39 protein-coding genes are annotated in these 40627 nt (G+C 44.2%); 19 read left to right on the top strand and 20 right to left on the bottom strand.

The window, feature by feature from the left end:
* Nucleotides 1–278: 278 nt before the first annotated feature.
* Complete coding sequence (locus QUA44_RS13715; RefSeq protein ID WP_333251803.1) at nt 279–1838, top strand: cytochrome P450; 1560 nt, start codon at nt 279–281, stop codon at nt 1836–1838.
* A 401-nt stretch (nt 1839–2239) separates the two neighbouring features.
* The gene (locus QUA44_RS13710) at nt 2240–2650 is read left to right on the top strand and encodes a transcriptional regulator (protein WP_333309725.1); all 411 of its coding nucleotides are present in this window, start codon (nt 2240–2242) and stop codon (nt 2648–2650) included.
* A gap of 193 nt (nt 2651–2843) precedes the next feature.
* On the opposite strand, the gene QUA44_RS13705 is transcribed toward QUA44_RS13710, so the two are convergent.
* Complete coding sequence (locus QUA44_RS13705) at nt 2844–4562, bottom strand: hypothetical protein (protein WP_333251801.1); 1719 nt, start codon at nt 4560–4562, stop codon at nt 2844–2846.
* A gap of 127 nt (nt 4563–4689) precedes the next feature.
* Nucleotides 4690–4977 carry a type II toxin-antitoxin system VapB family antitoxin gene (vapB, locus tag QUA44_RS13700; RefSeq protein WP_333251800.1) on the bottom strand — a complete coding sequence of 96 codons (288 nt, stop codon included), beginning with the start codon at nt 4975–4977 and terminating at the stop codon, nt 4690–4692.
* A gap of 108 nt (nt 4978–5085) precedes the next feature.
* On the opposite strand from vapB, the gene nadC reads away from it, so the two are divergent.
* Nucleotides 5086–5943: a carboxylating nicotinate-nucleotide diphosphorylase gene (gene nadC / locus QUA44_RS13695; RefSeq protein WP_333251799.1), complete on the top strand. Its 858-nt coding sequence runs from the start codon at nt 5086–5088 to the stop codon at nt 5941–5943.
* A gap of 242 nt (nt 5944–6185) precedes the next feature.
* Here nadC and QUA44_RS13690 read toward each other — a convergent pair whose 3' ends face one another.
* Together QUA44_RS13690 and QUA44_RS13685 are read right to left on the bottom strand one after the other, a co-directional pair.
* Nucleotides 6186–7214, bottom strand: coding sequence for a C39 family peptidase (locus QUA44_RS13690; RefSeq protein ID WP_333251798.1), 1029 nt, complete (start codon nt 7212–7214; stop codon nt 6186–6188).
* Between the two features lie 464 nt (nt 7215–7678).
* Nucleotides 7679–9007, bottom strand: a complete 1329-nt coding sequence (locus tag QUA44_RS13685; RefSeq protein WP_333251797.1) for a pitrilysin family protein — start codon at nt 9005–9007, stop codon at nt 7679–7681.
* 221 nt (nt 9008–9228) lie between these two features.
* On the opposite strand from QUA44_RS13685, the gene QUA44_RS13680 reads away from it, so the two are divergent.
* The 4 genes from QUA44_RS13680 to QUA44_RS13665 all read left to right on the top strand — a co-directional run bounded on the left by QUA44_RS13680 (nt 9229) and on the right by QUA44_RS13665 (nt 11716).
* Nucleotides 9229–10101: an ABC transporter permease gene (locus QUA44_RS13680; protein WP_333251796.1), complete on the top strand. Its 873-nt coding sequence runs from the start codon at nt 9229–9231 to the stop codon at nt 10099–10101.
* Between the two features lie 361 nt (nt 10102–10462).
* Nucleotides 10463–10672, top strand: coding sequence for a DUF2997 domain-containing protein (locus QUA44_RS13675; RefSeq protein WP_332966526.1), 210 nt, complete (start codon nt 10463–10465; stop codon nt 10670–10672).
* Between the two features lie 41 nt (nt 10673–10713).
* Nucleotides 10714–11100 carry a DUF1257 domain-containing protein gene (locus QUA44_RS13670; protein ID WP_193974477.1) on the top strand — a complete coding sequence of 129 codons (387 nt, stop codon included), beginning with the start codon at nt 10714–10716 and terminating at the stop codon, nt 11098–11100.
* 148 nt (nt 11101–11248) lie between these two features.
* Nucleotides 11249–11716, top strand: a complete 468-nt coding sequence (locus QUA44_RS13665; RefSeq protein WP_333088695.1) for a ferredoxin — start codon at nt 11249–11251, stop codon at nt 11714–11716.
* A gap of 77 nt (nt 11717–11793) precedes the next feature.
* On the opposite strand, the gene QUA44_RS13660 is transcribed toward QUA44_RS13665, so the two are convergent.
* From QUA44_RS13660 to QUA44_RS13625, 8 genes are all read right to left on the bottom strand, one after another.
* Complete coding sequence (locus QUA44_RS13660; protein WP_333088697.1) at nt 11794–12075, bottom strand: YiaA/YiaB family inner membrane protein; 282 nt, start codon at nt 12073–12075, stop codon at nt 11794–11796.
* A 221-nt stretch (nt 12076–12296) separates the two neighbouring features.
* Nucleotides 12297–12719 (bottom strand): PIN-like domain-containing protein, encoded by a 423-nt coding sequence (locus QUA44_RS13655; protein WP_333251795.1) that lies wholly within the window; start codon nt 12717–12719, stop codon nt 12297–12299.
* Entirely contained in the window at nt 12716–13438 is a 723-nt protein-coding gene (locus QUA44_RS13650; RefSeq protein ID WP_333251794.1) for a DUF433 domain-containing protein, read from the bottom strand. Before QUA44_RS13650 ends, QUA44_RS13655 begins: the two co-directional genes overlap by 4 nt.
* 145 nt (nt 13439–13583) lie before the next feature.
* The gene (locus tag QUA44_RS13645; protein WP_333251793.1) at nt 13584–14663 is read right to left on the bottom strand and encodes a hypothetical protein; all 1080 of its coding nucleotides are present in this window, start codon (nt 14661–14663) and stop codon (nt 13584–13586) included.
* 114 nt (nt 14664–14777) lie between these two features.
* Complete coding sequence (locus QUA44_RS13640; protein ID WP_333251792.1) at nt 14778–15755, bottom strand: hypothetical protein; 978 nt, start codon at nt 15753–15755, stop codon at nt 14778–14780.
* Nucleotides 15756–15812: 57 nt separating this feature from the next.
* Nucleotides 15813–16181 (bottom strand): hypothetical protein, encoded by a 369-nt coding sequence (locus tag QUA44_RS13635; RefSeq protein ID WP_333251791.1) that lies wholly within the window; start codon nt 16179–16181, stop codon nt 15813–15815.
* 61 nt (nt 16182–16242) lie between these two features.
* Nucleotides 16243–16944 (bottom strand): hypothetical protein, encoded by a 702-nt coding sequence (locus QUA44_RS13630; protein ID WP_333115845.1) that lies wholly within the window; start codon nt 16942–16944, stop codon nt 16243–16245.
* Nucleotides 16945–17104: 160 nt separating this feature from the next.
* Nucleotides 17105–17371, bottom strand: a complete 267-nt coding sequence (locus QUA44_RS13625; protein WP_194068932.1) for a hypothetical protein — start codon at nt 17369–17371, stop codon at nt 17105–17107.
* Between the two features lie 252 nt (nt 17372–17623).
* Between QUA44_RS13625 and QUA44_RS13620 the strand changes: the two genes are divergently transcribed.
* From QUA44_RS13620 to QUA44_RS13600, 5 genes are all read left to right on the top strand, one after another.
* Nucleotides 17624–17947 (top strand): helix-turn-helix domain-containing protein, encoded by a 324-nt coding sequence (locus QUA44_RS13620; protein ID WP_293262723.1) that lies wholly within the window; start codon nt 17624–17626, stop codon nt 17945–17947.
* A 15-nt stretch (nt 17948–17962) separates the two neighbouring features.
* Entirely contained in the window at nt 17963–18652 is a 690-nt protein-coding gene (locus QUA44_RS13615; RefSeq protein ID WP_333251790.1) for an ImmA/IrrE family metallo-endopeptidase, read from the top strand.
* A 62-nt stretch (nt 18653–18714) separates the two neighbouring features.
* Nucleotides 18715–18954, top strand: a complete 240-nt coding sequence (locus QUA44_RS13610) for a polymorphic toxin type 33 domain-containing protein (protein ID WP_333251840.1) — start codon at nt 18715–18717, stop codon at nt 18952–18954.
* 23 nt (nt 18955–18977) lie between these two features.
* Nucleotides 18978–19409 carry a DUF4279 domain-containing protein gene (locus QUA44_RS13605; protein ID WP_333251789.1) on the top strand — a complete coding sequence of 144 codons (432 nt, stop codon included), beginning with the start codon at nt 18978–18980 and terminating at the stop codon, nt 19407–19409.
* Between the two features lie 188 nt (nt 19410–19597).
* Nucleotides 19598–20449 (top strand): YheC/YheD family protein, encoded by an 852-nt coding sequence (locus QUA44_RS13600; protein WP_333251788.1) that lies wholly within the window; start codon nt 19598–19600, stop codon nt 20447–20449.
* A gap of 108 nt (nt 20450–20557) precedes the next feature.
* On the opposite strand, the gene QUA44_RS13595 is transcribed toward QUA44_RS13600, so the two are convergent.
* The gene (locus tag QUA44_RS13595; RefSeq protein WP_333251787.1) at nt 20558–21823 is read right to left on the bottom strand and encodes a hypothetical protein; all 1266 of its coding nucleotides are present in this window, start codon (nt 21821–21823) and stop codon (nt 20558–20560) included.
* Between the two features lie 91 nt (nt 21824–21914).
* On the opposite strand from QUA44_RS13595, the gene QUA44_RS13590 reads away from it, so the two are divergent.
* The 3 genes from QUA44_RS13590 (at nt 21915) to QUA44_RS13580 (ending at nt 23687) form a co-directional block, all read left to right on the top strand.
* A complete protein-coding gene (locus QUA44_RS13590; RefSeq protein WP_333251786.1) occupies nt 21915–22937 on the top strand; it encodes a hypothetical protein in 1023 nt (340 codons plus the stop codon).
* Between the two features lie 79 nt (nt 22938–23016).
* A complete protein-coding gene (locus QUA44_RS13585; RefSeq protein WP_333251785.1) occupies nt 23017–23430 on the top strand; it encodes a hypothetical protein in 414 nt (137 codons plus the stop codon).
* A complete protein-coding gene (locus tag QUA44_RS13580; protein ID WP_333251784.1) occupies nt 23427–23687 on the top strand; it encodes a ParE family toxin-like protein in 261 nt (86 codons plus the stop codon). The genes QUA44_RS13585 and QUA44_RS13580 overlap by 4 nt, the downstream gene beginning before the upstream one ends.
* A 75-nt stretch (nt 23688–23762) precedes the next feature.
* Here QUA44_RS13580 and argS read toward each other — a convergent pair whose 3' ends face one another.
* A complete protein-coding gene (argS, locus tag QUA44_RS13575) occupies nt 23763–25520 on the bottom strand; it encodes an arginine--tRNA ligase (protein WP_333251783.1) in 1758 nt (585 codons plus the stop codon).
* A 357-nt stretch (nt 25521–25877) separates the two neighbouring features.
* On the opposite strand from argS, the gene QUA44_RS13570 reads away from it, so the two are divergent.
* The 3 genes from QUA44_RS13570 (at nt 25878) to QUA44_RS13560 (ending at nt 32338) form a co-directional block, all read left to right on the top strand.
* Entirely contained in the window at nt 25878–26273 is a 396-nt protein-coding gene (locus tag QUA44_RS13570; protein ID WP_333251782.1) for a hypothetical protein, read from the top strand.
* 711 nt (nt 26274–26984) lie between these two features.
* Complete coding sequence (locus QUA44_RS13565) at nt 26985–28376, top strand: malic enzyme-like NAD(P)-binding protein (RefSeq protein ID WP_333251781.1); 1392 nt, start codon at nt 26985–26987, stop codon at nt 28374–28376.
* Nucleotides 28377–28492: 116 nt separating this feature from the next.
* On the top strand, nt 28493–32338 hold the full coding sequence (locus QUA44_RS13560; protein WP_333251780.1) for a PAS domain S-box protein: 3846 nt from the start codon (nt 28493–28495) through the stop codon (nt 32336–32338).
* 324 nt (nt 32339–32662) lie between these two features.
* On the opposite strand, the gene QUA44_RS13555 is transcribed toward QUA44_RS13560, so the two are convergent.
* The 3 genes from QUA44_RS13555 to QUA44_RS13545 all read right to left on the bottom strand — a co-directional run bounded on the left by QUA44_RS13555 (nt 32663) and on the right by QUA44_RS13545 (nt 36484).
* Complete coding sequence (locus QUA44_RS13555) at nt 32663–33145, bottom strand: GNAT family N-acetyltransferase (protein ID WP_333251779.1); 483 nt, start codon at nt 33143–33145, stop codon at nt 32663–32665.
* Nucleotides 33146–33236: 91 nt separating this feature from the next.
* Nucleotides 33237–33821, bottom strand: a complete 585-nt coding sequence (locus QUA44_RS13550) for a tRNA isopentenyl-2-thiomethyl-A-37 hydroxylase MiaE (protein ID WP_333251778.1) — start codon at nt 33819–33821, stop codon at nt 33237–33239.
* 482 nt (nt 33822–34303) lie between these two features.
* A complete protein-coding gene (locus tag QUA44_RS13545) occupies nt 34304–36484 on the bottom strand; it encodes a tetratricopeptide repeat protein (protein ID WP_333251777.1) in 2181 nt (726 codons plus the stop codon).
* Between the two features lie 99 nt (nt 36485–36583).
* On the opposite strand from QUA44_RS13545, the gene QUA44_RS13540 reads away from it, so the two are divergent.
* Nucleotides 36584–37252 (top strand): glycosyl hydrolase 108 family protein, encoded by a 669-nt coding sequence (locus tag QUA44_RS13540; RefSeq protein ID WP_333251839.1) that lies wholly within the window; start codon nt 36584–36586, stop codon nt 37250–37252.
* Nucleotides 37253–37332: 80 nt separating this feature from the next.
* Here the strand turns inward: QUA44_RS13540 and QUA44_RS13535 are convergent, their stop codons facing one another.
* From QUA44_RS13535 to QUA44_RS13525, 3 genes are all read right to left on the bottom strand, one after another.
* Nucleotides 37333–39030, bottom strand: a complete 1698-nt coding sequence (locus tag QUA44_RS13535) for a S8 family serine peptidase (RefSeq protein WP_333251776.1) — start codon at nt 39028–39030, stop codon at nt 37333–37335.
* A 181-nt stretch (nt 39031–39211) separates the two neighbouring features.
* A complete protein-coding gene (locus QUA44_RS13530) occupies nt 39212–39433 on the bottom strand; it encodes a hypothetical protein (protein WP_333251775.1) in 222 nt (73 codons plus the stop codon).
* Nucleotides 39434–39592: 159 nt separating this feature from the next.
* A partial coding sequence (locus QUA44_RS13525) for a calcium-binding protein (protein WP_333251774.1) occupies nt 39593–40627 on the bottom strand: 1035 nt, incomplete at its 5' end.

Raw genomic sequence — 40627 nt, 5'->3', positions numbered from 1 at the left:
CTGCCCGGTAAAATAGCTCAGTGCCAGGTTAATCATAAATTAAAGCTCTTTTCCCGCAACAACGGAAAAGGGCTTTAATTTTTTGGTGAGTTACAGATGTTTATAATATGACAAGTGCGTAAGTCCAGAGCTTGTTGCCTATTGGAAAAGGAATTAATGCTAGAGCCACATCAGGCAATTACCCAGTCGAACGTTTTATCTTTAATTAGGTTGACTTACTTAATCTCCATTTCAAGGTAGTATATGGGTAATAAAAAACTATCGACTTTGGCAGATTTATGTTTCAAAGCATTACTTATCAAATAAATGGTTCTTCTTCCTTCTTGTCATATTTAGTAATAGTATTAGGCTTTACTAGCATAGCGTCTATACTGAGTTGGCGATGGTGGAAAGGAAAGGAAACGTATAAATCGCTACAATCACTCCCGTCGCCTCCCCAATATTGGGTGTTAGGAAATCTGCCACAAATATTAGTAGCAGTAAAACAGAAGAAATTATTTCAGCTATTTTTTGATTGGAGCCAGCAGTTAGGCCCGATGTACGTCATCTGGAATGGCAGGACTCCATCTGTGATTTTAAGTAAACCAAAAGTAATTGAAGATACCATTATCAATGGAATGAGAGATGGTAGCTTAATTAGACCCAAGCAATTACGCGAAGCATGGAACGATATCAGTGGTTCTATTATGCTCGGAGAAACTGGAACGGAGTGGCAGTGGCGACGCAAGGCTTGGAATCCGGAATTTAGTTCGAGCAATCTTTCCAAATATCTGGAAATAATTAGCCAAGCTTGCGAACAAGTCATTGAGACGCTCAAACAAGTTGCACCCCCAAAAGAAGTGGAGGTAGATCCTCTGTTTGTGGAACTAACAATGCGGGTGATTTCCTCTTTGGTACTAGGTATTCCTGTAGATAAAAATAGTACCAGTCAGGAAGGCCCCGCCCTGGAAGTTAGCAACCTGTACGAAGCGATGTCTATTGTAGGCTATCGTTTTCTGCGACAAGCTACGGGGGAGAAAAGATGGATGAAATATTTGCCAACTCAGAATTCACGGGATTATTGGGCAGCAAGGCGATATTTAACGGAAGTCCTTACTCCCCGCGTTGACTTAGCTTTACAGATGAGAGAACAAAATCAAACTGATTTCCCACAAGTCAGTAGTTTGTTTAGGGAATCAATGTTAGTCAAAATTGCGGCTAAAGAACCAAAATATGATCGCGAAACCTTAATATCAGAATCGATTGAACTATTAATAGCTGGGACTGACACCACAGCCCATACTTTATCCTTTGCACTTGGAGAGTTGAGCTTAAATCCAAGAGTTTTTCAACAAGCACGAGATATCGTTGACCAAGCTTGGCAAAAAGAAAGTGGGATTAACCTAAAAAATCTCAAAGAATTGGCTTATATTCGTGCCATTATCAAAGAAACACTGCGCCTTTATTCAGTTGCCTCTGGCTCAAGTCCATTGGAGGCTCAACGGGATACTCTAATTGAGGGTACAGTGATTCCGCGTGGCACGAGAGTATCCTGGTCAATGCTTGCAGCCGGAAGAGATCCTGAAGTTTATGCTAACCCAGAGGAATTTCTGCCCGAACGTTGGCTAGACAAGAATAAGGAAACAAGTTCACTGCCAATGATAGACTTTGGCTCAGGCTCGCATCGTTGCTTAGGAGAGCATCTATCAATGCTGGAAGCAACAATGATGTTAGCATTATTGGTGCGCCACTTCGATTGGGAGTTAGTCAACGGTCGTTCTTCTCTAGAAGAATTACAGCAAAACCTGTTAATTTATCCGTCAGATCGAATGCCAGTACGCTTTCGAGGGAGAAACTGAGCCTAAACATTTCAAACACCGCAATTTTTAGGAATATACAAGATAGCCCGATTAGCGCTCTTCTGTCACTCTAAGCAGAGGAAAAGAGGTAATCAGGGGTAAAATTGGTTTGAGAAATAGGAATGAGAAAGAAATTCATCAAAGAAATCAGCCTAGGAAATCCCAAAGATTATTGCGGAATCGGAAACATCTTCAACCAGCTTTGGATGATATTGAAGTAGATACAGCATATTCCATTTATATGCGGTACACACAATTTTGTTGTAAGTAAGGTGCGTTGCCATTAACAATCTGCAAGTTCCATTGAACTATAAAAAAACAGCGGCGCACCCTACATTACACGTACCACACAATATAGCTGCTACTGTACTTAATAAACCTGGAATATGGTGTAAGTAAGGATGAGTGGAAAAATGCTCCGTACTTTTGATGCAAAATTTTATACAGATTTACTTGTTCGGTATCAACCACAACCGATCGCAAATGAAGCAGAAAACGAGGCCGCGATCGCTCTCGCTTGCGAACTGGAACACGGCCCTATGCGATCGCAGGAGGAAGAGCTATTTCTGGAGCTTTTGATAACGCTGATTGAAAAATTTGAAGCTGAAAATTATCCAATTCCCCCAGCAAATGCTGCTTCAATGTTGCAACATTTAATGGATGCGAGAGATTTGGACAAATCCGATCTGATTCCTGTTTTGGGAACGGAAACTGAGGTTGAGAAAGTTTTTGTTAGTGGAAGGGCGATCGAAATAGATGAAGCCCGGAAATTAGCTGATTTTTTCCAAGTTGATATTAGTTTGTTTCTTTAAGGGCGATCGGCTACTTGTTGAGTAGGAGTTGCTGATATTCGCTCTCCGGCTGGCTGATTAATCATTTGTTTTAAGCGATAGACCTTATTTTAGCATTCAAGAGTGGGCGATCATCTTGCCTTTTCCTTTGCACCTATATGAGCCGTCAGGATACTGGTAGAGGCAGACCTTTTCGATGCTTCCATAGTTCTTCCTACTTTAGATACGAATTTGCCCATTTATAGCGATTTGAATCTTTACTCAGAAGATACTCTGCAACTTCTCTACGTTTATCCTTGTCTTTTGTCATTCTGACAATTCTTTCAATTTCGTCATCGGTATCGTCAGCCCCACGTTCTGCGGCCAGTTCAAACCAATTATCACCATCCGCATATTCACCTCGGTCGTAACAAATTGCTCCCATAAGGGTATAGGGTTGGTGACTATCAGGGTGACATTCTCTTGCTTGCGTTGCACAATTTTCTGCTTCATCTAGTTGATTAAGATCCCGAAATGCTGCACCTCTAGTTACCCACAGAGCTGATTTCAGGTCAGATTCTTGTACTTTGTTCCAGTTCACATTTTCTGTTACTTTTAGAGCTTTTTCCGGCTCATCTGCCTTCCGCCAGTTACTACTTGCACTCGGTAGCTTCCATCTGTTTCCAGTTCGTTGATGTTCTTTTTCGCAAAATATTGCTTCTAATCTGTAGTAGGCGATCGCTATCTTTCCATGTCGAGCAAGACGACCTTCTTCAATTAATTGAATGACTTGTTTTGGGTCGAGTCGTTCCTCTCGCTCAAGTTTGAGCATAATTTCATAAAATGGGTCGAGCGCTAATTGACCCACAATCTGATACTTGGTTTTTAATGTCCTGAAGTGGATCTGTTTGGCAATATCTACTGTCTCAACAAGTCCTTCTTCTGACAACCACTGAATATCTTTTTCGTCAATCAATACTTTCGATTCCTCAGAAGGGTTGGAAGTTTTTGATTCACTAATCTCAAAAATTCTAAGGATTAAAAATAAACGGCTCGAAGGTTCTGAGCTTTGATATTGAGTGGCTTTGTATTTATTTTTAAGTTCCGCAAAGAATCTTCTGTCCTTACGCTCTCGATCGATTGAAATTAACTCGCTCAAGTTTTGCTGCTTCAACCATTCACATTCACTAGGCTCTAATTCTAATTCTGAGTTGAATTTGCTCAAAATAGAATATAGTGGACTAGAAATAGAAGTATCTGGGTGAGAATCAATCTGATATTTAGACTTTAGTTCTGAAAATTCAATTTCAGCTTTCCTTTCATCCTCTTGCTGCCAATGAATTTCTAGTGTTTCTCCAAAATCTAATTCTAAAAGCCATTCAGCTTCGGAGTTAGATAATTGCTCTCTCGCATCAAGCTTTTTCAGAATTGAATACAGAGGCTCTTCAGGAAATTGGTTTAGATTCTTAGTCGCTTTATAGTTAATTTTGAGTTTTGAAAAGTTACGAATATCTTGAATTAAAGTTATTGTGTCTACAAGACCATGATTATTTAGTAGTTCCAAATCTGAATCTGTAAGGCTATACCCAGGATCTAATTTCCAAAGTATTGAATAGACTGGGCTGGAGATTGGAATCTCTAACTGTTTTGGAATATGGTACTTAGTTCGCAGTTGTAGAAATTCAGCTTCTAGCCTCTTCTTGTCTTCTGCTTGGTATTGCTGTAAAGAAATGATTTCAACGGTTCCGACAAGGCGATTCTCTGTTAGCCATTGAAAGTCTAGGTTTGTGACCTGAATTCCCAGGTCGGCTTTTCTCAGTATCAGATATAGGAAACTATCAGATACACCACTATTATACTGACCTACTTGATATTTCTGTTTAAGAGCAGCAAAGTGCCTTTTCTGTAGCTCACTATTATCCATACCTGCATCCATACCTGATGTGATATTCACGGCAATTAGTTAACCCTATATGAGTCAGATGAACTGCCTTAAGAGGCTCAATCTTTTTTTGATACCAAAGTAAACCCATTTATCCCATCAAAGCACCAATACCCAACGTTGTCAACAGGAGACTCGTTTACATATAATCCTTTAAATCTTCGAGAGGTTCATCAAAATCATCAGACATCCAGATTTTATCTTTCCAAATTCCAAGTCCGCCTCGCTTTGTCGGCTTTTCTTGACTTAAGTTTTTAGCCTGCTTTTCAATCAAATACTCAATATAATGAAGCACTTCTGTCTGAAGAGACTCAGGGAGTTCTGCTAATTTTTCTAAAATGACTGGCTGTATCATGGTTTCTGCTCGCGATCGCCCATCTACTCCATTAAACCACCAAAACCCAATGTCAGCAACAGAATAGCCCATTATGTAGTGCGATCGCCCAAAATCGCACCAACACCATCACTATCTTGCAACTTGCCTAAAACCGCCCGATCGACTATCGTTCCTAGTAGCAGGAATCACAAAGAAAACATGACAGCAATATTGCCACCTTGGATAGTTTTAGACTCCCTACTGCACAACTGGCTGCTAGAAGATATCGGTAGGGGCGATCGCACAACATCGGCCTTATTTCCCGCAGCCAGCATCCAGGGTACTGCTAAATGGATAGTCAAAGAAGCAGGAGTCATAGCCGGATTGCCAATTGCCGATCGCACATTTAAACTTTTAGATAGCAGCCTCAGTTTCATCCCCCAAGTACCCGAAGGGAAGCTGTGCGAAAAAGGAGAAGTAATTGCCGATATTTCCGGCAACTTCGACGCGCTGCTAACCGGAGAAAGAGTAGCATTAAACTTGGCAATGCGTTTGAGCGGCATCGCTACTTTAACTCAAAAATATGTTGACAAAATTGCCGATTTACCCGTGCAATTGGTGGATACGCGCAAGACAACACCGGGGTTGAGATTGTTGGAAAAATACGCAACTCAAGTCGGCGGCGCTTGCAATCATCGGATGGGATTGGATGACGCAGTGATGATTAAAGACAATCATATCGCGGCGGCTGGCGGAATTACTGAGGCGATCGCCCTAATTCGCAATTCTATCCCCTATCCGCTGACAATCGAAGTCGAAACCGAAACCCTCGCCGAAGTGCAGACAGCATTGCAGCACAAGGCGGATATTATCATGTTAGATAATATGTCCTATGACTTAATGCGGCAGGCTGTGGCAATAATTCGCCAAAAGAGCGATCGAGTAAAAATCGAAGCTTCCGGCAATGTTACTTTAGACACAATTAGGAGTGTAGCCGAAACCGGAGTTGATTATATTTCAACCAGTGCTCCAATTACGCGATCGACTTGGCTGGATTTGAGCATGAAAATCAGTTGACAGTTGACAGTTGACAGTTGGAGCATCTCAGTTTTGCATTTATAGTGCTGTCCCCGATCGCGTATTGTACAACTCGCGAGTTATTAAGCTCGCACTATAATAAAACAAATGCTTTTTATAAGAATGAGATGCTCCCGTTTACATTTGTCAACTATCAACTATCAACTATCAACTATCAACTGTCAACTATCAACTGTCAACTGTCAACTATCAACTGTCAACTGTCAACTGACTCTTAACAATTACTTCGAGATAAAATGAACCCAAAAATTACCGTCAGGCATACAGAGGCTGCGGATTAAGCGGTAATTATAGTGCAAGTAAGCACCGCTGACACTTGTATCGTAGCCACTTCGGAACCACTCACCATAGGGATCGTGGACGAAGAATCCCTCGCTGTCGTAGCCTGATGCAACTATAATGTGACCGAAAGACGTGAAGTATCCATGGATGACAGCGGGATTTCCGCTGGCTAGCCAATCTTGAATGTCATCAATAGTTGCATTCTCGGTAAAGAAATCTTGAGCGCCGTAATCTCTAACAATCTTTGCTAAATCGTAGGGGTCCCAGCGACTATAACCTTTGGCGATCGCATATTCGTAGAGTTCGTCTTCATATTGCCCGGTTTGTTTGCGCCGTGGCACCCTCAAAAAGTCCATACACATCGCTAATGAAGTTACATTGCAAGAACCTGTAGGATTATTCAAGTTATCCATTTGCGATAGATAAGGAATGCCAAGCCTGACAGTTGGGGGATTCGGTTTGGGAAAAAACAGAACGCCGTCTTGAGTAATTTGAGCGTGTGCTCCGAAAACATACCAAATCCCTGAATCTTTGAAAGACTCGTTGCGGAGAGCAACTCTGATGTGACCGCGAGCCGGAGCAAAAGCCAAGATCTCAAACTCTTTTCCGGCTGGTATTACTTGTTTTTCCGAGTCCTGAATTTGAGAAGACGCCAGCGGTTTTGATTTAAAAATCGTGTCTCTGAGCGTTTTCAGGATCAGGGGATGTGTGGGAATCTCCTCTGGTTTGGTTTCAATCAGCTTTTTGGCTGTGACTGCTCCCAAAAAACCCGGTTCGCCGCACTTCATCAGAGTTTGAAATCGGTGGAGGGTGGCGGTAGAGAGAGGGCCAAAAATTCCGTCTACGGGAGGTTTCAGTAAGCCCAGGTCAATGAGGCGGCTTTGAATTTGGCCACTGAGTTCGTCGTCTGCAGCAATTGCTTTGGCATCGTACCTAATTTTTGAGTTGAGAAAGTTTTGTAATTTCATGCTTGAGTGCCCCTGTCAATCGATTTGAGATTTGAGATTTACGAGCGCCGAGCAATCTGGTTTCCCCTAGACTAAATTGCTGGCTCGTCAATAATTCCCAGTTTATCGTCTCATGAAATTACGGTAATTTTGTCGCTCAATCGATTTTAGATTTTAGATTTTAGATTTTAGAATTACGATCGCCGATCAATCTGGTTTCCCTAGACTAAATTGCTGGCTCGTCAATAATTCCCAGTTTATTGTTTCATAAAATTACGGTAATTTTGCCGATCGTCCGTACCTTAAAGGCTTCATATTAATGATTTGATACAAAACCTTCAAGGCGAGAACCGATCGAATTTCACGCACTATTGACTAAAAATCCCTGGTATCCGTTGACATTGTTTCGGCAGAATGCCGAAGGCCGTTGGATGCCTCAAAACCAGAGGGAGGGAAGAATTCCCCTGTTGAGGCGATCGTCGGATTTATGCTTCGTCCGGGCGAATTACCACAACACCCATTGCGTCGGGAGACAGATATTTGACGGCGGCTTCTCGGAGATCCTCGGCAGTCTGAGCTTGGATGCAGGCGGCATAGTTGAGGGCGGGAGCGATATCTCCTACCATCGACTGATAGTAACCGTACAAACTTGCTCGATCGCTCGGAGTTTCGTTACCAAAGATAAACCGATTTGCTACTTGAGTGCGGATGCGGGAAATTTCGGCATCTGTCACCAGTTCGGTTTGGAGAGTGCGGATGTGTTGGACGATCGCAGCTTCCACTGCTGCCAAGTTTTCTGTTGCTAGTTGAGCGGAAATCGAGAATACGCCGCCGAGTCGCTGAGTCATGTTGCTGACCGAAATTGACGAGACTAGCCCTTTTTCTTCGCGCAAATCATGAACCAAGCGAGTTGTGCGGCCGTGACCCAATATTGTCGCCAAAACGTCGAGGGCATAAGTTTCTGACATTTCCATGAAACCTGGCACTCGCCACATCACGATCAGTCGGGCTTGCTGAAGGGCAGAGTCTACAAATTCGCGGCGGACTGTTTCTGTAAAGGGCGATTCTTGGCCGTAGTTCAGGATTTGGGGTTCTGGGTGAAATTTGCCGACAGCAGGCACATTTATTTTGTTGTTTTGTGCTGTGCTTTTTGCTGCAAAACTCTCTGCGACAATTTCTATTAGTTGATCGACTGGCAAATTGCCTACAGCTACGGCTGTCATGGCTCCTGGGTGATATCTGCTGCTGTGGAAATCCCGCATTTGTTGCGCTGTCAACTGTTCGATGACGGAAGTCGGGCCGAGTACCGGTCGCTTGTAGGGCAAGACTTCAAAGGCTAATTGCATCGATCGCTGATAGGTGCGGCGACGGGGATTGTCTTCCGATCGTCTGATTTCTTCCAATACTACCAGCCGTTCGCGATCGAAGGCATCGTCTGGAATGCTGGCGTTGAGCAACACATCGACTTGCAGGGGGGCTAGTTCGGCAAAATCTTTAGGGGCTGTGGTGATGTAATAGTTAGTGTAATCTTGGCTGGTGGCAGCATTGGTGACAGCGCCGCGTTCTTCGATCGCCCGTTCAAATTCTCCACTCTGAATGCTGGGAGTTCCCTTAAAAATCATGTGTTCTAAAAAGTGAGCCATGCCGTTGATTTCGTCGGATTCGACGGCTGAGCCTAAATTCATCCACACGCTGAGGTTGACGGCATCAACTGGTAAGTGTTCGGCTATAACTGTGAGGCCGTTGGGGAAATGGCGCACTGTTGGAGCGTTCAGGGGCGATCGAGCTGAGGTTTTGAGTAGGGTTGATGTCATTGTGCTCTTAAATTTATCTTGTTCTCTATATCTTAAAGGGTCTTTAAGGAAGAGCTCAGGCATTGGTCATTTGGGGCGAAAAATGCAATGGGATATGGACGGTAATGCACCGAGTTTTTGGTCTCCCTGGAGCAAGTCCTGTTAACGTATTTCTGCGATCGCGCTCGTGAATTTATCCTAGTAGTTGCCCAAGTCCTCAGTTTTTTTGGTGACAGCAAAAGATGGAAAATCGAAGATGGAATAAAAACTTAGTATTTCCACAAGCAGCTTGGCAGCGATTTTGCCGATCGACCTCCGGGAAAATCGGCTTAATTTTGACCTTAGCGCTGATTCTTTTGGCACTGTTAGCCCCTGTAATTTCCCCCTACGATGCTGCGGTCGATCGCGATTATTTGTCCAGATTAGTGGCTCCTAGTGTCAAACATTGGTTCGGCACCGACAGTTTGGGGCGAGATTTGTTGGTGCGGGTGTGGCACGGATTGGGGATATCTTTGCTTGTCAGCCTGGTTTCTGTGGCTGCGGGGTTGTTTGTCGGATCGCTGTTGGGGCTCTTTGCTGGGTATTTTCGCGGATGGGCTGAAATGGCGATCGGGATTTTGGCGGATATTTTGCTAGCCTTTCCTTCGATCTTACTGGCGATCGGCGTTGTTACCGTCACCGGGCCGAGCCTGCAAAGCGTAATTATCGCCGTCAGCCTCGTGCAAATTCCGATTTACATCCGCCTCACTCGCAGCATGGTGCTATCGCTTCGGGAACAAGAATTTGTTTTGGCTGTCAAGGCCTTGGGCGCCAGCGACTTACGGATTATTTTTCGCCACATTTTGCCGGGAAGTCTCGCGCCGCTAGTTGTACAAGCAACTCTTTCGACTGGTACAGCGACGCTAGAAGCTGCTGGTTTAGGTTTTTTGGGTTTGGGCGCACAGCCGCCGGTTCCTGAGTTGGGGACGATGCTTTCTGATGCTTTTAAGGGCGGATACGCTCTTTCTTCTCCTTGGACTATTTTGTTTCCCGGTTTGCTGATTACCTTGACTGTTCTGGGTTTCAACCTTTTGGGCGATGGCCTGCGAGACGTTTTAGACCCCAGAGAGAATTAGATGGCGAGATGGGGAATTTATACTTTTGCCTCTTACCTTCTGCCTTCTTCCCTCTGCGCCCTCTGCGCCCTCTGCGGTTCATCCCCTCTTTTTTCTGCCTTCTTCCTCAATCTCAAATCTCAAATCTCAAATTGATCGACTTGACTGATGTGCCAATGTACGCGAAACTTTACATAACACTGACGTATTGCTCCTACATATTAATAAGTTCTGTTAAGTTGTGACTCAAAACCTATCAATTAGTCAAAATTGATATAGTGGCGAGTCAGCCAACTCTCAAGAAGCGACTTCAGGAGGCATCGTACCAAGCTTGCTGGCGTCGGTGTCTGATTTCATCGTTCCTATTCAGTCAGCCCGGATTATGGAAACACTAGAATTTGTGATTTATCCAGATGGCCGCGTACAGGAAACAGTCACCGGCATTGTCGGTGCTTCCTGCGCTGAGGTAACTGCTGCTATAGAAGCCCAGCTTGGCGTGGTGCTTCATCAAGAGTCAACATCTGAATATTTCGCGCTTGCGCTCAATCAGTCAGCCGAAGCGACGGCCCAAGTGGCTTTTAGCGATTGGTAATCTTTTTTGTTGAGTTCACTTAAATTTTTTTTGGAATCACCATGTCACACTTTAGCCAAATTAAGACCCAGATCCGCAATTTGAATTCTTTGGAAGCTGCTTTAACTGATTTGGGTATCGACTGGAAGTCGGGCCCGACTGAGGTGCGCGGCTATCGCGGCCTCACCAGCACTGCTGAGGTGGTAATCGAGCAAGAAAACGGCTATGACTTAGGTTTTAGCTGGAACGGGACTGAGTATGAATTGGTGGCCGATTTGCAATTTTGGCAGCAAGCTTGGTCTGTAGACCGTTTTCTGAATAAGGTGACTCAGCGCTACGCTTACCATACTGTGGTGAATGAAAGCGCTAAGCAGGGTTTCCAAGTTTCTGAGCAAAAGCAAAATCAAGACGGTTCGATCCGCTTGGTGGTTCAGCGCTGGTGTGCTTAATAATTTACAGATTGTTCGCAGCCAGGAATGCAAGTCGTTGCTGGCGATCGGGGAAAGAAAGGACTGAAGTCTTTACTACAAACCGATTTTTGCAATTCAAGTCTCGTTCGAGTCCGCCTGGACTTATTGATTATTCTGAGGGATCTAAATGTCTGAGCTTTCTGGACTCGGAATAGATACAGCAAGCGATCGCACTGGTTTGGAGCCGGAGTTGGGCGGATTTTTGCGGGATGCGCCCGATCGCTCTGGTTTGGAACCGGAATTGGGCGGTGTGTTTCGCCAAAAAGGTGTCTATGTTGATGAGATTACCTGCATTGGCTGCAAGCACTGCGCTCATGTTGCTCGCAATACTTTCTACATTGAGCCGGATTACGGGCGATCGCGCGTAGTTCGACAAGACGGGGATTCTGAAGAGTTGATTGCTGAGGCGATCGACACTTGTCCGGTAAATTGCATTCACTGGGTTGATTACACCGAACTCAAAAATCTGGAAGAAGAACGCAAGGATCAGGTGATTCCTGTCGTTGGTTTTCCCGTAGATATGGCTACGGTTCAGGCCGGAATTCGCCAGCGCCAAAAAAATAAGGGCGATCGTCAGTTCAAAGGTAGCCATTGAAATCCCCAGATTTTCCCATCAAGCTCAACAAAAACAGCCCGCGCGGGCTGTTTTTGTATACATTCTATCATTCAAATTCATTTGAGAGGATGATGTTCCGCGAGAATTTTCTCAACTCTCGCTTCGTCGATTCTCGCAGTCAATCTTGTTGACTCATTGTTATCGCGAATGGTTTTTGCTAAAGTAAAAGACGAGCCGACAGAAAAAGTTAAACCCATACCCATAAAAGCCTTTTGCCAAGGATCTACCTGTAAATAAATCACACCAACAGTAGTTGCAGAAATGGCAACAATAAAAGAAACCCAGCACTGAAGAATCCAAGCATTAGTATCTTTTTGACGTATGATTTGTTGTGACATAATCTTTAAGCCCCAAATATATTTTTTGGTTGATTAACTTATACAATAATGAGCGTGAATGAAGCAGTCAGGAGAACAAAGGACAGTTTCTAGAAGTGCACAGGGCGATCGGGCTTTTGATTAAAAACTACAACCCTGTAGATAGGTTTTCATACTCTTTGAGCCTGGAAGGGAGTAGACAGTTTATAAACTGGACTAATCGAGATTAACTTTGAGATGATTTACTCACTGGTTTTAGGGAGGATTCTCAAAAGTTCCTTTTGGTTTTTGCAGGGCTTTACCAAACCAGACTGGTACACCTTAGCAATAAAAGGTGCTTGATTCCCCCGAATAAATCGTTGCATATTTTCTAAGGCATTTACAAAAGCTTGTGCCACTACAACTCCAGAAACATCGCTACCCACAAATGCAAACAGCCGTACATTACCTTGAGCCACAGCCAATAACTCCAAAGGACGGCTAGCAATTTTCTTGTCCTTTGTAAGTACAACCCAATTGCTTTCTCCAACTATCCTCAGCCAATCCTCATCCTTGACATCTTGCTTAAAACGATCGTCATGAATTTCTACTGTCGCCCCCGCATTTCGTAACGAATCTGCCAGTTTTGTTCCTAAACATCGATCGATGAAAAATATCTCATTCATGCTACTAGCGGAAGTTCGCAGCGAATACCTTCCTCTATTTGGAGCCGATCGCAATTATAGTCCTCAGCAAGTTCATCTATGGAATCACCCGCTTTGTAACGTTCTGCCAGCATAGCTGTGGGAATGCCAGTTCCAGCCAAAACAGGGCGGCCAAAGGAGATTCTGGGGTCAATCATCACTGTTTTAGGTTCGTCGGAACCTGGTAGCTTCGTGAAAGGGAAGAGTTTGACAGGTAATCCAGCTTCATCTCGTACAATGCGATCGAAATAAATGTCTAGAATCTGCCTCGCTTCCTGTTCCCTGCCGGAGGCTGCAAGCTTCTGTCCGAATTTCTCAAACAAAACAGCAATTCCCTCGACTTGAAACTCAATTCGAGCATATAAGTGAGGAGTAGAAAAATTACGGTTGACACATTTGAGAGTGGTGCTAAGTTGTTTTCGGGAGAAGCCAGTAGCTTTAAAAATGGCCATCAAGACATGAGCCTCTACCAAATTTGTGAAAGAAAGTAGTGTAGTTTTGGACTGGGGAAGCCGTTCAAAATTGTTGTGTTGAGGTAACTCAATCAACGGCTCAAAGAAGTGCTTGTCCGTTTTTGTTTGCGAGTACCAGCCAACAACCCAATGTCGCAACATATCTCTTCGCAGCCTGAGATATTGTGCTGCTTGAGGGATAGAATATATCGGAATATCCCGCCGTTCAAAGTTGTTAGTATCAAGCATAGCAGTTGTCCTAATCCTAAATACTTATATTTTTGCACAAGAAGCGGGCGATCGCAAAAATCTCTCCATTCAATACCCAGATACCCGACTTCTTCAAGAAATCGGGTATCTAAAGCAACCTAATTAACTCCTAAAAGCGCTGTATCTACTTATTTTTCTGCTGAGTCTTAGCTTGTTCGATCGCAATTTCCCTCACAGCTTGGAAAGAACTCAAATTCGACGAACCCTCAATCGCCTTCACAGCCAAATCTTGAACCTGTTTCAAAGCAGAATCAAGTTGCTGTGACAAACTAGCAAGCCGCGCATCTTGATTTTGAATAGTCTGCAACATCCCTTGAATTTGCAGTTCATAATTTTGCTTTTGTCCTTCAATATCTTTAGCCAACAAATCCGCCTTAACCTTAGCTTGATAATTGCCAATATTGCGACCAGTATCCTTCCCATTCTTGATATTAGCTTCCAATTCCTTCGGAAAAGCTTCCACCTTAGCCTTAACATCCGCAGACAAACTTTCCCGTTCCGAAATAGATTTTTCGCGTTCCGCCCACTGTTTCTCCTGTTCCTGGCGAAACTCTTCAATTTCTTGATAAAGCCTTTGCTGGCGCTGTTCGTATTCTTCGATATCAAGATTTCGCTGAAGATTCAGATCGTAATCATACAACTCCTCATCCCGGCTGCGATCTTTTTGCTGATTATCATTACGTTCTGTAACCGTCAACTTTTGCAATTCCTGCTCTTTTTCCCAAGCCAGCCGCAGTTCTAACAACTCCTGTTCAACAGTTTCGCGCCGTTCGCTGAGTTCGTCAGTAAAAGTTTTCGCACTTTCTTCGTACTGCTGAATTAAATTATCCAGCGTATCTTCCGCAACATCTTCTAAACTGTGCAACTCTTGCAGTTGTTGAACTTCCTCCCCCACAACGCGCCGCAATTCTTCCAATTTAGTAGCTTCGGAAGTTAACTTTTCAGACAACTCGCTGACAGCGCCACCAAAGCCAAATTGCAGCAAAATCAGATTGTCGATTGTGGACTGCATTTTTTGTTGAGTTTGAGTTAAAACCATTGATTTTTGTGCCTCCACAATAAGTTTTTCAGGAACTGCTGCTTGCTTTGGGGAAGCATTTAGCTGTTTGATTTGCAATTCTAATGCAGCTTTTTCTTGCGCGGCTTCCTTGTACGCTTCTAAGATTTCAGCCTTGGTGCTTTTGTCGCTAACTTTTTTGTTCACAACTTTCCATCTCTTAATAGTTGGGCAAATTTGGTCTGGTTTCAATTCTAATTCTTAGTCTCGCGTTGCGCGGACTTCGTTTGTGTAGTCGCGGTTTCAACCGCCGAGTAATCTTTAAGCTTTGCTCGCAAAAGCTTTCATTGCCAAATCTTGCGCTTGCTTCATCGTAGCTTGCAGTTGCGCGGAAATCTCAGCAATTTGTTCAGTTTGCCGCGCAATTGTCTGCTGTAAAGATTGCACTTTCAACTCATATCCCTGCTTGCTTCCTTCCCATTCCTTGTCCGCTAAATCTGCCTTGACTTTAGCTTCGCGCGAAACTTCTTGAATAGCTTCTTCTTTGGCTTTCATATAAGCCTGTTTGAGTTCTTCTTCAAATCCAGCGGCTTTCCTTTGATTCTCTTCAAACTCCGCTTGATTGTCGCTGAGGGCTTTTTCTCTTTCCGCCCAGTTTTTGTCTTTTTCGCGGGTAGATTCTTGCAATTCCCGTTCTAGTTTGCGCTTCGTTTCTTCGTATTCGTCGGTTTCAATTTTGCGATCGCGCTGCAATTCGTATTGATAATCGGCTGTTTCCTGCTGGCGCTGTTTAGTTGTGAGTGCAGTTTGTTCTTGAAATGCTGCATCAAATTCTTGCTGTTCTTTTTCCCAAATCTTGCGCTTTTGGGTTGTATCTTTTTCCAGGACTTCGCGCTGGTTGGCGGCGTTTTGTTCGAGGAGCGTCAGTTTTTCCCGGTGCTCTTGAGTTAAAATGTGGAGAGCGTCTGCTACAACTCTAACTTGCTGCAACTCTTGCAATTGTTCGGCTTCAATTTCGATCGCCCGTTTTAATTCATCTAATTTCGCAGATTCCGCCTTCAGTTTTTCCGAAAGTCCGCTGGTGATGCTACCGAAATCTAATTGCAAGTCTGCCAAGCCTTTAACAATACTGTCTATTGTGTAGGTAGAAGCAACTTCTAGGAGTTGTTTGCTTTTGGCTTTTTCGGCTGACTGTTCCTTAGTTTCGACTTTAGATTCAATCTTTTTTTTGTCTGCTAAAATCTGCTGAAAATTTTGCAAAATCTTGGTTTTGCTATCTTTGGCTGTTGCTAGTGTCATAAGGTTTGTTGCTCCTGATTCAAATTTTTGCAGGGTTGGTTTGTAAGACGTTTTGAGCTATTCTAAGTTCCGCAGTTGGCTGAGAATAGCTCGGTATTCTTTGGCTGCATTCGGTGGAAATTCGGGATTATTGCTGTCTAGAGATTTGAGAATTTTTTGGCAGCGATCGCACCGATTGCTTTGCCAGCATTCGCACTCCTCAAGTATACTTAAAAGCGTGTTTTTTAGCAGTTGATTTTCCGAAAGCAAAGCTCGGTAATTCCGCCGGATAGATTCGGCAACTAAAGTCATGTGCTGGAAGTCTTCGGTAAGACTTTCGATGTCGTTGATTGTATCATCCCGAATGCGATCGAGCATCTCGAAATTCTCTTTCAAACGGCTTTCTTGCAGGTTTGGTTTGCTTTTAATTTTAGTGACTTTTTTCATTTTACTCTTCGTTGTCACAGTTACGGAAAAAGCGCGATTAAATCGCGCCTTTTCCACAAAATTAGAACAAGTCAGCAGTTGCTCTATCTTCCGCTGACGGTAGCGACATACCGCCGTTAGAATTCAAAGCAATAGCATCGCTTTCACCGCTAGTGTGAGCGGCCATCAAGGACGCAACTTGTGCTGCTGGTAGGTTATCTAAACAGATCATAGCCCTGGTTCCTTCTAAGTCAATCATCCGCGATTGATTGCTCGGATCGGACAAAACTGCTGCGGCTTGATCGATAACTGCCCAGTCTTTTCGCTCCATCCACGACCATTTTAAACTGTAGTAATTGATTGGTTTTACTACTCCGCTGTCGTCTGGTTTTTGACCGGAATGTTTAACGAATTCGGGAACAAATATTCCGGTTGCTGGCTCTACGCCGCGTGATTGAACTGATGCGACTAAACGGTTAAAATCGTTCAAACTGCGGTTTTTGATGTATGTCACCATGACAACTCCTTGGGGGAGTTCGCCTGTTTCTGCGACGAACCAAAGTTGACCCCAAAGTGTGTGGGAAGTTTGACCGAGGGAACCGAAAAATTTGGCAAATTTGAGGATGGTGATCGAACACTTGGAACCGTAATCGGTATCGCCGATCGCCCATTGGCCGCTTTGGCAATTGTTACGTACTGCGATCGGGATTTCTGGTACTAGCAAAGCATTGCTTGGTTTGGCTCCAAATACTGAAAATGTAGGTCTTTCTTTTGTGGTAGTCATTGTTGTTTTTCCTTAGTTCTTTATTGATTTACAGACAATTGGGAATTGGTAATTGGGAATTGGTAATTGGGAATTGGGAATTGGGAATTGGGAATTGGTAATTGGGAATTGGTAATTGGTAATTGGCTAATTCTCCCCATCTCCCCATCTCCCCTTCCGATTACCGAATGAGATGTGTTGTCGCTTTTGGTTCGGGATATTTGTACTCCAGCATCGCCTCTTGTTGAGCTTTGATAATCCGCAGGGCGGTGAGCAAATGCTCTAAGGTTTCTAGGTGGGCTGGGGTGAAGTGGATGCTAAAGCCTTCGCCATCCCGCGCGTAGCCCGGACAAACCAGTGAGGCTGAGCTTTGTTCTTCGTGGGTGGCGATGTATAGCCAGTCATCGTCTTCGAGCTTGTAATGCGTGTCTGTCCAGGTTCTCAGCATTTGCTATCTGTTCCTCCTTATTGGCTGCGTACAAGGGTTTAGATCCGGGTGGCGATCGCTCCTCTCAAGTTTGCAGCGCTATATATAGCGTGTTTTTTAGATTATTTCCACTTTTTACCACAGCAGTGCGGTCAAAAGAGTTGACTAAACCGTCAACTAAATTTATAGTAACGCATGTTGATTTTCCCGTCAAGTATTTTGTTGAACTTTTCATCAAAACAGGCTAGAATGCTTGTCAGGAGGCAAAAAACCGTGGAACAAACATTTGGAAGACTGATCCGTCAAGCTCGCAAGGACAAAGCTTACTCACAACGTGAGCTAGCAGGTATGCTAAGTGTAGATTTTACTTATTTGTCGAAGTTGGAGAACGATCGCGCCGATTATGCGCCAAAAGAGGACGTAATTCGAGCATTGGCGCGGAATCTCGATATCAACGAAGAGGAATTGATTTTTTTGGCGGGGAGACTGCCTCAGCAGTACGAAGCGCTGCTGAAGCAGAATCCGAAGGAAATGCAGGCTCTTTTCCGCCGGATGCAAGAAAATCCAGATTGGCTCAAACAATCTTTTGAAGCGTAAGAGAGGCCCCTGATAGTGAGTATTTTTAAACCGTATTGCTTCTATCCCAAAGAATCGATCGAGCGTTTGGCAAATGACATCCTGATGCAGATGCAGAAAACGCAAAAGTTTGCTCCGAAATGGCCTTTTGAAGCGACGACGGTTGCGGATTTTCTGGATTTGGGCGTAGTTTGGGACTACATTGAGCCGGATGAAGAAGGTGCGATCGCCGCCAGGATTTTACCCCAGCAGCGGTTAATCGAAATCAACGAATTGATTCTCGAAAAACCGCCGGGGTTCATCGAATCGACGATCGCCCACGAAATCGGCCACTGGGTACTGCACGTCAATCAAGACGAAGCAGACGGTACTGTGGAACAGTTGGAACTCAATTTGGGCGATCGAGAAAAAACAGCGTCTGATGTCGAAGAACCGTTTGTTTGTCGGGGTGCGATCGCCAATACCAAAATTGCGTCGATCGAATGGCAAGCCCAATATTTTGCAAGCTGTTTGTTAATGCCCCGAGTTGTTTTGGAAGATAAAAGACAGGGACGCGATTTAACAAAATGGTCGCACTTATATAAAATGAGAGATGAATTGGGAGTCAGTATTTCCAACTTGACAAACCGCTTGCAAGAATTCGATTGGATTTACATTCCCAAGGGAACGCGCGAGATTTATGCCGGGAAAGATGCGGCAAACGGGCAGCAGCGGTTGTTTGGATAAAATTTGATTCAATTTGAGGTTTGAGAGAAATGTTCAAACCTCAGCTTTTTTTGGTGTAAGGAATAGCGGAAATAATATCAGGGAATAGTGCAGAAGAGCGAAACTGGAGACAAGACAAGCTGCTTACCAAGCAGGAGATTGAGAGATTGAAAACAGGAGAAATTGACATACACGAAATCAAAAACGAAGAAAATGCCTCTAAAAAAGACCTTTACAAAGACAGAGATGGAAACATATATGTCAAACCTAAAGGCGGTATGAGTCCGTGCGAACCAACAGATATAAACATTAATGATTTCTAATCATATTAAACAGGAGTTTGAGGATGGAATCAGAGATTTACGCTTATTTTGCCTTAATTGGAACTGACTTATCTCCAGAAGAGGTAACAGAAAAAGTCGGCATAAAACCAAGTAAAACTTGGAAAATTGGCGATTTAATTCACTCAAAGGCTACTATCCGCAAAAAGTACAATGGCTGGAGAGTAGATTCTCAACTTAGCAAGTCGGACGACTTAGAATCTCACATTAAATCTGTGATGGAACAACTTCAACCGGGATGGCTATCTTTGGTAGAGTTGTGTAAGCATTGTAAAGTCGAGATTTCTTGCGTCATTTATTACAGAAGTGGCAGCATCCCAGCGATTCATTTTGATAAATATATTGTTGAAAAAGTACATCAATTGAATGCGGCAATTGATGTAGATTTGTATGTTTTGCCAGAGGAGACTGCCTCGGATGAAGCAGTAGCAGCATGAGGGGTATAGGGTTGTTCTGCAAAGAGCGATCGCCCTTTTAGTCTCATTGCTTCCTCCTGTGGTACAGTATGAATGAAAAAAATCAAGGCTTACCCATGGTGGCTAGAAACCGGGTTTCTACGAGTTTTAAGAAACCGGGTTTCTGAGGTCAGGGCGCGTAAGTCCTAAAAATTTATCCTGTTCAAATTATGCTAACGAATATTGAAATCCTGCTGGCAGCTTGTGAGGAATTAAATATCCCTTGCGAAATCCTGCATCCTACCCAAAACTTGATTAGAATCAAACACGGCGGCGAAGAATATTATTTTGTCAATTACATGACGCCATTTAACAGCGCGTCAGCAGCAGAGATTTTTAAAGACAAAGAATATACCTATCAAATCTTAAACGGCAAGATAAATACTCCCAGAACTCTCGGTTTTGTCTCGCCTCACTGCGAGGAGAAGTATAAAAAATATTTAACTTTCCCAGATATTGAATCAATTGTTTTAGAAGTAAACAAAAAATTTGCTTTCCCGGTGATTCTCAAAAGAAATCGCGGTGCTGGTGGCAACAATGTTTTTTTGTGTGAAACTATAGAGCAAATTAAAGCAGCCCTAGAAATTATATTTAACGTCAACAGCAAAGATTATGACTATGTGGCGCTAGCTCAAGAATACATCGAAGTTGCTCACGAATATCGGGCTGTATTCTGCAAAGAAAAGCTAGTTTTGCTGTACGAAAAAGACAAATATCAGGCTGAATTTGCGGGGAATTTAAGCCCGCTGCACTGGGAAGGTGCAAAAGCCAAACATATAATTAATCCCGCTCTCATGTCGGAGATTGAAGATTTTGTTAAACCTGTTTTTGATGAAATGGCGATTAATTATGCGGGGCTTGACATTGCGCTAGATAAAAACGGAGTATATTGGTTGATTGAAATTAACTCAAGTCCCAATTACGATATTTTTGTGAGAGATAACGATCGCCAAATTGTCGTAACAATGTTTAAAGGTCTTCTGGAGAGCTTGATTTTTAACAAAACGCCTTATTTGAAATGAAGAGTAATATCAATTCCGGTTAAACCGCAATGATATAGAGGAGACGGCAATGCCGTGTCCCTACCCAAAATATTGTAGGGACACGGCACTGCCGTCTCCTAATTTCGGCTACTCCATTCCTTGAAAATACCAGTAAAGATTAGCAACAGTTAAATCATTGACTTCTTGCCAATTTGAGGGGGCTAAAGCTTTATAGCCAGAGGTAGTTGCTTTCTGACTGATATAAGATTCATGTTGTTGACGCAAGCTAGGTTTTATCAAAAATCGCAATTGATCGCGTAGTGATTTGAAGTGGGATTTTTGCTGCAAGTTTTCGTAGAGCGCAATTTCTTCTGGTTCTGCCACTATAGCAACTTCTTGATTAGTATTTAAAACTGGTGTCGTTTCCATATTTAAACTAGCCAATTGTTTACGCTCATCAGCCGATAAACTTAGCATCCAATCTACCTGATTTTGCCAAGAGTTTAAAACTGCTAGATCCTGATTGTAAATTCGTGTGATTTCTGGAAATATAAAATCAATTTCATCTTTTGTGCAGCGCTCAATAACGGTGAGAATGTCTTGGCGTATTCTTTCTTGGAGGTGGGAAAGGGAATTACTTACAGACGCAGGCTCGTTCAGCAATTGATAAGTTAATGAAATTGTCTGCTCAATTGCCCAAGCACATTCAACTCTACGAAGATAGCCAACTGCACAAGTGGCCTTAAATAAGTCAGGATTATTATAGTCAGCTAAAGCATTGGCTAAAATGTTTTGTGCGCTTGTTAAGGTAGAATTTCGGGTATGTTTATCTTCCATTAATAAAGCATTTTGAATTAGTCTCTGTGCTTGAGCAAATTTCTGATAAGCTCGACTTAAGATTAAACAATGTTGCTCAAAATTAATGCTTTCAGCTAACAGTTTGATTTCCGCAATAACTTCTGCTTTCTCGTCTTTCAGCAGTGCCGCTATATCAATAAAGCCATGTGTAACTGTTAGCTTCAATTCCTTAATATCTTCCCTCATTTTCAAGGTTTGATGAAGGTTAACGGCTGACAGTGCAGCTATGGCCACCACGCCGACACCAATGACGGCAGTAGATGCTGACAGAATGCCCACATTAGCCGAAAGAGATTTTAAGCCATACTGAATCACATCTAGTCTTTTGTAAGTTTCTTTAAAACCCATATCTGTTTGAACCATTTGCCCTACACCTAATACAAAATCTGGAATAGCTAACAACGGCTCGGCAACCATCCCAATTGCGGCACCTACAAAGTGACCTGTTGCCCTGTCTCTAGCTATTCCCAATAATACTCCTGCACTATTCTTCACGACTTCATAAGTGCCGGAGATGATACCAGCCTGTATGTGAGGAGGAAACACAAAAACCATATTTTTTTACCTGAATAGCGATTAATCTTACACATTATAATATATTATATGATTATGGTTAAATCTGTCAGTCTACAGTGGAATTACTTAGATGAACGAATTCATGAAAGCATTTCAGAACATCGCCCAATATTCGGCTCTCGTCGCGGCGGATGATGATAAATCCTTAGAAATTAAGAAATCTGCTACAACCGTAATTAAGTCTGTCCAGCCTGGGTTTGATGAATTGAGGGAATCAGCCACCAGACTTGAGAAAGTTGTGCAAAAATGCCGAAACGATATCGATCACGCTGAAGACGTTTGGACTTGTAAACTTGGGATTATCCAAGCTTCAAAACAGGAAATATGGCAACAGCTTGGGGAACTGAGCGGCTGTCATGTCAGAATTAATGAACTAGGGCAGCGATGTCAAAATTCGGCGATTGATCAATCTCAAGATTATTGGGATAAAATATTTGATGTCCGTGTAAAACAGAAGTGGTTTATTGATACAGCCAATAAACAAAAAAAAGGAATTGGCTGGAAAGAAAAGGATGATTTTATTAAAGATATTCCCATCGTTATGAATCTTGTTTGTATGGAAATAGATCAAATTATTAAGCGCAGCCTAGGTCTAGTTTATCAAGATCTTAGCACGATTAACTTAAAAGTGCTTACCCAGTATTTCCAAAATTTAGATAAGCAGACAAAAGATGTGTGGAATCATCAGATGAATTCAACTTTTAGCCAGATAGCAAATAAATTTGAGCAGCCGAATGTTTACTTGCCTGGGAATACCCAATCACTGAGGTCTGCACTTATTTCGGCTCTGGATGATTTATCGAAATACCGTTTAGGCGATCTTTTTTGGGAAGAGGTTGTAAATTTCAAAAAGCAGGTTTCAACCGCGGTCGATAATTGCATCAATTCAATCTTTGATGACAGATTATACCATGGAAGTAGAGCTTTAGTTAAAGCCATGAGATTTTACAATGAATTTCTCGAAAAGCAAGATAGATATCAGAAAGAAACACCTGCACAACGTCAGGCTGAAAGAAACTGGATTGATTCGCAATGGACAGAAATTCAGAGACTGGAAAAAGGTATTGAAGTAATTCTAAATTCTTCTCCATAATTCTTTAAGCTACTGTCATTGTACTAGAGCACACTTCTTCATACGCTAAAATAAACTTAGTCACAATTCCATCAAAAAAATGACAACAAAAATACTCGAACTAGAGGGAACGTGGGAAGAAATTCTTGCCCAATCAGCAGAGTTTGCCGATCGCCGAGTTCGCATCATCGTTCTTGCTGACGAGGAACCGCTGAAGTCAGCCGAAGATTGTTTTCGTCAAGGATGGCACGAAGCAATGACAGGAGAGACTGTACCGCTTTCTGAACTGTGGGATGGCATTGATGCAGCGATCGAGATGATGCAGTCTCTCCCAGAAACTTTACAGCAGCAAGTAGCAGAATACTTGAAAGACTATATCGCAGACTTAAAAGATGAGCTTCAATGGGACGAATCTTTCCAGAAAACGCAACCGCAACTTGTGGCTGCTGCTCAACGCGCAAAACAAGAAATTGCTGAAGGAAAGGCACAGGAAATGAAACTTAATGAGTTATGAAATCTGCCACCCTTCCTTCCTTTTGGGAAAAATACAATTCTCTTGACAGTAGAGTAAAAGAGCAAGCTAGAAAAGCTTATCGTTTCTGGCTGGAAAATCCCTTTCATCGATCTTTGCACTTCAAGTGCATCAACCAGGAAGAAAATATCTGGTCTGCGAGAATCACGCGCGGCTATCGAGCAGTAGGGATTTTACAAGGAGATACAGTGACATGGTTTTGGATTGGGAAACACGATGATTACGAACGCTTTTTTTAGTATGAATCAGTCAATATTGAATCTAGTCATCTCTTCAAAAAGGCGATCGCTCTTTCTCGATCGGCGGTTAAAAATTTACATCCTCTCCAATACCTGAATCCCTAACAATCCTAACCCCAACTTCAAAGTCCTCGCCGTCAAATCGCACAACATTAGCCGCGAAGTCCGCAGCGGTTCCTCGGCTTTCAAAACCGGACATTGCTCAAAAAATTGATTGAACTTTTGACTTAATTCAAACAAATACTGACAAATTCGATTCGGCAACAAGTCGCCGCCCACAGCATTTATAACTTCATTGAACTGCAATAAATGCTTTGCCAATACTAACTCGGCATCTGACTGCAAAATTACTTTTGCACCTGCATCTAAGTTATCAAAATTAATCTCTCCTTTGCGGCGAATGCCCTGGACGCGCACGTAAGCATACAGCATATAAGGTGCGGTATTTCCTTGCAATGCAAGCATTTTGTCGTAGCTAAATACATAGTTACTAGCGCGATTTTGACTTAAATCGGCATACTTAACCGCACTTAAACCAACTGTGCGAGATACGTTAGCAATAAATTCTTCTGTTTCGTGTCTTTCCTCTGCTTTTAATCTGTCTTCTAAATCTTGGCGGGTGCGCACGATCGCCTCATCGAGCAAATCCTGCAAGCGCACAGCTTCTCCTGAACGGGTTTTTAATCTTTTGCCTTCTTCTCCCAAGACTAAACCAAAGGGAACGTGGACAATTTCGACATCTTCGGGAATCCAACCGGCTTTTCTGGCTACGGCAAATACTTGGGCGAAATGGTTGGCTTGTCCTGAATCTGTGACGTAAATGATGCGCTTTGCATTGTCGTTTTGGATGCGGTAGCGGATGGCTGCTAAATCTGTTGTGGCGTAATTGTAGCCGCCGTCGGTTTTTTGGACAATTAGCGGCAGTGGTTCGCCTTCTTTGTTTGTGAAACCGTCTACAAAAACGCATTTTGCGCCGTCGCTTTCTACTAGCAAACCTAACTTGTTTAAGTCTTCGACTACTGCGGGTAATAATGGATTGTAAAAGGATTCGCCGCGTTCGGTTAATTTGATATCGAGCAAATCGTAGATTACTTGGAATTCGCGGCGGGATTGATCGCACAGCAATTTCCAGGCGCGGCGGGTGTCTTCTGCGCCTGCTTGCAGTTTTACTACTTCTTGGCGGGCGGTTTCTTTGAAGGTTTCGTCTGCGTCGAAGCGCTGTTTTGCTTGGCGGTAAAATGCTACTAAATCGCCTAAATCTAGAGCGTCAGCGGTTGTTAATGCTTCGGGGTGAACTTCGCGCAAGTAGGCGATCAGCATCCCGAATTGGGTGCCCCAGTCGCCGATGTGGTTGATTCTGAGTACGTCGTGGCCTTGAAATTCGAGGATGCGGGCGATCGCATCTCCGATGATTGTCGATCGCAAATGTCCGACGTGCATTTCTTTGGCGATATTCGGGCTCGAAAAGTCGATCGCCACTCTCTGAGGCGTTTTCACCGGTTCAATCCCCAAACGGGTGTCGGCGGCGATCTCACTTATTTGCGCTTCCAAATAAGCCGGTTTCAGCTTCAAATTGATAAAACCTGGCCCGGCGATTTCTGGGGTTTCGCAGATGTCGGCGATGTCTAGGTTTTCAATAATAGCAGAGGCGATCGCCCGTGGGGGCTTGCCTAACTTTTTGCCCAAACTCATAGCTGCATTGCACTGAAAGTCCCCAAACTTGGGATTTCCCGCAGGGGCTAGCATCGGATCTGTACCCGCATAACTCTCGCCGAATGCGGAGGTGAAGGCTTTTTCAAATCTGGTTTTTAACTGTTGGGCGATCGAGTTCATCTTTAATATTTTGATTGGATGTTTATTTTAAACTCTAGATTAAGCACTTTTTGCCAATAATACTCTTACTACTTAGGTAATTTCCCTCTGGTTCTCTTCCTCTGTCCCTCTCCCCCTCTCCTCCTCTCCTCACCTACTAGGAAATTTTGTACTTAGCTTTGAGCTGCTGATGCGATCAAAATTACTGGCCGTGATAGCACAGACTACATTTTATCACAGTTGCGATCGCTACACAAATTAAAAATTATCACATCTAGTCAATGATCTCGATCGCTAGATCATTTTGTTAAATCGCTTACATTAAGGTATGTTAAAATTTTTTCAATGCACCCAAAAATCCTACGAAAGGAAGTAGTTATGTTATCTCAACCTGTTTTTGGCGATCGCTCTCTGACCCAAGCCTTTTATCAAGCAGTAATCGATCGCTTCTACGACGGTTTCAGTCTCTCCACCCAAGCACTATTACGAGAATGTACCCTCGGCTTTGCCCCTTGTCCCGATGGAGTCAAAACCTTTTTCATCATCGCGCCGAGTCTGGATGCAGCAGAGCAACTAATGGAAAAAATGGACAGTATTTTGGAGCGAGTTGCCGAACTCATGGCTGGAGTCGGACAAGTTGCCCTGTGCATAGTTCCCCCCGGTAGCGAAGCAGAGCAACCGGTCGATCTGCAAGACTTAGAAAAAGTTCCCGCCGATTGTCTGGCTTGCAAATTCTTTACAATTATATGGGCCGATGCTGCGGCCGATCGGTAAAATTGACAGTTAGCAACCAGCAACTCAACAGGGTTCGGCCCAAGCTGTTCCCGTGGTGGCGCGGGATAGATTGTCTGTTAGTTACAGTCCCTGGAATTATCGGGCAAAGCGTGCAGGTAATTAGAGCGTTTGCAAGGTTGCACTCGCAATCCTTGGCAAGTGTTAAACCAGACAAAATATATATCAAAAGCCCGCTTGTCAGTCGCTCAGATTTTTACCTGCCGGCTCAAACAGCCGTGCATCTACTTTTTACATTCCCAATAAAGGTCACCAAAAAGCCGCATCAACTCTCCTGGGTGTCTCGCTTCAAAAGACAGCAGCAGAAATTAGGCCGTATCGCTGGAAAATAGATTTTTGCGAACTATCTGCTGATGTTCAGAATAAGCAGAAATATTATCAAAAATAGATAAGAGTTCCGCAGGTTGACCTCAGAAACCCGGTTTCTACCCCCGCGCTTCATATTCGCGGTTCGCTGGGAAATTGACAAAAAATAGGCTGCTTGTGGGAAAGTCACAAGCTAGAAACAGAGCAAAGCTTTACTCAAAAAAAGATCAGTTTTCCAGCGACACCCCTGGCAGTGCAGAGCGATCGTACCACAGGCTCATAGAATTTGTTAAAAATTTCAGTTAAAAATTTGAATTATTAAATTTTATGCCTAACATTGGGGATAAAATCTAAGATTGAAATTCTTAAATCTGAAATCAAGGCATCATGGTCAAACTGACACCGAACCCCAGCTTTAGTTTAACAATTCGCGTTGCTCTGCCCAACAAGCCGGGAATGCTGGCAAGAGTCACCAGCGCGATCGCATCTGTCGGCGGCAACTTCGGCCAAATCGACTTGATCGAGCAAACCCGTGCCACTACCATTCGCGATATCACCGTCGATGCTTACAGCATTGAACACAACGAAGAAATAGTGCAAGCAGTGAAAGGACTGCCAGATATCAAAGTGATCGACGTGTACGATCGCACTTTCAACTTGCACCGCGGCGGAAAAATCAGCGTAGTTAGCAAAATTTCCCTCAAACGCCAGTCAGATTTGGCAATGGCATACACCCCTGGAGTCGCCCGCATCTGCACAGCGATCGCCAATGACCCCCAACAAGTTTATAACCTCACAATCAAACAAAACACTGTTGCCATCGTTACCGACGGTAGCGCAGTTTTGGGACTGGGAAACCTCGGCCCTGCCGCCGCACTGCCAGTCATGGAAGGCAAAGCCATGCTATTTAAAGAATTTGCAGGTATTGACGCCTTTCCTATCTGTTTGAATACCCAAGATACCGAGGAAATTATTCGCACAGTGCAGAATATCGCCCCGGTTTTTGGCGGCGTTAACCTCGAAGATATTTCTTCTCCCCGCTGCTTTGAAATCGAAGCAAGATTGCGGGAAACCTTAGATATTCCCATTTTTCATGACGACCAGCACGGCACTGCAATTGTCAGTTTGGCAGCATTAATTAATGCCTTGAAAATCGTCAAAAAAACCATCGCAGAAGTGTGTATCGTGATTAACGGAGCCGGTGCGGCCGGAGTTGCGATCGCCCGCTTGCTGCGTAAAGCAGGTGCCCAAAACATCATCATGTGCGACTCCAAAGGCGTTCTCTCCGAAGACCGCACGGATATGAACCCAGAAAAACTAGAATTTGCCGTGGCTTCGAGCGGTACTTTGGAAGATGCGATCGCCGGTGCCGATGTATTTTTAGGCGTCAGCGCGCCCGGAGTGCTCACCCGCTCAATGGTGCGTTTGATGGCCGAAAATCCCATTGTTTTTGCAATGGCAAATCCCATTCCCGAAATTCAGCCAGAATTAATTATGGAAGATGCGGCGATCATAGCAACCGGACGCAGCGACTACCCGAATCAAATTAACAATGTTTTGGCATTTCCGGGGATATTTCGAGGTGCTTTGGACTGCAAAGCCGCCACGATTACGCCCACTATGTATTTGGAAGCAGCTTATGCGATCGCCTCTTTAGTCAGTCCTTCCCAGCTTGACAAAGAACACATTATACCATCAGTTTTTGACGAAAGAGTTGCCATTGCTGTCGCCGGTGCAGTGCAGTTGGCCGCCCGATCCGAAGGTATTGCCCGCGATTAATTGACGGAAGAAGGAAGAAGGAATAACTTCCTTCTTCCTTACGGAGTGAGAAAAATCACAGCAATAAACAAGATAATAAAGATATAATTAAATATCACAAGCCCAGCTATGTTCAGATGCAAAGCCAGTTAGGAAAAGCCAAGCGCGATCGCTGCAACTGCAAATTGTTAGAACTCAGCCCGATCGGGCTGGCATTGTGCCGGACAGACGGGACTTTTCTCGACGTAAATCCAGCTTTTGCAAGTATTATCGGCCGCACAGTTGCAGAAACTCTCCACCTCAACTACTGGGAAATTCAGCAAACACAGTGCGCTGCGAGAGAAAAATATCTAGAATGTCAAGCAAAAAATAGCTGCACGGGCCCGTGCGAAGCAGCATACAAACATAAAAACAACCATCTCGTACCGGTGCGAGTTTCGGAACGGGCAATTGAAACAGAGGGAGAGTGCGCGATTTGGCTGAGTGCTGAAGAAATTTTTAACCCTGGGCCTGAAAATATCGAGTCGCTGGAATCAGCGCCGTCGCACTGCAATTCTTCACATTTAGAAAAATTGCTCGCAAAGCAGACTGCCGAACTGGCAAAAACGAAGGAACTACTCCAAGAAAAAATTGCCGAACTGCAACAGGCTCAAGAAAAATTGCGTCTCCAAAGCCAAATTATCGACCAAATTCACGAGTCGGTGATTTCTACAGATATGGACGGCTCGATCGGCATTTGGAATCAAGCCTCCCAAAAGTTATACGGCTATCAAGAAACTGAGGCTATCGGACAGCACATTTCTCTAATTTACCCGCCAGAACAGCACGAGTTTTTGTTAGAGCAAGTCATAAAACCGCTACACAAAAAAGGCGAGCATGAAATTGAAGTTATCACACGCCGTAAATCTGGAGAAAAAATTTCCTCGCACCTGATGCTTTCGCTATTGAAAGACAACACGGGAGAAATTGTCGGGATGATTTGCTATTTAACAGATATCAGCGTTCGCAAAGCTTTAGAACAAGAATTAGCACAGAGACAAGCACTATTTGATGCCTTTTTTAAGGAGGCGCCGGCGGGGCTTTGCATTTTGGACTCCCAACTGCGGTACGTGCAAATTAATCAATTTCTAGCAGAAATTAATTGCCTGAGTCCAACAGAGCACATCGGCAAGACTGTACGCGAAATATTGCCGAACATCGCTCCAATGATAGAGCCTTTATACGAACAGATTTTGAGGACGAAACAACCCCTAATTAACATCGAGATGAGTGGCGACAATCCAAGACAGCCGGGGTTGATCCGACACCGGACAGGCTCTTATTTTCCCCTGCTCGACAACGATGGCGAGGCGATCGGCATCGGTGCAGTTGTAATTGACATTAGCGATCGCAAACTTGCAGAAGGTGCACTGCAAAAAAGCGAACAGCTTTACCGCACAATGGCAAGCAACTTTCCTAACGGCGCGGTGATGTTGTTCGATCCAGAACTGCGCTACACGCTGGTAGAAGGTATAGAATTAGCAGCAGTGGGGCTTTCCAAAGAATTGATGGAAGGCAAGACAATCTGGGAAGTATTCGAGCCAGATGTTTGCGCTGACATCGAGCCAACTTATCGGGCGGCACTGGCAGGAGAAACAGTTGTTACAGAATTTTTTTACAGCGATCGCGTTTACCTCGGTTATGCTTTGCCAGTCAGAAACGAACGGCAAGAAATTATCGGCGGATTGCTAATGACTCAAAACATTACGGCTCGACAATTAGCAGAAGAAGCCCTCAAGGAAAGCGAGGAAAAATACAGGTGCATTGTCGAGACAGCCGACGAAGGAATTTGGATCATAGATGCGGAGGGTAAAACTACTTTTGTCAACCAAAAAATGGCCGATATGCTCGGCTGCACCCCAGAGGAAATGAGCGGGGAGTCGCTCTTTGCTTTCATGGATGCAGAAGGCATCGCGATCGCACAAATCAATCTCGACCGCCGCCGTCAAGGAATTAACGAACAGCACGATTTTAAGTTCCTTCGCCGAGACGGCAGCGACTTGTGGGCGATGGTTTCTACTAATTCCTTGACCGACAAACAGGGACGCTATGTGGGCGCTTTGGCAATGGTTGCCGACATTACCGATCGCAAGCAAACAGAAGCCGCATTGCAGCAGTCGGAAGCCAAATTTCGATCGCTCTACGAATTAACCAGTTTGCCTGTTTTGATGTTATATGACAATGACATCTGCGATGCCAACACAGCCACCCTAAAACTATTTGGCTGCACTACGCCGCAAGAGTTGTACGGCAAAAACCCAGGCAAACTGTCGCCTCCTTTCCAACCCAACGGCAGAGATTCTTTGAGCTTGACTGACGAAATGATGGATCTCGCCTTTGAGCGGGGCAAGCACCGTTTTGATTGGGTTCACCAGCGCTTAGACGGTACTGATTTTCCCGCAGAAGTCGTGCTGACAATCATCGAGGTTGGAAATGAAAAAATTATCCAAGCAGTTATTCAAGATTTAACCGATCGCAAACTTGCAGAAGAAATTTTAGTGCGATCCGAACAAGCGCTCAGACAACAAGCTCAGCGAGAACTACTGCTCAATCAAATTGCGAACCAAATCCGCACTTCTTTAGATTTAGACACAATTGTAGAAACAGCAGTTCAAGAAATTCGCAATCTGATGCACCTAGATTGGTGCATCTTCACTTGGTATCGCCCCAACAGCAATCCTCCCGTTTGGGACGTAACTTACGAAGCGAAGAATGCAGATTTGCCGAGTATACTCGGCACTTATCCTGTAGACCACAAATCTAGTCTGGCAGTGCGACAGATTTTGCGGCGAGAAATTCTGCGAATTGAGAATGTCAGCACTTTTGAAGATGTAGAATTGCGCGAACTTTTCCAGGCTTCAAAATTTCAATCCGTGCTGTCGCTGCCAATTCACACTGCTGCCGGCGATATTGGGGTGATTACCTGCTATCAGGCTATGTCCGTGCGAAATTGGAGCGACTCTGAAGTCGAACTGATGCAAGCGGTGGTCGCTCAAATTGCGATCGCGATCGACCACGCCGAACTGTACACCCAAACCCGCAAAGCGGCCCGACTAGCTCAAGCTCAAACTCAACAGCTAGAAGAAACTTTGCGCGAACTCCAACGTACCCAAACTCAATTAATTCAAAGTGAAAAAATGTCTAGTTTGGGACAGTTAGTAGCAGGTGTCGCCCACGAAATTAACAACCCGGTTAATTTTATCTATGGCAATCTCAGCTACACCAGCGAATACACTCAAAACTTGCTAAAAATGCTGCGACTTTACCAGAAAGAATACCCGCAGCCTAGCGCAAGAATTGTAGATGCAAGGGAAGACTTTGAAATTGATTATCTTATTGAAGATTTACCGAAAATTTTAGCATCTATGAAAGTCGGAGCCGATCGCATCCGCGACATAGTTTTGAGCCTGCGGACTTTTTCAAGACTTGACGAAGCCGAAAAGAAACAAGTTGACATTCACGAAGGCATTGAAAGCACGCTGCTGATTTTGCAAAACCGCCTGAAACATAAAGCCGATCACCCGACAATTAATGTGATTAAAGAATACGGTAATTTGCCTTTAGTGGAATGTTATCCCGGTCAGTTAAATCAAGTATTTATGAATTTGTTAAGCAATGCGCTCGACGCATTGGAAATGGAAATGAAGAAATCCGATCGCACGGCCAAAAATCTCGCAATTACGATTCGCACCCAAGTAACCGACAATAACAGCGTTGCCATCTGGATAGCTGACAGCGGCCCAGGGATGAGCGAAGATGTGCAAAAGCGCTTGTTTGACCCGTTTTTCACTACTAAACCTATTGGCAAAGGAACTGGCTTAGGATTGGCGATTTCGCACTCTATAATAGTAGAAAAACACGGTGGCAAGCTTTCTTGCAATTCTGTATTGGGAGAAGGTTCCGAATTTGCGATCGAGATTCCTCTGCGGCAAAAAATTAATTAAAACTGCAAAATTGCCAGAAACCGGGTTTCTTCCGAGATCTGTCGTCACCCAACCGAGATTTTCCCAGAAACCCGGTTTCTTAGACTTTGCAAAATTCCCAGAAACCCAGTTTCTTCCGAGATATAGCAACCGCCACATAGGTTAGGACATAAATAATGTCATGAATAGATCCTATGACCCTTTAGCATAAACGGTTTGATGCTCGTACTATGTAACTGTCAACTGTCAACTGTCAACTGTCAACTGCTATATATCGTCACCCAACCGAGATTTTCCCAGAAACCCGGTTTCTTAGACTTTGCAAAATTCCCAGAAACCCAGTTTCTAACCTAGAGATTTTACGTAAACCCGATCGCACCTTGGCGTCTCCACACCAGTTGTCGGTAGATATCCGCTATTTTCGTACATTTTCACAGCTTCTTTGAGAATACTAGCAGTTTCTATCCAGATTTCCTCAAAGCCGCGATCGATAATTTTACTTTCCAATTCTTGCAGTAAAAATTTCCCCAAACCTTGCCCCCTTGCTGCGGGCAAAATATACATTTTGCGAATTTCCACAGCATTATTTCCGCGCTCAATCGGATAGTAAGCCGCCGTACCCACTATTTTACCCTGGCGTTCAACTACCCAAAATTCGCCGCCTTGATTATGATAATGTAGTTCTACATCATAGACATCTCGATCTGCCCCGTGAGGTTCGCATTTTAAACCGTACTCTGCTAAAACATCCCTAATTAAATAGAAAGCCTCAGCGCGATCGCGCGTTTCCCAGGAACGAATTAAAAAATCGAGATGTTGGGTTTTCATTGGTTGTTGCAACGTATATTTATTTTTTGACTTGAGCAACTGTAAAATTAGTTGTTTTTTGTATTTTACCGTCTTTAAATGCACCTAGATTTTAACTGTGAATTCTCGGTTCGGGATGAAGACTTGCCAGCAACTCGCTCTCTACTAATGATAATTCCTCCAGCCTGTCAATCACAAGAGGGCGATCGAAATAAGTTGTTGCTAAAATCCAATATACACCGTAATGGCGCGCTTCCGAAGCCATCAAACTGCGATAAAATTTAGCTAATTCCGCGTCGGGACAGCGATCGCCCAGCAGCCCCAACCGTTCGTGACTGCGCGCTTCTATCAAACCAGAAACCAACAAAGAATCCAAAAGTCTCTCCGGTTCCTGCTTGCGAATTTGGGCGGACAAACCGGCACCGTAGGGAGGTGCAGCCAAAGGGCCCAAAGCAATGCTGCGCTTTTCTAACCGCTGGTTGACTTGCTCGAAATGCTCTAATTCTTCACGGGCGATCGCCGTTAGCATCCTCACCAATTTTTCCCTTGCTGGGTAGCGAAACATTAAATTTAACGCTACTCCCGCCGCTTTCCGCTCGCAGTGAGAATGGTCTAATAAGATTGTATCCAAATGGGCGAGCGCCTGTTCTATCCAAGCTTCCGAAGTCGGTTGTTTTAAAAACTTAATAGTTGTCATTAGTCAGTTGTCAGTTGTCAGTTGTCATTAGTCAGTAGTCAGCAGTTAAATAGCCTTCGATCAAATAACCTTTCTCGGTTTGTAGTCATTGTAGGGTGCGTCAGGATTGAATCTTTTATCACATTGCTGATTGTTTCGCCTGACGCACCCTACGGGCTGGAAATTGTAGGGGCGGGTTTAGCTAATAAGCTCTGATACAAGCGAGAATATGAGTGCAAAACCCGCTGGAAATTGTAAGGGCGGGTTTAGCTAATAAGCTCTGATACAAGCGAGAATATGAGTGCAAAACCCGCTGGAAATTGTAGGGGCGGGTTTAGCTAATAAGCTCTGATACAAGCGAGAATATGAGTGCAAAACCCGCCCTTCTTCTTCCCATGTAATGTTTATTTTCACCTTACTTAGTCAGCAATAATTAGTCATGCTATTCTATACTTCTTCCCATGTAATGTTTATTTTCACCTTACTTAGTCAGCAATAATTAGTCATGCTATTTTACACAATTTTTCAAACACCGCATACATATCACCAGCAAACTTTTTCGGATTCCACAGCGGCGACAAATTGGCTGGATCTTTAGATTTTACCAATTGTGCTTTAATTGCATTTCTCAATTCACGTTCTTTGCCCAATTTTACACCCACTTCCACATATTCCGACCAAGACAAAGCCACACCAGTTTCAATTCCCAAAGTCTGCAAAAACGAATAACCCATTCTCGACAAAAACTGCTCTCCTGTGCGAGTCACCACCGGCAAATTAAACCACAAAGCCTCTAAAGTGTGAGTTCCTCCATTGTAAGGATAAGAATCTAACAAAACATCGGCTAGCAAATAGATAATTCTGTGTTCTTCCTCAGTAGCAAACCTCGGCAAAAACTTAATTCGGTGCTTGCTCACTTTCTCAGCTTCGCAAGCTTGGTGATATGCAGCCTCAAACACCGCAGCATCGCCTAAAGCTTTGTGAATTAAGATACTGTTCGGCACTTGTTTGAGAATCGCAATTTGGGCTTTTACCAACTCGTAATTAAATTTTCTGCCGGGAGCAACGCACAGGTAAACTATCTGATCCAAACCGATCCGATTCGACCTTCTCAATGCAACGGGATCAACTCCATATCTCTGAAAACCGGACACCGCCACAAAGGAATCAGGCATCCTAATTACCTGCTCGTCATAATATTTTTCTCTGTCAGCGGGGTGCGAGTGCCAGTCTGTAAGAAAGTAATTTTCCGGCGATAGGTAAGGGGCGTCAAATCCCAGCCAAGAAACACAAACTGGTGCTGGTTTTTGGTAGAGAATGTCAGCGTGAACTGGTACGCTGAGAGAATCTAAATCGACTAAAACGTCCAGTTCATCTTGCTGAATTTTGTCGATAATTTCTGCGGAATTGGCAAGTCCGTTCGGGTAGGTTGTCGGAAAAGTCAGTTTGCCCCAAGTTTCAAATTGCTGAGTGCGATCGTCAGGAATAATTCTTTCGGAAGCGTACAAATACACATTCGGTGTGATGTCGGACAATTCGCGAATGATGTCAGCGCTGCACCAACCTACAGAATGGCGGCTAAAGTGATTGGACAAAAAGCCGATTTTTAACTTGCTGGATGGAACACTTGGTTTGAAACGGTAATTTGCGGGTTGAGAAAAATTAGGTTTAATACATTGATCGATATACTTTTGGGCAATTAATCTGTAAAGTTTTGAGTTGGCCGCCAAGTCATCTCGCAAATAGGGCGTGCTGAATAACAAATTTGCATAAAGCGATTTAATTTCCACCGGGCTAGCGGTGTCTAAGTTTTGCTGCAAGTACGACTCTAGCTCTAAAAATCGATCGCCCGCAATTTGATTTAATCCCGACACTTGATAGGTGCTGATGAAGTAAATCGCGGTCATAATTGGATCGGTTTCGGCACACATTTGGCTGTATTGGTGCACGGCTTGCCGCGCGGCAGCTAAATCGCTAGTATCTCTGAGGATGCCGCACAAATGTTGGTGGGCAGAAATAAAATCGGGTTTAATTTCTAGGGCTTTTTGAAGGTTGGGTATTGCGTCTTTAAATTGACCCTGGTGGCGCAAAACTCGGCCAATTTGACAGTATGCTTCGGCTAAATCGGGTTTGAATGCGATCGCCTGCTGCCATGCAGCCACCGCCTCATCTAACTTCCCTTGCCGCGCTAATTTATCTCCTAAGTTTAAGTGAAAATCTACCTGAGCAAGGTGGGGATTGAGTTCGAGAGCTTTTTGCTCGTATGCTACCGCTGCATCCTGCTGCCCCTGCTGCTTCAGTGCCCCTGCCAAATTCCAGTAAGCAGCCGCCAAATTTGGTTTAAGTTCGATCGCCTTTTCGTAATTGACAATCGCCTCCACCAAATGCCCTTGTTTGTAGAGCATACTGCCCAAATTAGCATAAGCCTCAGCAAAATCGGGATTTAGAGCGATCGCCTCAGAATAAAACCGCATCGCTTCATCAATTTGGCCGCTTGCTTGCTGCACATTGCCCATTGTCACGTAAGCCGCCGCCCAATCCGGCTGCAATTCCAGAGCTCGGCGACAAGCAGCGACGGCTGCTGCTAAATTGCCTTGAGAGTAATAGGTTTCTGCAACGACTGTCAGCGATGCAGCATCTTCTAATTGGGGTGTTTCGGATTGGTTGCGAAAATCGGAATTCATTTGGCGGCCTATCTGTGCTATCAAGTTAAAGGTTGAATCTATATTATTTTGCACAGTAGCAGTTTTAGCGGAACTACGGGCGATCGTCACACAGAATTTATGAGCGACAAGCAAGCGACACAGCGCCAACATAACATCAAGTGGAAACCAAACCTCCTGCTGGGGATACTCTTGTTAACCTTAGCAATCCCCTTACCCTTTGCCCAAAAGACTTTCGCACAGCAGCAGCAGACAGCCAGCTTTACGCAAAAATTATTTCAAACTGCTCTTTATTTCACCCTATATTTTGAGGGTGGATTCAGCAATCACCCAGCCGATAAGGGCGGCAGAACTTATCGGGGCGTCTTGCAAACGGAATACAACGCCTACCGCTACAGTCGTGGGCTTCCGCCCCTAGACGTGACGCAGATGTCGGAAGCAGAGCTCCTAGAAATTTATAAATATTACTGGGATTCGAGCCTCTCGGGCACGATGCAGCCGGCTTTGGCGATCGTCATGTTTGACACCGCCGTTAATTTCGGTATTAATAACTCTATTACTTTTCTCCAGCAAGCATTAGGATTGCCGCAAACGGGAGTTTTTGACTCGCGCACCAAGGAAGCGCTGAAAGGGGCAAATAATAGAAATACCGCGCTGCAAATGATTAACGAACGAATTATTTACCGCTACAAAAGGGTGCAAGAAGATCCGACTCAGATGGCTTTTTTCCGGGGTTGGCTGAGTCGCGATTATAGTTTGTGGGGCTATGTGAATAAGATTAAGAATTAACCAGGGCTGATTCATTTTCTCAAAACTGTAGTAATCCCACGACAGGGGTTTACACCCCTGTCTCATTAACCCTATAGATGCTATACAGTCAACCCATTTGGATTAGCTGTTGTTGTCAAAATGTACTCAACTTGAGCCGGAGTGAAAGTCGGATTGGCATTCAAAACTAAAGCCGCTACACCCGCTACGTGTGGCGTTGCCATAGATGTGCCACTTAGGGTGTCATAGGTGCTATAGGGAGTTGTAGAATAGATGTCTACTCCCGGAGCAACTACGTAATCCAAAGGTGTGGAACCCGCACCGTTCGAGGTGTCAGCCATCCTGCCGTTTATATCAATACTGCCCACGGCAATTCCCCAGCGATCGGCATTACGAGCTGGATAATCAGGTAGGCTAAAACCAGAATTTCCCGCTGCTATCACCACAACAGAGCCTTTGTTATTTGCATACTCAATTGCGTCATTCTCCTCGTTGGAAGGGTAAAACTCATTTCCCAAGCTGAGGTTAATTACATTTGCTCCATTATCAGCAGCATAGCGGATTCCAGCAGCAACATCATTACTATAGGCGTCACGAAAGCTGTCTATCACTCTGATAGGCATAATCTTAGCATTGGGCGCAACTCCTGTGCTCCCAAAATCATTTCGTTCCGCCGCGATCAAACCTGCTACGTGAGTCCCGTGACCGTAGACATCCAAATCCATTGGGTTGTTATCGTTATAGACAAAATCCCAACCCCGAATATCATCAATAAATCCGTTGCGATCGTCATCAATGCCATTTTCCGCAATTTCATCAGCGTTCTGCCAAATATTATTATCCAAGTCGGGATGGTAGTAGTCAACACCAGTATCAATGACAGCTACAACAATCCCATTTCCTGTAATGTTCTGATTCCAAACTTCGGGCGCATTGCTCGCGTCTAGCCCCCAATTATTCTCGCTCAAATTAGGAACATCAGGGAAGAGAGTTGAGCTGTTCAGGGTGCGGGTAACTGCTGCATTTGCATTCACTAAACCATAGCCGTAATTGCCATTAAAAACACCGTTAGGTGTTGGAATATCGGGCAAGACAGGAACAGGTGTTGCAGAAATAGTCAGGTTGTAATTGGTAGAGCCTGAGTAGCTAGAGACTTGGACAGAGTATGTACCTGGAGCCAGATTGGGTAAATTAATCACATCCGGGGTAGTGCCAAGCTTATAAGAGTAGCCAATACTTTCACCAAAATCAAAAACACCGTTGCGATTTCTATCTTGAATTAGGTCTACGTCAGCATCCGCCGTCAAACCGTCGAGACGCAGGCTGAAATTGCTATTAGTGTTGATATCGAATCGGTAGAAATCGTCGATATCGCCTGTCCCCACGAACTCAGTTAAGCTGATGCTACCGTTCTGAACGCCAACAACATTACGAGCTGTCAAAAGAGAGTTATCTGAATCGGATAAATTTAACTGGGAAGCAGATATTGTTCCCGTTAGGGGATCTGTGTTTGCGATCGCTGACTGTGACTGCGGTTTGAGTTGAGCATCGCTCACAGAGTAACTAAAGCTAGCGCTGGCATCCGCTACAATAAAATCCGTAGTTTGTGTCTGTTGGTCGGTGCTGAATGCTGGGAGCTTAGGAAAGCTAGATTCAGCACTATCACTAGAAACATTGAATGGATACTCGATCGCTAGCTTGAGCAAGTCGTTGTTAACCGGAAATGCTGATGTGGCGATCGCCTTTGGCTGTTGAATGCAAAAAAGGCGATCGGTAGGATTCGTCTTGATGTCTAACATAAGTTAAAAAATTGGTAAATTGCAACAAATGTGAATTTTTTTGTAGTAAGGACTTTAGCTTTTATTATTGACATCTGTAACTCCGGGTTCTGCTTGAAGGACATACAAATTGCTGCCGCTGATTTTCACTGAAGAACTTTAGAAGGGCAACCACAGGATTGCCCCTACGCTGGAGTTAAATCTAAAGCAACACAAAATCCGATGCAGTAATCGAACTATTCAACCCAGTCACAGTTGCCAAAACTCGATCGGTCGATATAACTTTCAGCACTGTTCCTGCCGCAGTTTGACTAATTTCTAACTGCTGGAAAGTCAAACCGTTATCGATCGCAAATTTATCGATACCAACCTCAAAATCCAGGATTGTATCTGAACCGCTACCTAGTCTAATAGCGAAAATCATCGCTATGAGAACTAATGAGTTTAAAAAATTTTCCGATCAGTCCTCATAGCGAGGACTTTAGCTTTGAGGCAGGGGTTTAAACCCCTGCCGGACTGCTGGTTTGACCTTAAGCGATCGCCCTTCTAGAAAACTAGACAGCGATCGCCCTTTGCAAACCCTCTAAATCAAAGTGATATTAGCACTCACAAAACTTCCCAAAAGTTGGTCTGGCTTCACCGAGTTAACCACAGCCAAAACTTGACCGGAATCCGCAACTCGAATGACAGTGTTGCAATCAACTTCATCCAGTCGCAAGTTATTAAAGGTCAAATTTCCAGTAAGCCCGATCGAATCAATCCCAACTTGGAAATCGGCGATCGAATCTGCAAAAGCTACATCTGTTGCTGCCCCATTTGGTCGTAGCAAAAACAAGTCACTCCCCGGCCCGCCAATCAAAGTATCTTGAGCCAAATCGCCACTAATCGTATCATTTCCTTCCCCGCCGAACAGCAAATCTAACCCTTTGCCGCCGAACAATACATCATCGCCATTGTCACCGGTGACAGTATCATTACCTCGATCGCCCCTGAGTCGATCGTTCCCATCACGGCCGACAACCAAATCGTTATCCTTGCCGCCAAAAATAACATCATCGCCAAAAGCGCCATCGATCGTATCACTGCCGGGATTGCCAAAAATGCGATCGTCCCCATCACCTCCAAACAGACTATCAGAAGCATCCAAACCAAACATCGTGTCATTGCCCCTGCCGCCATTGATACTATCTTCACCGCTAGTACCAAACAGCAAATCATCTCCTGAATTTTCCAAAGTTACGATCGGGCCAGGTTCCAGTACAGGCATTGGTATAGATATCGGACTTGGGCATGATGCCGTCGAAGTCGGAGTTGGAGTTGGTTCAGGCGTTGGAGTTCCTGTTGGAGTTGGAGTTGGTTCAGGCGTTGGAGTTCCTGTTGGAGTTGGAGTTGGTTCAGGCGTTGGAGTTCCCGTTGGTGTTGGAGTTGGTTCAGGCGTTGGAGTTCCCGTTGGTGTTGGAGTTGGTTCAGGCGTTGGAGTTCCCGTTGGAGTTGGAGTTCCCGTTGGAGTTGGAGTTCCCGTTGGAGTTGGAGTTGGAGTCGGAGTTGGAGTTGGAGTTGGAGTTGGAGTTGGAGTTGGAGTTGGAGTTGGAGTTGGAGTTGGAGTTGGAGTTGGAGT

It is taken from the genome of Microcoleus sp. N9_A2 (assembly GCF_036701775.1).
GTDB lineage: Bacteria > Cyanobacteriota > Cyanobacteriia > Cyanobacteriales > Microcoleaceae > Microcoleus.
Note: the sequence above shows the minus strand (reverse complement) of the source record. Positions and strands in the feature narration are given on the sequence as shown.

Excerpts from the sequence above, each read along its gene's own strand:
- QUA44_RS13655 (WP_333251795.1), bottom strand. The coding sequence starts at position 12,719 with ATGAATGAGATATTTTTCATCGATCGATGTTTAGGAACAAAACTGGCA.
- QUA44_RS13685 (WP_333251797.1), bottom strand. The coding sequence starts at position 9,007 with ATGACATCAACCCTACTCAAAACCTCAGCTCGATCGCCCCTGAACGCT.
- QUA44_RS13690 (WP_333251798.1), bottom strand. The coding sequence starts at position 7,214 with ATGAAATTACAAAACTTTCTCAACTCAAAAATTAGGTACGATGCCAAA.
- QUA44_RS13560 (WP_333251780.1), top strand. The coding sequence starts at position 28,493 with ATGCAAAGCCAGTTAGGAAAAGCCAAGCGCGATCGCTGCAACTGCAAA.
- QUA44_RS13660 (WP_333088697.1), bottom strand. The coding sequence starts at position 12,075 with ATGTCACAACAAATCATACGTCAAAAAGATACTAATGCTTGGATTCTT.
- QUA44_RS13675 (WP_332966526.1), top strand. The coding sequence starts at position 10,463 with ATGGAAACACTAGAATTTGTGATTTATCCAGATGGCCGCGTACAGGAA.
- QUA44_RS13670 (WP_193974477.1), top strand. The coding sequence starts at position 10,714 with ATGTCACACTTTAGCCAAATTAAGACCCAGATCCGCAATTTGAATTCT.
- QUA44_RS13540 (WP_333251839.1), top strand. The coding sequence starts at position 36,584 with ATGAGCGACAAGCAAGCGACACAGCGCCAACATAACATCAAGTGGAAA.
- QUA44_RS13580 (WP_333251784.1), top strand. The coding sequence starts at position 23,427 with ATGAAATCTGCCACCCTTCCTTCCTTTTGGGAAAAATACAATTCTCTT.
- QUA44_RS13600 (WP_333251788.1), top strand. The coding sequence starts at position 19,598 with ATGCTAACGAATATTGAAATCCTGCTGGCAGCTTGTGAGGAATTAAAT.
- QUA44_RS13625 (WP_194068932.1), bottom strand. The coding sequence starts at position 17,371 with ATGCTGAGAACCTGGACAGACACGCATTACAAGCTCGAAGACGATGAC.
- QUA44_RS13530 (WP_333251775.1), bottom strand. The coding sequence starts at position 39,433 with ATGATTTTCGCTATTAGACTAGGTAGCGGTTCAGATACAATCCTGGAT.
- QUA44_RS13585 (WP_333251785.1), top strand. The coding sequence starts at position 23,017 with ATGACAACAAAAATACTCGAACTAGAGGGAACGTGGGAAGAAATTCTT.
- QUA44_RS13555 (WP_333251779.1), bottom strand. The coding sequence starts at position 33,145 with ATGAAAACCCAACATCTCGATTTTTTAATTCGTTCCTGGGAAACGCGC.
- QUA44_RS13550 (WP_333251778.1), bottom strand. The coding sequence starts at position 33,821 with ATGACAACTATTAAGTTTTTAAAACAACCGACTTCGGAAGCTTGGATA.
- QUA44_RS13680 (WP_333251796.1), top strand. The coding sequence starts at position 9,229 with ATGGAAAATCGAAGATGGAATAAAAACTTAGTATTTCCACAAGCAGCT.
- QUA44_RS13650 (WP_333251794.1), bottom strand. The coding sequence starts at position 13,438 with ATGCTTGATACTAACAACTTTGAACGGCGGGATATTCCGATATATTCT.
- QUA44_RS13605 (WP_333251789.1), top strand. The coding sequence starts at position 18,978 with ATGGAATCAGAGATTTACGCTTATTTTGCCTTAATTGGAACTGACTTA.
- nadC (WP_333251799.1), top strand. The coding sequence starts at position 5,086 with ATGACAGCAATATTGCCACCTTGGATAGTTTTAGACTCCCTACTGCAC.
- QUA44_RS13635 (WP_333251791.1), bottom strand. The coding sequence starts at position 16,181 with ATGAAAAAAGTCACTAAAATTAAAAGCAAACCAAACCTGCAAGAAAGC.
- QUA44_RS13715 (WP_333251803.1), top strand. The coding sequence starts at position 279 with ATGTTTCAAAGCATTACTTATCAAATAAATGGTTCTTCTTCCTTCTTG.
- QUA44_RS13595 (WP_333251787.1), bottom strand. The coding sequence starts at position 21,823 with ATGGTTTTTGTGTTTCCTCCTCACATACAGGCTGGTATCATCTCCGGC.
- QUA44_RS13640 (WP_333251792.1), bottom strand. The coding sequence starts at position 15,755 with ATGACACTAGCAACAGCCAAAGATAGCAAAACCAAGATTTTGCAAAAT.
- QUA44_RS13570 (WP_333251782.1), top strand. The coding sequence starts at position 25,878 with ATGTTATCTCAACCTGTTTTTGGCGATCGCTCTCTGACCCAAGCCTTT.
- vapB (WP_333251800.1), bottom strand. The coding sequence starts at position 4,977 with ATGGGCTATTCTGTTGCTGACATTGGGTTTTGGTGGTTTAATGGAGTA.
- QUA44_RS13590 (WP_333251786.1), top strand. The coding sequence starts at position 21,915 with ATGAACGAATTCATGAAAGCATTTCAGAACATCGCCCAATATTCGGCT.
- QUA44_RS13665 (WP_333088695.1), top strand. The coding sequence starts at position 11,249 with ATGTCTGAGCTTTCTGGACTCGGAATAGATACAGCAAGCGATCGCACT.
- QUA44_RS13545 (WP_333251777.1), bottom strand. The coding sequence starts at position 36,484 with ATGAATTCCGATTTTCGCAACCAATCCGAAACACCCCAATTAGAAGAT.
- QUA44_RS13565 (WP_333251781.1), top strand. The coding sequence starts at position 26,985 with ATGGTCAAACTGACACCGAACCCCAGCTTTAGTTTAACAATTCGCGTT.
- QUA44_RS13710 (WP_333309725.1), top strand. The coding sequence starts at position 2,240 with ATGAGTGGAAAAATGCTCCGTACTTTTGATGCAAAATTTTATACAGAT.
- QUA44_RS13630 (WP_333115845.1), bottom strand. The coding sequence starts at position 16,944 with ATGACTACCACAAAAGAAAGACCTACATTTTCAGTATTTGGAGCCAAA.
- QUA44_RS13535 (WP_333251776.1), bottom strand. The coding sequence starts at position 39,030 with ATGTTAGACATCAAGACGAATCCTACCGATCGCCTTTTTTGCATTCAA.
- argS (WP_333251783.1), bottom strand. The coding sequence starts at position 25,520 with ATGAACTCGATCGCCCAACAGTTAAAAACCAGATTTGAAAAAGCCTTC.